We start from the raw sequence: 57,671 nt of genomic DNA, 5'->3' as shown, positions 1-57,671 counted from the left end.
GTAAGACAATTCCTATTTTGTAGAAGGGTTAGGCTTATTTTGTAGATCCTTTCGTGCCCGTTTCGCAGAAAACAAAAAAGCCCCGACGCTTTACAGCGCCGGGGCTTTTTTATGACGCTACACAGCCTTAGCCGTTGAAGACGTCATCCACGCTTTTGAGCGGGTAGTTTTTCGGGTATGGCAGGGTTGCAACACCGGTCTCGATGGCAGCCTTGGCCACTGCATCGGAGATCAGAGTGATCAGGCGTGCATCCATTGGTTTCGGGATGATGTATTCACGACCGAATTCCAGCTTGATACCGCCGTAAGCGTCACACACTTCTTGTGGCACTGGCAGTTTGGCCAGTTCACGCAATGCGTTGGCTGCAGCGATTTTCATTTCTTCGTTGATGCGCTTGGCGCGAACGTCCAGGGCACCACGGAAGATGAAAGGGAAGCCCAGCACGTTGTTGACCTGGTTCGGGTAGTCCGAACGGCCAGTGGCCATGATCACGTCGTTACGGGTGGCGTGAGCCAGCTCCGGGGAGATTTCCGGATCCGGGTTCGAGCACGCGAACACGATCGGGTTAGGCGCCATGCGCAGCAAGTCTTCAGCGCTCAGCAGGTTCGGACCCGACAGGCCAACGAACACGTCTGCGCCGTCCATGGCATCAGCCAGGGTGCGCTTCTCGGTAGCATGGGCGAATGCCGACTTGTACTGGTTCAGGTCGTCACGGCCGGAGTGGATCACACCGGTACGGTCGATCATGTAGATGTTTTCGATGGTTGCGCCCATGCTCACCAGCAATTTCATGCAGGAGATGGCAGCAGCACCGGCGCCCAGGCAAACGATCTTGGCTTGCGCCAGGGTTTTGCCAGCGATTTCCAGGGCGTTGATCATGCCGGCCGCGGTCACGATAGCGGTGCCGTGCTGGTCATCATGGAATACAGGGATATCGCACTGCTCGATCAGAGCACGTTCGATCTCAAAGCACTCAGGTGCCTTGATGTCTTCGAGGTTGATGCCGCCGAAGGTAATGGAGATGCGTTTTACGGTGTCGATGAAAGCCTGTGGGCTCTCGGAATCAACTTCGATGTCGAAAACATCGATACCGGCAAAGCGCTTGAACAACACGCCTTTGCCTTCCATAACAGGTTTGGAGGCCAATGGGCCGAGATTACCCAGGCCCAGGATAGCGGTGCCATCAGAGATCACGGCTACCAGGTTGCCCTTGCCGGTGTACTTGTAGGCCAGTTCAGGGTCGCGGGCGATTTCGCGCACTGGTTCGGCTACACCCGGGCTGTATGCCAGCGCTAGATCGCGAGCAGTAGCGGTAGGTTTGGTAAGCTCGACACTCAGTTTGCCTGGACGTGGCTGGGCATGGTATTCGAGAGCGGCAGTTTTCAAATCAGACATGTGGGCATTCCGCTTTTTTTGCTGTTGGACAGACGAATCGCCGAGCATACGCGTGTCGCAAAGTCCCGACAAGACTGACCAGTCAGCAGTGTCAAGGCCTTTACCTTACGACTTTGGCCCAAGAGCCGCGCCCCATAAGGGCTGGAGTGTCCACAATCTGTATTTAAAATTGTCTACAACTTTTAGCGGGCAATGACTTTAAGCATTCCCGGATGAGTTAAAGGCAACATCCAGCGTGCCTGCCCGGCCTTCACGCCTGCACGCTGCGAACGATCCAGAACCCAACCTCTGGCCTCGACTTGCGCACCTTGCAACCTGGCCAGTTGCTTTTGATCGAAAGTGGGCAATTGCCTGAGCGCAATGTTCAACACCAGGCCGCCTTGCAGGTCGATCCAGAGCCCGCCCTGATTGCGCCGGACCTGACTGACCGTGCCACTCACCAGGGCGAAACCCGAGCGACGGATTTGTTGCGGCGCCAGCACCGGCGACTGCCGCCAAAGGCCCAGACGAGCCTTGCGCGCACTGCGCTCGGCGGCTTGCTGACAGTCAAGCAGCGCCACATTCGGCGCGATAGCCACCTGAAATCCCAGGCCGTCAGCCAGCAATCGGGCTTCAAGGTTGCTGCCATCGCCACCAAATACATGGGCCAGGGTGCGACCATAACGATCCCGGGCCTGTTTACCTGGCAGCAACCCGACACGGCCATCGCTCTGCGCCACCAGCGTTTGCAGGCGCTTGCGCGCCGCCTCGGCAAAGGGCTCGGCGGGTCGGCCTTTTTTGCCCGTCTCCGGGGCATTGAGGCCGATCATGCGCACGCTGCGGCCATCCTTGAGACGCAGGGTGTCGCCATCGGTCACCCGCTCCACCGTGGCGTAGGCCACAGCCCCTGGCGCCGGGCACAACGGCGCGGCCGAAACACTGGCCAGCCAAATCGCAGGCACAAAAAAGGCGCCCGCAAGGGACGCCTTTTTCAATAACCTGGCCAGACCCAAAAGCCTGCCCATGGTCATGCGCCTTACTCGGCGGCTTTTTTCGTAGCGCCGAAAGCACCGAAACGAGTTTTGAAGCGATCAACACGACCGCCAACGTCCAGAGTTTTCTGCTTACCGGTGTAGAACGGGTGGCACTCGTTGCATACGTCGGTGCCCAGTGGCTTGCACAGGTTCGAACGAGTTTCGAACTTGTTGCCGCAGCTGCAAGTTACCAGGATTGTTTCGTACGCTGGATGGATATCGGCTTTCATGGGGTATTCCTCTAGCGTGCCGCCACTCAACACCATTGTTGAATACCGCACGTAAAATTAGGGCGCCGATAATACCAGACCTTTGCATTGACGCAAGCGGCAAAGCATGATCCGCCTGCAAGTTTCACAGTTCATTGACCTGCCTTTTAGTCCCGCGCGGCGTTGTCTGCTAGGCTCCGGGCCATCTTTGCCGTTCATCACTTGAGAGCTCCGCGTGCCCGACGCCATTTTGCGCCTTGCCCTGCCTTCCCCCTTGCGCCGCCTGTTTGATTACCGGGCGCCTGCTGGCGTGCTGCGCAGTCAATTACAGCCCGGCATGCGCCTGCGGGTACCGTTCGGACGACGGGAGATGATTGGCATACTGGTCGAGGTGGTCGACCACAGCGAAGTACCAGCCGAAAAGCTCAAGGCCGCCATCGCACTGCTCGACGCCACGCCGCCGCTGCCCGCCTCTTTATTCAAGCTGTGCCTGTGGACGTCGCAGTACTACCAGCACAGCCTGGGCGACACCCTGAGCTGGGCGTTGCCAGTATTGCTGCGCCAGGGTGAGCTGGCCGAAACGCGCCAGGAACGATTCTGGCAGATTGCCCCGGGCGCCCGGCTTGACGACCCCCGTGTTGCCCGCGCTCCACGCCAGCGTGAAGCACTGGCCACCCTCGCCCAGCACCCCCACGGCGTGGCGCATCAACTGTTAAGCAAGTTGATGCTGAGCAAGGACAGCCTCGACCTGCTGCTGGCCAAGGAGCTGGTCACTGTCGAGATCCGCCGCCATGCACCCAGTGAGCGCCATGAACATTGGCTGGCTCAGCCCGAGTTGCCGCTCAACGACGAGCAACGCGCTGCCTACGAAGCGATTCGCGCAGGTTTCGACCACTTCCATGCCTTCCTGCTGGCCGGGGTCACTGGCAGCGGCAAGACCGAAGTGTATTTGCAATTGATCCGTGAAACCCTCCAGGCCGGCAAGCAGGCGCTGGTGCTGATCCCGGAAATCAACCTGGGGCCGCAAACCCTGGCCCGCTTCGAACAACGCTTCAATGCCCGTATTGCGCTGGTGCATTCTGCGGTCAATGACCGCGAGCGCCTGGAAAGCTGGCTGGCAGCCCGTGATGGCGAAGCCGACATTATTATTGGCACGCGTTCAGCGCTGTTCACCCCGATGAAAAACCCGGGGCTGATCATTATCGACGAAGAGCACGACGGCTCTTATAAACAGCAGGAAGGTTTGCGCTACCACGCCCGCGACCTGGCACTGGTGCGTGCCCGGCAGGAAAACATCCCCATCGTACTCGGCTCCGCAACGCCATCACTGGAAAGCCTGCACAACGCCTACACCGGCCGTTACGGCTTGCTGCGCCTGAACGAGCGTGCTGGCGGGGCCAAACAGCCTCGTTTCCTGCGCCTGGATGTGAAAAGCCGTCCCCTGGACAGCGGCATTTCCGGGCCGATGCAACAGGCCATCGGCCAGACCCTCGCTGCGGGCCAGCAAGTACTGGTGTTTTTGAACCGTCGAGGCTTCGCGCCGACATTGCTGTGCCATGACTGTGGCTGGATGTCTGAATGCCAGCGCTGCGATGCGCGCATGACCGTTCATCAGCGCTCTGGCGAGCTACGCTGCCATCACTGCGGCTACGTCGAGCGCGTTCCGCGCAACTGCCCGCAATGCGGCAAAGTCGACCTGCGGCCTGTAGGTGCCGGGACTGAGCGCGCCGAAGAGCGGCTGGGGATTTTGTTCCCCGACTACCCGGTACTGCGGGTAGATCGAGACAGTACCTCGCGCAAGGACGCGATGAACCAACTGTTTGCCACGATCCAGAAGGGCCAGCCGTGCATACTGATCGGCACACAAATGCTCGCCAAAGGCCATCACTTCCCCCGGGTGACGCTGGTATCGATCCTGGATGCCGATGGCGGCCTGTTCTCCGGCGACTTCCGCGCCAGCGAGCGCATGGCCCAGCTGATCGTTCAGGTCGCGGGCCGGGCCGGCCGGGCTGAAGAGCCGGGCAAGGTGATTATCCAGACCCATCTGGCCGACCACCCGCTGCTGATCCAACTGACCGAGCAGGGTTACTTCGCCTTCGCCGAACAGGCCCTGAGCGAACGCCGGGCGGCAGGGCTGCCGCCTTTCGCCCATCTGGCGCTGCTGCGCGCAGAAGCCCACAAACCGGGACAAGCCGAAGGTTTTCTGGATGAAGCCTGCAGCGAGGCTGAACGCCTGCTGGGTGAGCTGAACCTGGGGGGTATCGAGTTGCTCGGCCCCGTGCCTGCGCCAATGGAGCGCAGGGCCGGACGCTATCGTGCTCAACTACTATTACAGGCCAATGCCCGTGCACCGCTGCATCGTTTACTGAGCCAATGGCTGCTGGTCCTTGAGCAAATGCCCAGCGGTCGACAGGTGCGCTGGTCGCTGGACGTGGACCCGGTAGACCTTTATTGAGTCACCTCATGACCCCCGTGGGAGCGGGCTTGCTCGCGATGCAGACGACGCGGTACAACTTGAAAACCGCAGCGATGCCATCGCGAGCAAGCTCGCGCCCACCGTTTTGAAGTAATAACCGAACACCGCAGATCCATAACCCGCCTGCTAAGGTTGGCAAGGCCGACCTTGCAACGGATAATACCCAGTTTTTCCACCTGCGCACTGAAGCGCTACCGCGCTTGCGGTCGAAAGAGAAGACCATGAAAGACACCATTCGCCAGCTTATTCAACAAGCCCTAGCTCAACTCGTCACAGAAGGTGTGTTGCCTGAAGGCCTGACGCCAGCGATTCAGGTGGAAAACGCCCGTGACAAAACCCACGGCGACTTCGCCAGCAACATCGCCATGATGCTGGCCAAGCCTGCGGGTATGAAACCCCGTGATCTGGCTGAAAAAATCATCGCGGCACTGCCCGCCGATGAGCAGATCAGCAAAACCGAAATCGCCGGCCCTGGCTTCCTGAATTTCTTCCAGAACACCCAGGCCCTGGCTTCGCGCCTCGACGCGGCCCTGGCTGACGAGAAAATCGGTGTACGCAAGGCCACCCCGGCCATGCGTACCGTGATCGACATGTCCGCGCCCAACCTGGCCAAAGAGATGCATGTGGGCCACTTGCGCTCCACCATCATTGGCGATGGCGTGGCCCGTGTACTGGAATTCCTCGGCGACGAGGTGATTCGCCAAAACCACGTAGGCGACTGGGGCACCCAGTTCGGCATGCTGATGGCCTATCTGGAAGAAAACCCGATCACCAGCGACGAGCTGTCCGATCTGGAAAACTTCTACCGCGCCGCGAAAAAACGCTTTGACGAGTCCCCGGAGTTCGCCGACCGTGCCCGTAGCCTGGTGGTCAAGCTGCAAGCCGGTGACCCGGACTGCCTGGCGCTGTGGACCAAGTTCAAAGACATCTCACTGTCGCACTGCCAGAAAATCTACGAGCAGTTGAACGTTAAACTGACCATGGCTGACGTAATGGGCGAAAGCGCCTACAACGACGACCTGATCAACGTGGTCAACGACCTCAAGGCCAAGGGCATGCTGGTCGAGAGCAACGGCGCCCAGTGCGTGTTCCTCGACGAGTTCAAGAATGCCGAAGGCGAGCCGCTGCCCGTCATCATCGTCAAGGCCGACGGCGGCTATCTATACGCCACCACTGACTTGGCAGCCATTCGCTATCGCAGCGGCGTATTGAAAGCCGATCGCGCCCTGTACTTCGTCGATCAGCGCCAGGCCCTGCACTTCCAGCAGGTGTTTGCGGTTGCGCGCAAGGCCGGTTTCATCACCCATCCGATGGAAATGGAACACATGGGCTTCGGCACCATGAACGGCGCCGATGGCCGTCCATTCAAGACCCGTGATGGCGGTACGGTTAAACTCATTGACCTGCTCAACGAAGCCAAAGAACGTGCCTACACGTTGGTTAAAGAGAAAAACCCGGAGTTGCCTGAAGACGAACTGCGTGCCATCGCCAAAGTTGTCGGCATTGGCGCGGTGAAATACGCCGACCTGTCCAAGCACCGCACCAGCGACTACAGCTTCAACTTCGACTTGATGCTGAACTTTGAAGGCAATACCGCACCTTACCTGCTGTACGCCTACACCCGCGTTGCGGGCGTGTTCCGTAAACTGGGCAAGGGCTTTGAAGAAGTGCAGGGCCAGATCGTGCTTGAAGCCCCGCAAGAACAGGAACTGGCTGCCAAGCTGGCGCAGTTCGGCGAGGTGCTGAACAACGTGGCCGAAAAAGGCACGCCTCATACCCTCTGTACTTACCTGTACGAAGTGGCCGGCCTGTTCTCCAGCTTTTACGAGAACTGCCCGATCCTGAGCGCCGAAGACGAAGCACAGAAACAGAGCCGCTTGCGTCTGGCGGCACTGGCAGGCCGTACCCTCAAGCAAGGCCTGGAACTGCTGGGTCTGGAAACCCTGGAGCGCATGTAAGTTGGCCGCCAAGAAGAAACCAGTACCCAAGCGTGGTGCCAGCCGGTATCAGGCGCCCGCCAAAAAGCCGATCCCGGGCTGGCTATGGATGGCCATCGGCCTGACCGTGGGCGCCTTTATCGTGTTTCTGATGAAGCTCGAACCCGGCCAGGGTGATGACGTCAAACGGGTCAAGCAGGAGCAGCAGAAAGCCACGAAAGTGGCCGAAGCCAACAAGACCGCGCCGAGCCCGACTCAGCCGGCCAAGCCCAAGTACGACTTCTATACCTTGCTGCCCGAGTCTGAAGTGCTCGTGCCGCCAGAAGCCGTGCCCGAGAAGACCCTGCCTACACCACAAACCGCGCCGCTGGCACCGGTAACACCGGCTGAAGCAGCCAAAATCGACACCGCCCGCGCCCAGGCAGCCTTGAGCGGAATCACTCCGCCTCCAGCGCCACCTGTCGTCAAGGCGGCACCGGTTACCAAGTTCTTCCTGCAAGCGGGCTCGTTCCGCAAACAGGCCGATGCCGAAAAAGTACGCGCGCAAATCATCCTGCTGGGCCAGACCGCTACGGTTGAAGCCGGCACGGTGAAAGACGAAACCTGGTACCGGGTGCTGGTTGGCCCGTTCAGCAATCGCGACCAGTTGACGGTGGCCCAAAAGCAATTGGCGGGCGGCGGTTTCAACAACCTGTTGTTGCAACAGCGCCGCTGACAGCAGCCGCTCCCACGGGATTACGCTACACCCTGTGGGAGCGGGCTTGCTCGCGATGGCATCACCGCGATCAGCCTGACACTGCGGGTCGTCTGCATTTCGAGCAAGCCCGCTCCCACAACATCTTCGCCAAATCCTGCCTCCCCGTTCATCCCCATTCCCTCCCCGCTGTTGAAAAATCCGCGACAACCCCCATATGTATTTCCATCAGGCATTTTCGCCCCGCTGCGTGGAGACTCTCCCTTGACCACCATCGTTTCAGTACGCCGCCACGGCAAAGTCGTCATGGCTGGCGACGGCCAGGTTTCTCTTGGCAATACCGTGATGAAAGGCAACGCGAAAAAAGTCCGTCGCCTCTATCACGGCCAGGTCATCGCCGGTTTCGCCGGTGCCACCGCTGATGCATTCACCCTGTTCGAACGCTTTGAAGGCCAGCTTGAAAAGCACCAGGGCCATCTGGTTCGCGCCGCTGTCGAGTTGGCCAAAGAATGGCGTACCGACCGCTCGCTGAGCCGCCTGGAAGCCATGCTGGCCGTAGCCAACAAGGACGCATCCTTGATCATCACCGGCAACGGTGACGTGGTTGAGCCTGAAGACGGCTTGATCGCAATGGGTTCGGGCGGTGCATTCGCCCAGGCAGCGGCCCGTGCCCTGCTGATGAAGACCGAACTGTCGGCCCGCGAAATCGCTGAAACAGCACTCGGTATTGCTGGCGATATCTGCGTATTCACCAACCACAACATCACTATTGAGGAGCAGGACCTCGCTGAATAAGTCACCTGCCGGGCCGCTTCAACGGCCCGTTTGTGAACCTTGATTCTGCTAGAGGAACGCCAATTATTATGTCCATGACTCCCCGCGAAATTGTCCACGAACTCAATCGCCACATCATCGGCCAGGACGATGCCAAGCGCGCCGTTGCCATCGCGCTGCGTAACCGCTGGCGCCGGATGCAACTGCCGGAAGAACTGCGCGTTGAAGTCACACCAAAAAACATCTTGATGATCGGCCCTACCGGCGTCGGTAAAACCGAGATCGCCCGTCGTCTGGCCAAATTGGCCAACGCACCGTTCATCAAGGTTGAAGCGACCAAGTTCACCGAAGTTGGCTATGTAGGCCGCGACGTCGAGTCGATCATCCGTGATCTGGCTGATGCTGCAATCAAGCTGCTGCGCGAACAGGAAATCGTAAAGGTTCGCCACCGTGCCGAAGACGCCGCCGAAGAGCGCATCCTCGACGCCCTGCTGCCTCCTGCCCGCACATTCGGCGAAGAAGCCGCCGTACCGCAGGATTCCAACACTCGCCAGCTGTTCCGCAAGCGTCTGCGTGAAGGCCAGCTGGACGACAAGGAAATCGAAATCGAAGTCGCCGATGCTGTTGGTGTGGACATCTCCGCGCCGCCTGGCATGGAAGAAATGACCAACCAGTTGCAAAGCCTGTTTGCCAACATGGGCAAAGGCAAGCGCAAGAGCCGCAAGCTGAAAGTCAAAGAAGCCCTGAAAATGGTGCGTGACGAAGAAGCCGGTCGCCTGGTTAATGACGAAGAACTCAAGGCCAAGGCCCTGGAAGCGGTCGAACAGCACGGTATCGTGTTTATCGATGAAATCGACAAAGTGGCCAAGCGCGGTAATGTCGGTGGCGCCGATGTGTCCCGCGAAGGTGTGCAGCGCGACCTGCTGCCGCTGATCGAAGGTTGCACCGTCAATACCAAACTGGGCATGGTCAAGACCGACCACATCCTGTTTATCGCCTCCGGCGCGTTCCACCTGAGCAAGCCAAGCGACCTGGTGCCCGAGCTGCAAGGCCGTCTGCCGATCCGCGTTGAACTCAAGGCGCTGTCGCCACAGGATTTCGAACGCATCCTCAGCGAGCCGCACGCTTCGTTGACCGAGCAATACCGCGAGCTGCTGAAAACCGAAGGCCTGAACATCGAGTTCATGCCTGAAGGCATCAAGCGCCTGGCCGAAATTGCCTGGCAGGTGAACGAGAAAACCGAGAATATCGGTGCCCGCCGTCTGCACACGCTGCTTGAACGTTTGCTCGAAGAGGTGTCCTTCAGCGCCGGTGATATCGCCAGTGCGCAGAATGAGGAGCCTATCCGCATCGACGCCGAATACGTCAACAGCCACCTGGGCGAACTGGCCGAGAACGAAGACCTCTCGCGCTACATCTTGTAAGCCCTTTGCACCTGTAGCCGCTCTCAGCGGCTACAGCGCTTGTGCAATGACCTAAGGTTATGACCATGATCCCCAGTGCCATCAACCTGCACAAAGCTTCTAAGACCCTCACCCTCAAATACCCGTCCGGCGAAGAGCACCACCTGCCGGCCGAGTTTCTGCGCGTGCACTCGCCGTCTGCCGAGGTCCAGGGCCACGGCAATCCGATTCTGCAATTTGGCAAGATCAATGTCGGCTTGAGCAAGATCGAACCCGCAGGCCAGTACGCGTTGAAACTGACCTTCGATGACGGTCACGACAGCGGGCTGTTTACCTGGGACTACCTCTACCAGCTTGGCGTGCGCCAGCAAGAGCTGTGGGCGGATTACTTGCAGGAACTGAAAAAAGCCGGCAAGTCCCGCGACCCTTCGGTGTCGGTGGTCAAATTGATGCTCTGAGCCGGCTGCAGCTTTTTTGTAGCCGCTGAGGCGCGCGCAGCGAGGCTGCGCCCGGCGGCGAAGCCGTCGTAGAACCATCCACTCCGGTTATTCAGATGCACTGCGTTTACCGGATTTACGACGGCTTCGCCGCCGGGCGCAGCCTCGCGCGGCTCGTCAGCGGCTACAAAGTGGAAGTCGTTCCCTTGGCATCAACCGCTGGCGCTTTAGGCGCTACTGGTTTCTTGGCCGCAGGTTTTTTGGCGGCCGGTTTGGCGGCTGCTGGCTTGCTCGCGGCCGCAGGAGCTTTAACAGCAGCGGGCTTGGCTGCAGGTTTGGCCGCAGGCTTGGCAGCCGCTTTGGCAACCGCAGGTTTTGCCGCAGCCTTGGCCGGTGCCGCCTTGCTCGCAACCGGCGCCTTGCTGGCCGCAACTTTGGCAGCCGCCGCAGTCAGCTTCTCGATATGCTTGGTCAGGGTCTCGACCTTGGCATGCAGCGCCTTGACCTCATCACGGCTGGGGACACCCAAGCGGGTAATGGCGCTATTAAGGCGCTTGTCGAAAGCCTCTTCGAACTCGCCCCACTTTTCCAGGGCCAGATCCTTGACATCTTCAACCCGCGAGCGCGCGGACGATGTCGACGATTTAACGCCCTCGGCCACTTTGTGCCCGGCATCCTTGGCCAGTTTTTCGGCCTTTTCGCCATCCTTGACCAGGGTGTCGAAGAGCTTGCTGCCATCGGTATCAATTTTCGAGTACACACCCAAACCTGCGAGCCAGATTTTTCGTGAGTACTCTTCCACCTTGCCTACCCAGGTGTTGCTGTCTTTAGCAGTCGGTTTTTTCGCAGCCATCGTGTTCCCCTTAATGTCATGTCGCGACGCCGGTGAGCAGGATCGTCGAATCATCAAGATGAACAAAGGTGCTCACCTGCATCAGGTTTAGACGTTAAACCGCCTTGTATCAAGGGCGCGGCCGCTATTAGACCGGCAACACGACTACGCCAGCGCCTTATCCAGCGAGCGTTCGATTTCCGACTGGATCATGCCGCTCATCGCCGACATCAACAGGCCCAGTTCCACATCGACCTTGACGTTGTTGTCGCTGATTAGCAGGGTGCCATTCACTCCCGAGCGCTTCAGTTTTACCGTGTCGCCCGCCCAGGTAGGGGTCAGGCCATACTGGCTGGCCAGTTTCTCGACCAAAGGACGGGCTTTCTCACGTGCGGCCTCAAGGCCCAGACTGTGGGTACGTTCAACGCTGATACGCGCCATGGCGTGGCTCCTGATAAATAAAGCCGCCACTATACATTCACCCTCGCCAAGACAAAGCCGGCCACCGGGATTAGAATGGCCAGCATTCTCTTTTGGTGACAGCGATATGACTGATCAGCGCAAAGGCAGCGATGCCGAACCCACCACTCACTTCGGCTTCAAAAACGTACCGGAAAGCCAGAAGGCCGAGAAAGTCGCCGAGGTTTTCCACTCTGTAGCCGGCAAATATGACCTGATGAACGACGTTCTGTCAGGCGGCATGCACCGTCTGTGGAAGCGTTTTACCATCGAGCTGTCCGGTGTACGCCCGGGCAACAAGGTGCTGGACATCGCTGGCGGTACCGGCGACCTGGCCCGCAAGTTCTCCCATCTGGTTGGCCCTACCGGCCAGGTCGTGCTGGCTGATATCAACGCGTCCATGCTCAAAGTCGGCCGTGACCGCCTGCTGGACAAGGGCGTAGCCGGCAATATCGAGTTCGTTCAGGCCGACGCTGAAAAGCTGCCGTTCCCGGACAACTATTTCGATTGCGTGACCATCGCTTTCGGCCTGCGCAACGTGACCCACAAGGAAGACGCCCTGCGCTCCATGCTGCGCGTGCTGAAGCCGGGCGGCCGCCTGTTGGTACTGGAGTTCTCCAAGCCGACCAACGCGCTGATGTCCAAGGTCTACGACACCTACTCGTTCGCTTTCATGCCGATGGTGGGCAAGCTGATCCTCAACGACCCGGAAAGCTATCGCTACCTGGCAGAATCGATCCGCATGCACCCGGACCAGGAAACCCTGAAGTCGATGATGGTCGAGGCCGGTTTTGACCGCGTGACCTATCACAACATGACCTCAGGTATCGTCGCCCTGCATCGCGGCATCAAGCCCTGATGTTGCTGCGCGGCCTTCTCGCCAGCGTCGAACACGGCGTCAACCGCGTATTGCGGCTGGACAGCACGGCCCTGGCGCGTTTGCGCCCCTTGACCGGCAAGTTGATTGCCGTCGATTGCGCCAGCCCCTCGCTGCACCTGTTTATTCTGCCCAGCGAAGAAGGCCTGATGCTGGCGAGCCAATGGGCAGCCGAGCCTGACTGCACCCTGCGCGCGCCTGCCTCCAGCCTGTTGCGCCTTGCTCTGAGCAAGGACAAGAGCGCCATCCTGCACAGCCCTGAAGTCGAACTCGAAGGCGACAGCGCTGTGTTGATGGAATTGGCGGCGGTGCTGCAAGACCTGGAACTGGATTGGGAGTATGAACTTTCGAACTGGATCGGGCCTGTGGCAACGGCATTGATCGGTGGCCATGTACGCAGCCGCGCCAACTGGTATCAACAAGGTTTCGCCAGCATCAACCAGAACCTGGCCGAATACCTGAGCGAAGAAGCCCGCACTTTGGTCGGAGAACGTGAGGCGCAAGCGCGCTTTGACGAGCTGGACCAACTCAAACTCGACCTGGATCGCCTTGAGGCGCGCTTCGAGCGCCTTTGCCGATCCCTCAATTCCAGCGATAACGCATGAAGCTGCTTGCCATACGCCGTTTGTTCCGCATCCAGCGCGTCGTCATTCGCTACCGGCTCGATGACCTGCTGTTCGCCCTGCCCTTGCCGTGGTGGATGTTGTCCCTGCGCTATGCACTGCCGTGGCGCTGGTTCCCGCGCAAAAAACTGGAGCTGAGCCGCGGTGCCGCCCTGCGCCTGGCGTTACAGGATCTGGGGCCGATTTTCATCAAGTTCGGCCAGATCCTTTCGACCCGCCGCGACCTGCTGCCCGCCGATATCGCCGATGAGCTGATGCTGCTGCAAGACCGCGTACCGCCGTTTGACCCGCAGTTGGCAGTCAAGCTGATCGAAGAACAGCTCGGTGCCCGGATCAGTGAAGTGTTCAGCCGTTTTGATATCGAACCACTGGCCTCGGCCTCGGTGGCCCAGGTTCACTCGGCCAAACTCAAGACCGGCGAAGAAGTGGTGGTCAAGGTTGTACGCCCGGGCCTCAAGCCGATCATCGGCTCCGACCTGGCCTGGCTGTTTATCCTCGCCCGCACTGCCGAGCGTTTGAGCGCAGACGCCCGCCTGCTGCATCCGGTGGATGTGGTCAGTGACTACGAAAAAACCATTTACGACGAACTCGATCTGTTGCGTGAAGCAGCCAATGCCAGCCAGCTCAAGCGCAACTTCGAAGGCTCGCCGCTGATGTATGTGCCGCAAGTCTACTGGGACTGGTGCCGCCCGAAAGTGTTGGTGATGGAGCGCATCTACGGGATCCAGGTCACCGACCTTGCGGCCCTGGCCGATCAGCGCACCGACATGAAAATGCTGGCCGAGCGTGGCGTGGAGATTTTCTTCACCCAGGTGTTCCGCGACAGCTTCTTTCACGCCGACATGCACCCCGGCAACATTTTTGTCAGCACCGTGAACCCGTGGGCCCCGCAATACATCGCCATCGACTGCGGCATTGTCGGCAGCCTGACCCCCGAGGACCAGGACTATCTGGCGCGCAACCTGTTCGCCTTTTTCAAGCGCGATTACCGGCGCGTGGCGCAGTTGCACATCGATTCAGGCTGGGTACCGGCGCACACCAAGCTCAACGAGTTTGAAGCGGCGATCCGCACCGTCTGTGAGCCGATCTTCGAAAAGCCGCTGAAGGAGATTTCCTTTGGCCAGGTGCTTATGCGCCTGTTCCAAACTGCGCGACGCTTCAATATGGAAGTCCAGCCACAGTTGGTGCTGCTGCAAAAAACCCTGCTCAATATCGAAGGCCTGGGCCGCCAGCTGTACCCCGACCTGGATTTGTGGAGTACCGCCCAGCCGTTCCTTGAGCGCTGGATGCGTGAGCGCGTCAGCCCCAAGACCCTGCTGCGCAACCTGCACAGCCAGGTCGAGCAGATCCCGCATCTGGCCGGCATGACCCGCGACTTGCTCGAACGCATGTCGCAGCCCCATGCCCATAACAAACAATTGGTCGTGCGCGAACCCCGTGACAGCTGGTTCCTGCGCCTGATCGGTGCCGGGCATCTGGCCGCTGGCGCATTACTGGCCAGTATTGGCCCGCTACACACTGCAGGCTATTGGCCTGCCGGCATAATGCTGGCCGTGGGCTTGTATCTGATCGTGCGCCGATAGCCAGCCCCGGTCGAGGCTGGCAAACTGTTAATTCACCAGGCCTCAGCCACAGGGCTGAGGCAGGTTGTCGGAGTCGAACATGAAAGACTGGCTGGACGAGATCAAATGGGACAACGACGGCCTGGTGCCGGCGATTGCCCAGGACCACAAAACCGGGCGCGTACTGATGATGGCCTGGATGAACCGCGAGGCACTGAGCCTGACGGCAACCGAGAACCGTGCCATCTACTGGTCACGTTCCCGTGGCAAGCTGTGGCGCAAGGGCGAAGAGTCCGGCCATGTGCAAAAGCTGCATGAAATGCGCCTGGACTGCGACGCCGACGTGATCATCCTGATGGTCGAACAAATCGGTGATATCGCCTGCCATACCGGCCGTCAGAGCTGCTTCTACCGCGTGTACGAAAACGCCGAGTGGAAGATCGTCGACCCGGTACTTAAAGATCCGAACGCCATTTACCAAGCAGGGCACTCCCATGACTGACACTCTGAGCCGCGTAGCCCAAGTGCTCGAAGCCCGCAAAGGCGCAACCCCGGACAGCTCCTATGTGGCCAGTCTGTACCACAAGGGCCTGAACAAGATTCTGGAAAAGGTCGGCGAAGAGTCGATCGAGACCATCATCGCCGCCAAGGACGCTGCCATCAGCGGTGATTGCAGCGATGTCATCTACGAAACAGCCGATCTGTGGTTCCATAGCATGATCATGCTGGCCCAGCTGGGGCAGCATCCTCAGGCCGTACTGGATGAACTGGAACGTCGTATCGGCACCTCCGGCCATGTGGAAAAAGCCTCGCGGCCGTCCACCTAACCCTTATTTGCAAAGGAACAGATCATGGGCATTTTTGACTGGAAACACTGGATCGTCATTCTGGTAGTCGTAGTCCTTGTCTTCGGCACCAAAAAACTGAAAAACCTGGGTACGGATGTCGGCGAATCGATCAAGGGCTTTCGCAAGGCCATGAACGACGACGAAAAGCCTGCCGAGCCCGTGGTTCCACCTGCGCAGCCAACCGCCGCGCCGCAGCCGCACACCACTTCGACCCTGAACGAGCCGCACACCATCGACGTGCAGGCGCAAAAAGTCGAAGAGCCGACCCGCAAAGACGTGTGAGCCAAAACTAATGTTCGGTATCAGCTTCAGTGAACTGCTGCTCGTCGGCCTGGTGGCCCTGCTGGTGCTCGGCCCCGAGCGCTTGCCGGGTGCTGCACGCACGGCGGGCCTGTGGATCGGGCGCCTGAAACGCAGCTTTAATGCGATCAAACAGGAAGTTGAACGGGAAATCGGCGCGGACGAAATACGTCGGCAGCTGCACAACGAACATATCCTGTCGATGGAAGAGGAAGCCAAGAAAATTCTGGCTCCGCTGCAGGACGCTGTGAAGCCGTTAACGCCCACCGAGCCACCTGTCAGTACCGCTCCCGTCGCACACCCAGAGTCTGCGAGCGCTGCGCCCGTGACCCTGAGCAAAACCGCGTCCGCCCCTGCGCCGCAACCGGCAGCGCCACACGACCCCACCCTGCCACCGCGAGCCCCTTAAGCGCATGAGCGATAAGCCTGAACACGACCAGCCAATGCCGCTGGTTTCGCACCTGACCGAGTTGCGTACCCGCCTGTTGCGCTGCATCGCGGCGATTTTCATCATTTTTGCCGGGCTGTTTGCCTTTACCCAGCAGATCTACACCCTGGTCTCCACGCCGCTGCGTGAATACCTGCCGGTGGGTGCAACGATGATCGCCACCGACGTGGCCTCGCCGTTCCTGACCCCGCTCAAGCTGACCATGATGGTCTCGCTGTTTATCGCCATTCCGGTGATCCTGCATCAGATCTGGGGGTTTATTGCACCGGGCCTGTACAAGCATGAAAAACGCATCGCCGTGCCCCTGCTGGTGTCGAGCATTTTCCTGTTTTACGCCGGCATGGCCTTTGCCTACTTCCTGGTATTCCCGCTGGTGTTCAAGTTCTTCGCCGCTGCCACCCCGGAAGGGGTTGCGATGATGACCGATATCAGCAGCTACCTTGATTTCGTCATGACCCTGTTCTTTGCTTTTGGCGTGGCCTTTGAAATCCCCGTAGCCGTAGTGCTGCTGGTGTGGATAGGCATCGTCGATGTGCAATACCTGCGCAAGATCCGCCCCTACGTGATTATCGGCTGCTTCGTGGTCGGCATGATCCTGACCCCGCCCGACATTTTCTCGCAAACCTTGCTGGCGATCCCGATGTGGATGCTGTTTGAAATCGGCATCCTGTTTGGCAGCCTGGTCAGCAAAAACAAGCGTGGCGATGACGCAGACGAGCAACCGGCCGATAACGACGCCCAACCGCCAGCACCACAAGCGTGAACCTGCTGCTCCTCGAAGAGGCTGATTTCATTGCCGCCGATCGCGTGATCCTGCGTGACCGGCGCCTGACGCATATGCAGGAAGTTCACCGTGCTGCAGTGGGCGACAGCCTGCGCGTGGGGCGCATTGGCGGGCTGATGGGCAGCGCCGAACTGGTGCGTCTGGAGGCCAAAGAGGCTGAGCTGGTTATCCACAGCCTGGACCTGCCGCCACCCGCCAAACTGCCACTGACCCTGCTGCTGGCGCTGCCGCGACCGAAAATGCTGCGCCGGGTGCTGCAAACCGTAGCCTCGATGGGTGTGCCCAAGATCATTCTGGTCAACAGCTACCGGGTTGAAAAAAGCTTCTGGCAGACACCGTTTCTGGAGCCCGAAGCCATCCGCGAACAGTTGATCCTGGGGCTGGAGCAGTCCCGTGACAGCGTGTTGCCCGAGGTCATCATCGAAAAACGCTTCAAGCCGTTTGTCGAAGACCGCCTGCCGGCGCTGGTGGAAGGCACACTGGGCCTGGTGGGCCACCCGGGGGATTACCCGGCCTGCCCGCGCGGGCTGGATGAGGCCGTAACCCTGGCCATCGGCCCTGAGGGTGGCTGGATCCCCTACGAGATCGACTTGCTGGCCAAGGCGGGCTTGCAGCCAGTGCAACTGGGCGCACGCATCCTGCGGGTCGAAACCGCCGTCACGGCGCTGCTCGCCCGCCTGTTCTAGACCGCTCTGCAGGGCGCTGCGGGCGCATTCCAGGCCCGCAGCAGCCCCTGACATTTGTGTAGCCTCTTTTCCTCCTTAAGATTTGCTCGCTCGAGCCGATGCAGTAGCACTTCAATATCACTCAAGAAGCCATGGACGGCTGTTATCGATGCCAATCGATCAAAAAAAGGAACTCGTCCATGAACCATTGGTTGACTGCCACACTAGGCAATATCAGTGTCAATCGTAAGCTTGGCCTGGGCTTCGGCCTTGTATTGCTGCTGACCCTGCTCATCACCATCACCGGCTGGAAGGGGCTGACCAGCGTGATTGAGCGGGGCGACAAGCTGGCCAATATTTCCCAGGTCATCGCCCTGATCAAGGATTTGCGCATTGCCCGCGTCACCTACGACAAGAACAACGGTGAAAACGGCCCGGGCGAGGTCAATGACCTGCTCAACAAGATCGGTAACCAGCTGGTCGCCGCCAACAAGCTGATGGTCCAGGCCAATGACCTGAGCATGAGCAAGGACGAAATCAGGGCCGTCGAGCAGTACAAGAGCATCTTCGCCACTATCGATGAGGCGACCCGGGCACGCGAAGTCAGCAGGGCCAAGCTCGGTGCAACATCCGTCGCCGCCCTCAGCCAGATTGCCGGGATCGAAAAGGACGTGCTCCAGAGTGAAAACCTGGCCGAGTTCAACAGCGTCAACCAGGTCAACCGGTCGCTGTTGCAGGCCCGCTTCGAGGTGCGCGGCTACACCCACACCGGCGACATCGATGCCGCGGTGCCTGCCGTGGAAGCCATCGATCAAGCGCTGGCAGAACTGGCCAGCCTCAGTAAGCGACTGCCCGCTACCTATGCCCCTCAATTCGAGCAGGCCATCGCTTCGCTGAAGAACTACCGCGCTGCCTTTATCGACTTTCGCGACTCCCAAGTGAATAGCGACAAGCAATTATCACAACTGCAAGTACTGGGCGATGCACTGGTCGACCTGAGCAACAAACTGTCCCTGTCACAACTTGACCAACGGGATATCGATACCCGACACGCCAAAACCGCGCTGCTGGTCTGCGCATCATTGGCACTGGTGCTGGGCATTATCGCGGCCTGGATCATCACCTGGCAGATCGTTACGCCCTTGCGCGACACGCTCAATATTGTCCGGGCCGTGGCAGCCGGTGACCTCAGCCAGAGCCGCCCGACAACCCGCCGTGACGAACCCGGCCAGCTGCAACAGGCCATTGAAGTCATGCGCGGGGGCTTGCACGAACTGATCTGCGGGATCGGCGAAGGCGTTAGCCAAATTGCCAGCGCAGCGGAGCAGCTGTCTGCCGTTACCGGGCAAACCAGCGCAGGGGTCAACAGCCAGCGCATCGAAACCGATCAGGTCGCCACTGCCATGAATGAAATGGCCGCCACCGTGCATGAAGTCGCGCGCAATGCCCAGGAAGCGTCCAAAGCCGCGATCACCGCCGACCTGCAAGCTCAGGAGGGTGACACCGTGGTGGCCCAGGCCATTGAGCAGATTGGCCGCCTGGTGGCGGAAGTGCAGCTATCCACTGATGCAATGGCACATCTGAAGCACGAAAGTGACAAGATCGGTAGCGTACTGGATGTCATCAAGGCTGTTTCGCAACAAACCAACTTGCTGGCCCTCAACGCCGCAATTGAAGCCGCCCGTGCCGGAGAGGCAGGCCGTGGTTTTGCCGTGGTGGCCGACGAGGTACGCAGCCTGGCGCAGCGCACGCAGAAGTCCACGGAAGAGATTGAAGTGCTGATCACGGGCCTGCAAACCGGTACGCAACAAGTATCCAGCAGCATGGACAGCAGCCGGTTGCTGACGGACAGCAGTGTCGAGTTGACCCGGCGGGCGGGTGACTCTTTGAGCACCATTACCCGTACGGTATCGACCATTCAAGGTATGAATCAGCAGATTGCGGCCGCGGCCGAGCAACAAAGCGCGGTGGCCGAAGAGATCAACCGCAGTGTGGTGAATGTGCGCGACGTGTCAGAGCAAACTGCCACCGCCAGCAAGCAGACCGCCGCCTCCAGCATTGAACTCGCACGGCTAGGCACACAGCTGCAAACCCTGGTGGCCCGTTTCAAGGTCTGACCAGGAGCGGTGCGACTTTCGTCACACTAACGGCAACTGTCCTTCAGTTCCGGGCCACGACGCCGATGACCTGATACCCCTCCAAGGAGTATCACCATGTACCGTCAGCTGGCCCAACTGCTGGGCAATATCAGCGTCAACCGCAAACTCTGCCTGGGCTTCGGCCTGGTGCTGGTGCTGACCCTGCTGATTGCCGGCACGGGCTGGAACGGCCTGGTCTCGGTGATCGACCGGGGCGACAAGCTGGCCAACATTTCGAAAATCATCAGCCTGACCAAAGACCTGCGTATTGCCCGCCTCGAATATGAACGCCAGCCCGGGGAAAGCGCACTTGCCGGCGTTACCAACCAACTGAGCGAACTGGACAACGCACTGGCGTTGTCGCGCAAACAGCTGACCTCTCCCGACGACCTGGCCCTGGTTGAGCAGCAGCTCAACGCCGTGGCGGAGTACAAACGTGCCTTCGCCGACCTGATCCAGGGTACGCAGGCCAGTGATCAAGCCGTTGAACGCATGCACCAGCAGGGCAATGTCCTGATCGAGCAAAGCCAGAAGCTCTCGACCCTGCAGGCCACCAAACGCAACAACGAAAGCCGCCAGGCTACCAACCTGCTGATCGGCTGCACACTGCTGGCACTGGTACTGGGCATCATTGCTGCCTGGGTTATTACCCGCCAGATAGTCATACCGCTGCAACGCACCCTCAAAACCGTTGAGCGCATTGCAGCAGGCGACCTGACCCACGACCACCCGACCGACCGCCGCGACGAGCTGGGCCAGCTACAGCAAGCCATACAGCGCATGACTGCCGGCCTGCGGGAGTTGATTGGCGGTATCAGCGACGGCATAACGCAAATCGCCAGTGCCGCCGAAGAACTCTCGGCGGTCACCGAGCAAACCAGCGCCGGGGTCAACAACCAGAAGGTCGAGACCGATCAGGTCGCTACCGCCATGCACGAAATGGCGGCAACCGTGCAGGAAGTGGCGCGTAATGCCGAAGAAGCTTCCGAGGCTGCGCTCGCGGCCGACCAGCAGGCGCGTGAGGGCGACACAGTGGTCGCGCAGGCCCTGGCCCAGATCGAGAAGCTGGCCATCGAAGTCGGCCACTCCACCGACGCCATGGGCCATCTCAAGCGCGAAAGCGACAAGATCGGCAGTGTGCTTGACGTGATCAAGTCCGTGGCCCAGCAAACCAACCTGCTGGCGCTCAACGCGGCGATTGAAGCGGCACGGGCGGGTGAAGCCGGTCGCGGCTTTGCCGTGGTGGCCGATGAGGTACGCAGCCTGGCGCAGCGCACGCAAAAATCCACGGAGGAGATCGAAGAGCTGATTGCCGGGCTGCAAAGCGGCACCCAGCAGGTTTCCAGCAGCATGGACAGCAGCCGCGCCCTGACTGACAACAGCGTTGAGCTGACCCGTCGAGCAGGCGAATCACTGGGCAATATTACCCGCACGGTGTCTACGATTCAGGGCATGAACCAGCAGATTGCCGCAGCCGCCGAGCAGCAGAGCGCGGTGGCGGAGGAAATCAACCGCAGTGTATTGAATGTGCGTGATGTGTCTGAGCAAACCGCCGCCGCCAGCGAAGAGACAGCAGCATCCAGCGTTGAACTGGCGCGCCTGGGTACGCATTTACAGACATTGGTGGGGCGGTTCAAGGTTTAGAAACCTCTGCCCCTGTGGGAGCGGGCAAGCCCGCTCCCACAAAAGCAGGCAGGCCGTGCTCTTAAAGCACCTGACGCAAAAACGCCTGGGCGCGCAGGTCTTTGGGCGAGGTGAAGAAATCTTCCGGGGCGGAATCTTCCAGTAACTTGCCGTGGTCGAAGAACAACACGCGGTTCGCCACTTCACGGGCAAAGCCCATTTCGTGGGTCACGCAGACCATGGTCATGCCTTCGCGGGCCAGGGTCTTCATCACGTCCAGCACTTCGCCGACCATCTCCGGGTCGAGCGCCGAAGTCGGCTCGTCAAACAACATCACCTTGGGTTCCATCGCCAGCGCACGGGCAATTGCCACACGCTGTTGCTGGCCACCCGAGAGACGTGACGGGTACTCATTGGCTTTTTGCCCGATCCCGACCTTGTCCAGCAATGCCCGGGCCTTGGCTTCGCGCTCGGTCTTGCCGCGCTTGCGCACAACCTTCTGCGCCAGGCACAGGTTTTCCAGCACGGTCATATGCGGAAACAGGTTGAAATGCTGGAACACCATGCCGACTTCACGCCGGTAGGCGTTCACGTCGGTCTTGGGGTTGGCCAGATCCAGGCCGTCGATGCTGACGGAGCCCGAGTCGAAGTCTTCCAGGCCGTTGAGGCAGCGCAGGAAAGTCGACTTGCCGGAACCCGACGGGCCAATCACCACCAGCACTTCGCCCTGGGCGACGGTGGTGCTGACGTTGTCCACGGCGCGCACGATATGGCCGCGGGTGTCGAAGACTTTTACCAGTTCGCGAACTTCAATCACTTTGCGCGAGCCTCCGCTCAAGCCGGCTGGCGAAATGCGACAGCGGCAGGTTGATCAACAGGTACAGGCCCGCTACGCAGAACAGGATTTCGAACGGCGAAAACGAGGTAGTGATGACTTCCCGACCGCTTTTGAGCAGTTCGGTAATGGCAATCACCGACACCAGCGAAGTGTCCTTGACCAGGCTGATAAATTGCCCGGCCAATGGCGGCAGCACCCGCTTGAACGCCTGCGGCAACACCACATAGCGCATCGACTGGCTGCCGTTGAGGCCCAGCGAGCGGGCCGCTTCGTTTTGCCCGCGAGCAATGGACTGCACGCCCGAGCGGATGATTTCAGCCACATACGCACCGGTGAACAGCGACAGCGCGGCAATACCGGCAAATTCGCGGGACAGGTTGAGTACGGTGCCGATAAAGAAGTAGAAGATAAAAATCTGCACCAGCAACGGCGTGCCACGGACCAGTTCGACGTACAGCGTCGAGAGGTCGCGCAGGGTCGGGTTGTTCGACAGCCGGCACAGGCCCGTAACCAGCCCGATAATCAAGCCCAGTACGCCAGACACCAGCGACAGCCAGACGGTCGTCCACAGGCCCCACAGCAGCGGCCCCGCAGCCCAGTGGCGGTTGACGCCGATCACATCGCCTTCGTCGACTTCGTCACCTTCGGCCAGTTGCAGGCTATTGCCGGCAACGCTCACCCGTTGTTCATTGCCATCATCACCGCGCAGCAGCACTTCGGCAGTGTCGCCCTTGCGTACCAGTTCGATGATGGTCGAGTGCTCAGCAGCCCGCTGGGCTTCTTCGGCCTGATAAGCGAAATACTGGGGGACGCGGTTCCAGCGCCATTCGTAAGACATCAGCGAGGTGGCGTAATACAAAGCCCCCGCCAGGCCGATGAGCACCAGCACGGTCAATACGTGCCAGGGCCACTGGGCTTTTTTTTGTTTGATCACTTTCAGGTTCCACGTCTTGTATCGCTAGGGAGGCCGTCATCGCGGGCAAGCCCGCGATGATTCAATCAGCCTTATTCCATGTCCTTGAGCCAGGCGGTGTCTTTGAACCACTTGTCATGGATGCGATCGTAAGTGCCGTCTTCGTGGATCTGGTGCAGGAAGTTGTTGATGAAGTTGATGCTGTCGTAGTCACCCTTCTTCAGACCGAAGGCCAGTGGCTCGTAGGTGAATGGCTGGTCAAGGAACACCAGTTTGCCGTTACCGAACTTGTTGACGGCTACAACGTTGTAAGGCGCGTCGTATACAAAGGCATCAGCCTTACCGTTAACCACGTCCAGCACACCTTCAGGCTCGTTGTCGTAGCCGTGGTACTGGGCTTTGGACATCAGCTTGCGGGCGATCATTTCGCCGGTGGTGCCGATTTTCGAGGTCAGGCGGTATTGCGGGTCGTTGAGGTCTTTGTAGGACTTGATCTTGTCAGCCAGTTCCTTGCGTACCAGCAGGGTTTGGCCCACAACAATGAAGGGTTCGCTGAAGTTCAGGCGCAAGTTGCGTTCCTGGGTCAGGGTCATGCCGCTGCCGATCATGTCGAACTTGTTGGTCATCAGGGCCGGGATGATGCCGTCGTAACCGGTAGACACCAGCTCCAGCTTGACACCCATGGACTTGGCCATCGCTTTGAGCAGGTCAACTTCGAAGCCAATGATCTGGCCACGCTTGTTGGTCATTTCAAAGGGCATGTAGGTAGGGTCCATGCCCACCTTTAAGGTGCCACGCTTGACCGCATCATCAATTGCGCCTGCATGGGCTGCGCTGATCGCCAGCAGTGCAGTGACACCGCACAGCAGTTTCGAGACAAACTTCTTCATCATCAACTCCCCCTCACCTACTCAATTAAGGTGTTGGCCAGCGGCTGGCTTGAAGCAAAAAGCCAATAAAGCCGGGCACTCACCCATTCGAAAACGGATGCTAACTCACTGAGGGTTGTGAGACGAGTTTTGAAACAGAAAAGGCCAATGGCCGGGGGATACAGTCACTGTGGGAGCGGGCTTGCTCGCGATACAAGCGACGCGGTGCAACAGGTATTACGAGGTGATGCAATCGCGAGCAAGCCCGCTCCCACTTAAAGCGGAAACGGGTTGCTCACGAAGGATCAAGCAGCAGGCTGCAACGGCAACAGCGGTGCGTGAGGGTCGGCAGCAACCGACTCACGCCAGGCGTTCAGCCAGCCTTCGTGCCCCTCGCTCCACACCAGCGCATGCAGGCGTGCAAGGGCAACCGGGTCGCTCAACAACTGCATGCGCTCGTTGTTGGTAACCCCCTCTGGACCGACTTTGAGTGCATGACGCACACGCTCGGTACGCAACCACTCAATCGGCTCGGCTTCCCGGTGACGCGAGGTCGCCAAAGCACAGGCCAATGCGTTCTGCTGCGGATCAACCACGGCCCGGACAAAACCGTCATGCAGCGCATGGTAGCGATTTTCATGGGTGTATTCGGCGGTAGCCGACAACTCACGGGGCGGCGCATATTCCTCAGGAATCAGGAACAGGCTTTCGTCACGGGTCTTGAGGCCCAGTTTCACCCGGCTGGAGATCACGGAAACCGGGATCGACAACATCAGTGAACCGACAATCGGTACCAGCCACCACAAAAAGCTCGGGTTCAACCACAGCACCAATGCAGCCCATGCCGCACCCAGCAGGGTTTGCGGGCCATGACGGCGTACGGCTTCGCTCCACGGCGTGGAGTCGTCGTCACGCTGTGGCGAGTTCCAGGTCGCCGCCCAGCCCAGAAACGCGGCCAGGACAAAGCGGGTGTGGAAGATCATGCGCACCGGTGCCAGCAGCACCGAGAAGAGCATCTCAAGCAGCATCGACAGCGTTACTTTGAACTTGCCACCGAACTCTTTGGCACCCTTGGCCCAGATCAGAATGATGCTCAGCAGCTTGGGCAGGAACAACAAGACGATGGTGGTGGAAAACAGCGCCACGGCTTTTTCCGGGTGCCACTGTGGCCACAACGGGTACAACTGCCGTGGTTCCAGGAAGTACTGTGGCTCCATCAGCGTGTTGACCGCCAGCAGGGCCGTCGACAACAGCAGGAAGAAGAACCACAACGGTGCCGACAGGTACGACATCACCCCGGTCAGAAACACCGCACGGTGCACCGGGTGCATACCCTTGACCAGAAACAGGCGGAAGTTCATCAGGTTACCGTGGCACCAGCGACGGTCACGCTTGAGTTCATCCAGCAGGTTAGGCGGCAATTCTTCATAGCTGCCCGGCAAGTCGTAGGCAATCCACACACCCCAACCGGCACGGCGCATCAACGCGGCTTCCACGAAGTCGTGGGACAGGATCGCGCCCGCAAAAGCGCCTTTGCCCGGCAGCGGCGCCAGGGCGCAGTGCTCGATAAACGGCTTCATGCGGATAATTGCGTTGTGACCCCAGTAGTGGGATTCACCCAACTGCCAGAAGTGCAAGCCGGCGGTAAACAGCGGGCCGTACACACGGGTGGCGAACTGCTGCATGCGCGCATACAGCGTGTCCATGCCCGAGGCTCGTGGCGCGGTCTGGATGATACCGGCGTCCGGCGTAGCTTCCATCAGGCGTACCAGGCTGGTCAGGCACTCACCGCTCATCACGCTGTCTGCGTCGAGCACCACCATGTACTTGTAATCACCGCCCCAGCGACGGCAGAAGTCGTCGAGGTTGCCGCTTTTACGTTTTACACGGCGACGGCGACGGCGGTAGAAGATCCGCCCGAAGCCTTCGGTTTCGCGGCATACATCCAGCCAGGCCTGTTGCTCGGCAACGCAGATATCGGGGTCGTTGCTGTCACTGAGGACGAAGAAGTCGAAGCGGTCCAGGTCGCCGGTGGCGGCCACCGACTCGTAAGTCGCGCGCAAACCCGCGAATACACGGGTGACGTCTTCGTTGCAGATCGGCATCACCAGCGCGGTACGCGCTTGTTCCGGGATCGGTTCATTACCGGCGCTGGCGCCGGAAATACGGTATTTGTCGTGCCCGGTCAGCAGTTCCAGAAAGCCCATCAGGGCGGTCCAGAAACCCGCCGACACCCAACAGAACAGAATCCCGAACAGGATCAGGATGCTGGTTTGCAGGGCATAGGGCAGCACTTGCTGGGCCGTTTGCATCAACGGCTGGTGCAATACTTCTTCAAGGTCAACGAACGACCAGCCCTGGTACGGCATGATGCCTTTCATGTACCAGCCCGCAACGATGGTCTGGCCGAGCATCAACACCAGCAGGATGTAGCGGCGGATCGAACCCACCGTACGCCAGCGGGCCTTGGGCAGGACGCGTTCGTCGATTTCCGGCTTGGGCGGGTTGCTGCGCCCGGTCAGGCGCCGCCAGCCACGCACCAGGATATTGGTGCGCCATGGCTCTGGCACTACCTTGGTACGGCGAATCGGCGGCGTAGCCTTGAGCATGACCCGGCCGCTGGCGTCGAGGGCGAGCATTTCTGCTTCCTCAAGTTCAGCCGCCGAAGTCAGGTTCAGACGCGTGCCCACCGAAGCCTGAGCGGCCTCGGCAGCATCCACGTCGCTCTGCGCCGACAAGCGCGCATGCAACTCGGCGAACGAGGAGCAGTTCGCCAGTTCCGCGCGCTGCTCATCGCTCAGTGGTAAATGCGCCAGGTACTCGCTGAGCGAGGCCGGGTGGGGCTGAGCATTACTCATCGGCTGGCAACTGGTAGCTCCAGGTCTCGGTCAGCACTTTTTCAGTCTTGACCGGCTCCGGAGTGGCTGGGGTCGCTTCAGGCGCCTTGGCGTCCTTGGCTGCGTGGTCTTTCTTTTCCTGTGCCTTGGCCGCAGCTTTCTCGGCTTTGGTCTCAGGTGCCTTATCCGCTTTGGCGGCCGCAGCCGGCTCAACGTTCTGGACCAGCGCTGCACGCATTTCCGTGGCCTTGCTCGGGTCTTTGATTTTCAACCGCAGGGTCAAGCGCCAGCCCTTGGTTTCAGGGTTGTAACGCACGTTGTTTTCAACCAGTTCGGCGTTGTCACCCACACTGACCTGGCTGCGCACAGCAGCATTTTCCGGCAGAGCCTTGAGGGACGGGCCTTCGAAGTCCACCAGATACGCCACACTGCCGTCTGGTTGGCGGATCAGGTTGGATTGCTTGACGTCACCGGTCGAACGCAGGGTCTGTTGTGCCCAGGCGCTGTCGGCCGGGTGCAGAGCTGCTTCATCCATGGTCCAGTGCAGGCGATAAGCGAAATCAAACGGCTTGAGCGGCTCCGGCAGGGTGTCCGGACTCCAGAAAGCAACAATGTTGTCGTTGGTTTCGTCAGCGGTTGGAATTTCTACCAGGTCAACCGAGCCTTTGCCCCAGTCGCCCTGTGGTTCGATCCAGGCGCTTGGACGCTTATGGTAGTTGTCATCCAGGTCTTCGTAGTGGCTGAAATCACGGCCACGTTGCAGCAAGCCGAAACCACGCGGGTTTTCAACGGCGAAGTTGCTTACCGACAAGTGTTTCGGGTTGTTCAGCGGACGCCAGATCCACTCGCCGTTACCGGCGTGAATGGCCAGGCCCGACGAATCGTGCAGTTCGCGACGGTAGTTGAGGACCTTGGACGGCTGGTTGGCGCCAAACAGGTACATGCTGGTCAGCGGAGCGATGCCCAGCTTGCCGACCTTGTCACGCAGGAACATTTGCGCCTTGACGTCCACTACCGTGTCCACGCCCGGGCGCAGGGTAAAGCGGTAAGCACCGGTAGCCCGTGGCGAGTCCAGCAGGGCGAAGATCACCAGATGCTTGTCGTTAGGCTTGGGTTTTTCGATCCAGAATTCGGTGAAGCGCGGGAACTCTTCGCCCGACGGCAATGCCGTGTCGATCGCCATACCACGGGCCGACAGACCATAGATCTGGCCCTTGCCCACAACGCGGAAGTAACTCGCGCCGAGCATGGTCATGATCTCGTCCTGTTTGTCCGCCTTGTTGATCGGATACAGCACGCGGAAACCCGCCCAACCGAGGTTTTCGGTGGCTTTAGGATCGAACTTGACGTCACCGAAGTCGAAACGGCTCGGGTCGTACTTGATCTCTTCAACCGTGGTGGCGGTCACTTCGTTGATTTTCACCGGCGTGTCGAAATGCATGCCCTGGTGATAGAAGGACAGTTTGAACGGGGTTTTGTCACCCGCCCACTGGGCCTTGTCACGGTTGAACTGGATTTTCTGGTAGTCCGCGAACTTCATGTCGCGGAATTCCTTTGGCAAATTGCTGCGCGGCGCTTGGTACTTCTGCTCGGCGAGGGTTTTAGCCTCAGCCGCCACGTCATCCAGACTGAATGCCCACAGTTGACCCGCACCGAACAAGCAAAAGAGCGCAGAGCCCGTCACCAGTGCGTTACGCAACCGCTTGGCAGACATTTTTGGTGCATTTAATGGACTAACAATCACGAGCAAACCTCGCCGAAAACAGATGATGAAACCAACGGCCAGCGATCTAAATGCCAGGTTGGCGAGCACTGTTCCGACCGTCAAAGGAATAAATGATTCCCCGGACGTGTCGGATTAGTCTCTGTGTAGCGCAGGATTATCTAGTAGCCCGCGTTACAACGCATCTACTGTCAGCAAGTATTTCTCGCTAAAACCCCCTGTTTTCAGACGAAAACACGGTTTTTCAGGGTTTTAGGTTTGTAACAAAAATGTCACAGGGCCATCATTGATCAAATGCACCTGCATATCAGCGCCAAAACGCCCCGATTCGACGCTGGGGTGAAGTCGTTTTGCCGCTTCAAGCAGCTGATTGAACAACGCCTCGGCCAATGCCGGTGGTGCTGCCGTGGAAAAGCTCGGACGCAGGCCGCTCTTGGTGTCTGCCGCCAGGGTAAATTGCGAAACCAGCAGCAAGCCGCCGCCGATATCGGCCAGTGACAGGTTCATTTTGCCTTCGGCATCGCTGAATACCCGATAGTTGAGCAGCTTATGCAGCAACTTGGCGGCGCTGGCTTCGGTATCCCCGGGCTCGACGGCAACCAGCACCAGCAAGCCCTGATCGATTGAACCGACAATCTCCCCCGCTACCTCTACCCGCGCGCCACTGACGCGCTGCAACAGCCCCTTCATGCTTCGTCAGGCTGCAAGTTGAGCAGACGACGGGCCATTTGCTCGGTGGCGCGCACCAGGGCGTCGGTAATGCCGGGCTCGGAAGCGACGTGCCCGGCTTCACGGATGATTTGCAGCTCACTGCCCGGCCAGGCCTGGTGCAGCTCCCAGGCGTTATCCAGCGGGCAGATCATGTCGTAGCGGCCATGCACGATCACGGCCGGCAGGTGGGCAATCTTGTGCATGTCCCGCAGCAGTTGATTGGGCTCAAGGAACGCGTTGTTCATAAAGTAATGGCATTCGATACGGGCAATGGACAATGCCCGGTGCGGGTCGCAGAAGCGCTCGACCACCTGCGGGTTGGGCCGCAGGGTGGCGGCGCGGCCTTCCCAGGTCGACCATGCCTTGGCCACATGCATCTGGGCAATCTGGTCGTTGCCCGTGAGGCGCTTGTGAAAGGCACTCATCAGGTCGTCACGCTCTTCCTCAGGGATCGGCGCGATATAGTCCTGCCAGTAGTCGGGGAAAATCCGGCTGGCCCCTGCCTGATAGAACCATTCGATTTCCTGCGGTCGCGCCAGAAAGATCCCACGCAAAATCAGGCCATGTACTTGCGCTGGATGGCTTTGCGCGTACGCCAGTGACAGGGTCGAGCCCCACGAACCGCCGAACAACACCCACTTGTCGATGCCCAGGTACAGGCGAATCCGCTCCATATCGGCGACAAGATCCCACGTGGTGTTGCTGTCCAGGCTGGCGTGCGGTGTCGAGCGACCACAGCCGCGCTGATCAAAGGTGATGATGCGATACAGGCCCGGATCGAAATAGCAGCGGCTGTTGGCATCGCAACCCGACCCCGGCCCGCCGTGGACAAACACCACCGGCAGGCCGTCTGGCGAACCGCTCTCGTCAACGTAGAGCACATGCGGGCCATCGACCGCCAGTTCATGCCGGGCGTAGGGTTTGATCTGCGGGAACAAGGTCTGCATTACGCACTCCAGGGAGGGGTCGAAAGAGATTGCCGTCAGGCATCATAAACCCGATTGGAGGTATTGAGCATGCCCTTACTAAAAGGATGGGGTTTGGATCGGTGGCGCGCCTCCAACCCTCTCCTGTAGGGCGAGGGGGGCTGATTGTCGGTGTTCTTGAGGCCGCGCGCACTCTGTCCCCTCTCCCTCCGGGAGAGGGCTAGGGTGAGGGGCTTTTGACTTAACGTTCCCGGCCCCACTCAATAATCCGCGCCAACAATTGCTTGAGTACCACCCGGGTCGGTGCCGCAAGGTCTTCGCGATAGTTGAACGGCTCGAACTCTTCCATATAGGTGCACTGCGCCAGTTCCAGTTGCACAGCATGGATGTTGTCCACCGGACTGCCGTAATGACGGGTGATATGGCCACCCTTGAAGCGTCCGTTCAGTACATGACTGTAGGCTGGATGCTCGGCACAAATGGCTTCAAGATCGCGGGCCAGCGTCGGATCGCAACTGGCACCATTGAAGGTGCCCAGATTGAAGTCCGGCAGACGGCCGTCAAACAGATGAGGGATTTGCGAACGAATGGAATGCGCATCAAACAGCAGCGCATAGCCAAACTCGTCTTTCATGCGTTTGAGTTCCTGTTGCAGGGTCTGGTGATAGGGTTTCCAGATCTGCTCCAGGTACGTCGCACGCTCCTCTTTCGTAGGCACCAGCCCTTCACGAAACAATGGCACGCCATCAAACAGCGTGGCCGGGAACAAACCTGTGGTAGCGCCCACATACATCGGCGCATCGTCCTGCGGGCGATTGAGGTCAATCACAAACCGCGAATACTCGGCTGCCAGGGTGCTGGCACCCAGCTCGCTGGCAAAGTCGTAAAGCTGCGGGATATGCCAGTCGGTGTCCGGCAGGCTTTGCGCCTCAGGGATCAGCCCGGCCTTGACTGCCGGAGTCAGTTTCAGACCAGCATGGGGCATGCTGATCAGCAACGGCACGCGGCCTTGTTTGAATGTCAGAACCTTGTCCACAAGCTTTCTCCTAAAGCGTTACGTCAACGCCGCTACGCACGACGCGTTTGTCCAGATCACCGCCCAGCCAATAAGCCAGGTCTGCCGGACGATCAATGTTCCAGGCGACAAAGTCGGCCACCTTGCCGGGCTCAAGCGAGCCGTGGGTCTCGCCCATGCCCAATGCCGTTGCCGCGTGCAGGGTGACACCGGCCAGGGCTTCTTCGGGGGTCATACGGAACAGGGTGCAGGCCATGTTCAACATCAGGCGCAACGACAGTCCCGGCGAGGTTCCCGGGTTGAGGTCACTGGCAATGGCGATTTTTACCCCGTGCTTGCGCAGGGCCTCCATCGGCGGCAACTGGGTTTCACGCAAGAAGTAAAACGCACCAGGCAAGAGCACGGCCACGGTACCGGAGGCGGCCATGGCAATGGCGTCTTCTTCGGTCATGAATTCCAGATGATCGGCCGACAGCGCCTGATAGCGCGCCGCCAAGCTGGAACCATGCAATGAAGACAGCTGCTCGGCGTGCAATTTGACCGGCAGGCCCAATTGCTGCGCTACCTTGAACACCCGCTCGACCTGGGCCGGTGAGAACGCCAGGTATTCGCAGAACGCATCCACAGCGTCCACCAGCCCTTCGGCCGCCAGCGCGGGTAGCATCTCGTTGCAGATATGCTCGATATAGTCATCGGCGCGATCCTTGAACTCCGGCGGCAAGGCATGGGCGGCCAGGCAGGTGCTGCGCACCGTGACCGGCAACGCTTCGCCAAGACGGCGGATCACCCGCAAAATTTTGCGTTCACTCTCCAGGCTCAGGCCATAACCGGACTTGATCTCGACACTGGTCACGCCATCGCGCAGCAAACACTGCAAACGCTGACGGGCACTGTCGAACAACTCGTCCTCGCTGGCCGCGCGGGTCGCACGCACAGTGCTGGCAATACCGCCGCCGGCCGCGGCGATTTCGGCATAGCTCACGCCTTGCAGGCGCTGCTCGAACTCACCGCTGCGGTTGCCGCCAAACACCGTGTGCGTATGGCAATCGATAAGCCCCGGCGTTACCCACGCGCCTTCAAGGCCGTGGATTTGCCCATATTCGCCCGTCGGCAACTGCTGACGCGGGCCAAGCCACTCAATGTAGCCGTCACGGGTGACGAGGGCGGCATCCTCGATGATCGAGTACGTGCCGTTGGCCATTGTTGCGACATTGCAGTGCTGCCAAAGGGTTTTCATCGCGTCACTCCGTCAATGATCAAAAACTCAGGAAAGCTCGGGAGCCACTTCAATTGCCCGACCCGCGGCAGGTTTTACCCACAGCAGATAAGCCACAACCAGCATGAGAATCCAGACCACACCTACCATTAGCGCGGCTTGTGTCTCAGGGAAGTAACCCAGTACGCCGAAGATAAACACCATGAACACAATGGCGGCAATCGGCGCATACGGCCAGAACGGCACCGGGAACTTGAGTTCGGCCACTTGTTCACGGGTCATGGAACGACGCATGGCCACCTGGGTGACCAGAATCATCAGCCATACCCATACCGTGGCAAAGGTCGCAATCGAGGCGATTACCAAAAAGATGTTTTCCGGGATCAGGTAGTTAAGCACCACACCCACCAGCAAGGTGGCGCCCATTACCAGCACGGTCATCCACGGCACGCCGTGTCTGGAGATTTTGGCAAAGCCCTTGGGCGCCTGCCCTTGCTGGGCCAGCCCGTACATCATGCGGCCTGCACCGAAGATGTCGCTGTTGATCGCCGACACTGCCGCCGAGATCACCACAATATTGAGGATGGTGGCCGCCGAGCTGATACCCAGACTGTCAAAGATCTGCACAAACGGGCTGCCCTGGCTGCCAATCTGAGTCCACGGGTAAATGGCCATCAGTACAAACAGAGTCAGCACATAGAACAGCAGAATTCGTAGCGGCACCGCGTTGATCGCTTTAGGGATCACACGCTGCGGGTCTTTGGCTTCGCCAGCGGTGATACCAATGATTTCAATGCCGCCAAAGGCAAACATCACCACGGCAAACGAGGCGATCAAACCGCCCACGCCATTGGGCATGAAACCGCCGAAGGACCACAGGTTGCTGATGCCGGTCGCCACCGCATCGGAGCTGCCCGAGGTGCCAATACCAAACAGCATGATGCCGAAGCCGGCCAGGATCATCGCCACGATGGCAGCAACCTTGAGCAGCGACAGCCAGAACTCCATTTCACCGAAGACTTTAACGCTGCACAGGTTCAGGCCGCCAATCAGCAGCACGATGCCCAGCACCCAGATCCAGCGCGCCACTTCCGGGAACCAGAAGCCCATGTAAATACCGAACGCGGTGACATCGGCCAGACACACGATGATCATCTCGAAGGCATAGGTCCAGCCGAGAATAAAGCCCGACATGGGCCCCAGATAGGTGCTGGCGTAGTGACCGAAGGAACCGGACACCGGATTGTGCACGGCCATTTCGCCCAGTGCGCGCATGACCATGAAGACCGCCGCGCCACCAATCAGGTAAGCCAGCAGCACAGCAGGTCCAGCCATTTGGATGGCAGCGGCTGAACCATAGAAAAGACCCGTCCCGATCGCTGAACCCAGCGCCATGAAACGGATGTGGCGAGCGGAAAGCCCGCGTTTCAAACCTTGAGTCTGGTTTTGCATTTCGCGTCCTTGATTATTTTTGTCGGCGAAAACAGAGACGCAGAGAGCCCGTAGGCCCTCTGCGTTTTTTTGGATTACAGGCTTGGCAGAACGTGTGCAGGTAGCAGTGCGTTCAGACAACGGGACGCCAGCAGTTGCATGGCGATTTCGATGTCCGGTGCGAAGAAACGGTCTTTTTCATAATGCGCGACTTTGCTGCGCAGGGTGGTGCGGGCGATTTCCAGCTTGGCGGACGTTTTCAGGCCATCACGCAGATCCAGGCCCTGGCACGCGGCCAGCCATTCGATGGCCAGAACACCGCGAACGTTTTCCGCCATTTCCCACAGACGCTTGCCCGCAGAAGGCGCCATCGATACGTGGTCTTCCTGGTTGGCCGAGGTAGGAATGCTGTCCACGCTATGCGGGTGGGACAACGCCTTGTTCTCGCTGGCCAGGGCCGCAGCCGTTACCTGGGCGATCATGAAACCGGAGTTGACGCCGCCATTAGCCACCAGGAACGGCGGCAGTTGCGACATATGCTTGTCCATCATCAACGAGATGCGACGCTCACTCAGCGAACCGATTTCGGCAATGGCCAACGCCATATTGTCTGCAGCCATGGCAACCGGCTCGGCGTGGAAGTTACCGCCGGAGATCACGTCGCCCTGTTCGGCAAATACCAGCGGGTTATCCGACACCGCGTTGGCTTCAATGCCCAGCACTTCGGCGGCCTGACGGAACTGGGTCAGGCAGGCGCCCATGACTTGTGGCTGGCAGCGCAAGGAGTACGGGTCTTGTACCTTGTCGCAGTTTTTGTGCGACTCGGACACTGCGCTGCTGGTGCCCAGCAGATCGCGATAAATCGCCGCCGCGTCGATTTGACCGCGTTGGCCGCGGGCAGCATGAATGCGTGGGTCGAACGGCGAGCGCGAACCCAGAACGGCTTCAACGGTCAGGCCGCCACAGGCCATCGCAGCGGCAAACAGGTCTTCGCCTTCAAACAGACCGCGCAGAGCGTAGGCCGTCGATACTTGAGTACCGTTAAGCAGGGCCAGGCCTTCCTTGGCAGCCAGGGTCAGCGGCTCAAGACCGGCTTGTTTCAAGGCAGTGACGGCATCCAGCCACTCGCCTTTGTAACGAGCCTTGCCTTCACCCAGCAGCACCAGGGACATATGCGCCAGGGGTGCCAGGTCGCCCGATGCGCCCACCGAACCTTTGAGCGGAATATGCGGGTAAACCTCGGCATTGATCAGGGCGATCAATGCATCGATGACCACGCGACGAATCCCGGAGAAACCACGGCTCAGGCTGTTGACCTTGAGCACCATGATCAGGCGCACCAGATCATCGCTGATTGGCTCGCCGATACCGGCGGCGTGGGAAAGCACCAGGGAACGCTGGAGGTTTTCCAGGTCTTCGCTGGCGATTTTGGTCGAAGCCAACAAGCCAAAACCTGTATTGATACCGTAGGTGGTGCGGTTTTCGGCAAGGATCTGCTCAACGCACGCCACGCTGGCATCGATCTGCGCCGAGGCGCTCGCGTCCAGGCTGAGGGTAACCGGCTGCTGATAAATGTCACGCAGTTGGGCAAGGCTCAGTTGGCCGGGGATCAGGTTTAACTCAAGCACGTTAATACTCCTTCACGCGTGTTACCGAAATTATAGAAATTGTTCGTAACCTTGTGGGAGCCGGGCTTGCCCGCGATGGCATCACCTCGTACGGCCTGAAGCACCGAGGCGACTGCATCGCGAGCAAGCCCGCTCCCACAAGATTCGTGCCCGTGGGTCAGCCGTTGATCATCGGCAGGTTCAGGCCCTGCTCGTTGGCGCAATCGATGGCGATGTCGTAACCGGCATCGGCGTGACGCATTACACCGGTGGCCGGGTCGTTGTGCAGTACACGGGCGATGCGCTCAGCCGCTTCGTCGGTACCGTCACACACGATCACCATGCCCGAATGCTGGGAGAAGCCCATGCCGACGCCGCCGCCGTGGTGCAGCGACACCCAGGTCGCGCCGCTGGCAGTGTTGAGCAAGGCATTGAGCAGTGGCCAGTCGGACACGGCATCCGAACCGTCCTGCATGGCTTCGGTTTCGCGGTTCGGGCTGGATACCGAGCCGGAGTCCAGGTGGTCGCGGCCAATCACGATCGGGGCCTTCAGCTCGCCGCTGCGCACCATTTCGTTGAACGCCAGGCCCAGCTTGGCACGCTGGCCCAGGCCGACCCAGCAGATACGTGCCGGCAGCCCCTGGAAGCTGATGCGCTCGCGCGCCATGTCCAGCCAGTTGTGCAGGTGAGCGTCGTCGGCGATCAGCTCCTTGACCTTGGCATCGGTCTTGTAGATATCTTCGGCATCCCCCGACAGCGCGACCCAGCGGAACGGCCCTACACCACGGCAGAACAGTGGGCGGATATAAGCAGGGACAAAACCCGGGAAGTCGAAGGCGTTTTCTACGCCAACTTCTTTAGCCATCTGACGGATGTTGTTGCCGTAGTCGAAGGTCGGCACGCCAGCTTTCTGGAATGCCAGCATCGCTTCAACGTGCTCACCCATTGACGCTTTGGCAGCTTTGACCACAGCAGCCGGATCGGTCACGGCGCGGTCGCGGTACTGCTCCCAGGTCCAGCCTTTTGGCAGGTAGCCATTCAGCGGGTCGTGGGCGCTGGTCTGGTCGGTGACCATGTCCGGGCGCACACCACGGCGAACCATTTCTGGCAGCAGTTCAGCAGCGTTGCCGCACAGGGCAATGGAAATCGCTTTGCCTTCAGCGGTGTATTTGGCAATACGCGCCAGTGCGTCATCCAGGTCCGCGGCTTGCTCGTCGACATAACGGGTGGCCAGACGGAAATCGATACGGCTTTGCTGGCATTCGATGTTCAGCGAGCAGGCACCGGCCAGAGTTGCAGCCAGCGGTTGGGCGCCGCCCATGCCGCCCAGGCCTGCGGTCAGTACCCACTTGCCGACCAGGCTGCCGTTGTAGTGCTGGCGACCGGCCTCGACGAAGGTTTCATAGGTGCCCTGGACGATGCCCTGGCTGCCGATGTAGATCCAGCTGCCGGCGGTCATCTGGCCGTACATGGCCAGGCCCTTGGCGTCGAGTTCGTTGAAGTGCTCCCAGGTGGCCCAGTGCGGTACCAGGTTGGAGTTGGCGATCAGTACCCGTGGCGCGTTGCTGTGGGTTTTGAACACGCCGACCGGCTTGCCCGATTGCACCAGCAGGGTTTCGTCATCGTTGAGGTTGGTCAGGCTTTCGACGATTTTGTCGTAGCACTCCCAGTTGCGCGCTGCCCGGCCAATACCGCCATACACCACCAGTTCAGTCGGATTCTCGGCCACTTGCGGGTCGAGGTTGTTCATCAGCATCCGCAGGGGTGCTTCGGTCATCCAGCTTTTGGCAGTGAGCTGGGTGCCGCGGGCGGCGCGGATCTCACCATCACGGTGACGGGTGAACTCGGCAGGCGATTTTGGGGTAGTTGAAGTCACGGGTAACTCCTCAGCGTTGGGCAGATGCGTCGGGTGTGAGAAGAGGATCGACGCACACTTATGTACTTGTACATACAAGCATATGCAAGTTAGCGGCCAATCTGAAAATTTTCCTGATGAAAAAGCTGCAAGCCACGGAAATAAAGGTGCGCAACCGCAAGAGAAGTTTTTTGGTGGAGAGGGAGAAATTAGCGAGGGGTGTTACTGAAGTAGATGTGTGCGCTGATTTGGGGCGTTTGGTAACGCATGTGTTCTGTGGGAGCGGGCTTGCTCGCGATCGCATCACTGCGACCCGCCAATAAACCGAGTCACCTGCATCGCGAGCAAGCCCGCTCCCACCTGATCAGGACGGTGTCAGACCGCGCTCAACTCAATCACGCAACACAGCCCGGTTAGCGTGATTTCCAGCAACTCGCGATTGCCGCTTAGTTGCAGGCAGTCGTAGCGGCCCAGGTGTTCATGGCAGGTGTTACCCAGGCCAACATGCACCTGCTCGCCCGCACTGAACACCAATACGGTCTGCGCCGAACTGAACAGGCGTTGCGGGACGGTTGCATCCAGCCATTGCAGACGTGCTGCGTAGCGCTGCGGGGCGTAGATCAGGTTGAAGTCACGGATCGGCCCATCAATCAGGGTGCAGGAGACGGTGCTTTCACCCTTGAACGCAAATGCATCAAAGGGTAACAGTGCCCGCGTGCTCGCCCCGTCAACTTGCAAGTTCATGCCCGCGCCTTGCAGCACGCTGATAATCCGCTGATAACCCTCAAAACGCGAAAAGCCGCCTGATTCGCCAATATCGGCAATCGACAGGCGCCAGCCAAAACCGACGAGGCCTTCACCTGCGTCACGGGTGATTTCTTCAGTGCTGCCGCCGCCGTTTTTCCACGGCATGCGTGGATAATCGACGGCACGTAAAACAACGGGCTGGCTCATTTATTGAAGCGTCCTTCAAGACGATGACGGGAACCGGGGTGGATCAGCCGGGCGGCGGTCACAGGCTGACGGCCAGACCAGGTGCGGCGGCGAATCAGCAGGCACGGCTCGCCTGGCTCGATTTGCAGCAACTTGCACTCTTTGGGGTCAGCCAGAATCGCTTCGACCACATGCTCGCCTTCGGTCAGCGGAGCGACCTGAGACAAATAGGCATACGGTGTTTGCAGGGTGAAATCCTGCTTGAGGTAGTCCGGCGCCACCTGTGCATTCACGAAACGGTCCTCGATTTGCACGGCAATCCCGTTTTCGTAATGCACGATCAGGGAATGAAAGACCTTTTGCCCTTCACGCATATCGAGCACGGCGGCGCGTTCCGAGCCGGCCATTTCTTCACCCAGGCTGATGACCTTGCAGGTGTGAGTGTGCCCGCGGGCAGCAATTTCATCAGCGATGTTGTTGACTTCAAACAGCGCGGACTGTGTCTTGGGCTCGGCCACAAAGGTACCGACACCCTGCATGCGCACCAGCAAGCCGTCGGCGGTCATTTCACGCAGCGCACGGTTGATGGTCATGCGGCTGAAACCCAACTGGGTCACCAGTTCGCTTTCAGATGGCACACGGTAATGCGGCGGCCAGTTTCCACTCTGGATCTGTTGAGTGATCATTTGCTTTACGCGGGCGTAAAGCGGGGCCGGGCTGTCGCCCATGTGGGCGGCCAGCGGGGACACGACAGGCGGAGTCGACACAGGCAATCCTTGTTCATGAGTAAAGGGCGTAGCTTGCCGGAGTTTACCGGGCAGGCAAACGTCTGTATATGTATATACAAATAACAAGCTTTGGGGTACCGAACCGATGTCTGTCTTCTTTGCCGAGCGCGCCCTGCTACCGACTGGCTGGTCTGCCAATGTCCGAATCGAGGTGGGTGCCGATGGTCGCCTGACACAAATTACAGCCAATGCCGACGCGCACGGGGCAGAACGTTTGAGCGGCCCGCTGTTGCCGGGCATGCCGAATCTGCACTCTCACGCGTTCCAGCGGGCCATGGCCGGTTTGGCCGAAGTGGCGGGCAACCCCAATGACAGCTTCTGGACGTGGCGCGACTTGATGTATCGACTCGTCGGAAAAATCAGCCCTGAACAACTCGGCGTCATTGCCCGTCAGTTGTACATCGAGATGCTCAAGGCCGGTTACACCTCGGTGGCGGAATTCCATTATGTCCATCACGATCTGTCAGGGCAGCCCTATACCAACCCGGCTGAGCTGGCACTGCGAATTAGCGAAGCTGCACGCTCCACCGGCATTGGCCTGACGTTGCTGCCGGTACTTTATAGCCACTCGGGTTTTGGCGGTCAGACACCCAACGACGGTCAGCGGCGCTTTATCAACAGCACCGAGCAATACCTCAAATTGCAGCAACAGCTCAAGCCGCTACTGGCGCAACAGCCAGCGCAGACCCTGGGGCTGTGTTTTCACTCGTTACGCGCCGTTACTCCCGGGCAAATAAACGCAGTGCTGGGCGCCAGCGACACAACCTGCCCGGTGCATATCCATATTGCCGAGCAACAAAAGGAAGTCGACGACTGCCTGAGCTGGAGCGGCAAGCGTCCGATCCAGTGGCTATATGACAATGTCGAAGTCGATTCGCGCTGGTGCCTGGTGCATGCCACCCACGCCAACGCAGACGAAGTTCAACTGATGGCGCAGAGCAAGGCCGTCGCCGGATTGTGCCTGACCACTGAAGCCAACCTGGGTGACGGTATTTTCCCGGCGGTGGATTACCTCGCTCAAGGCGGGCGCATGGGCATCGGTTCGGACAGCCATGTGTCACTGAGCGTGGTCGAGGAACTGCGCTGGCTGGAGTACGGCCAACGTTTGCGCGACCAACGCCGCAACCGGATGTATCGCAGTGATCAGCCGATGGTCGGGCGTACGCTGTACGACGCCGCCCTGGCGGGTGGTGCACAAGCGATGGGGCAACCAGTCGCTGGCTTGGCCGTTGGTCAACGCGCCGACTGGCTGGTGCTTGACGGCAACGACCCGTACCTGGCCACCGCACAGGACGACGCCATTCTAAACCGCTGGTTGTTTGCCGGCGGCGACCGCCAGATACGCAACGTGATGGTTAACGGCCAATGGGTAGTTCGCGACGGGCATCATGCCGATGAAGAGGCCAGCTGCCGCGACTTCACCCGTGTGCTACGCGAGTTGTTGGGGTAGGTGCATAACACCTTGTGGGAGCGGGCTTGCTCGCGATGGCTACGACGCGGTCTATCTGTCAAACCACGGCGATCCAATCGCGAGCAAGCCCGCTCCCACAACACCCACAGGTAGTTGGATTACAGACCGTTCAGATGCTTCGCAGCCCAATCGCGAACCTCGGCATAGGGATAATTTTCCAACGCTGCAAACCCCGGAATGGCCCGCGCTTTCATCTTGGTGAACATCGGCACACTGATCCCGCATAAAAACCGGGTCAGGCGTTCTGCCGGGGGATAACTTCCTGCGTATTCCTGATGCCTGTGGATAAAAGCGCCACACAGTGCTTCAACGTTTTTATCCTCAAGCGGCGCCAGCGCGGGCGGCTCCGGTAAACGCGCCACCTGCCCTGCGCATACCGAGCAATGCCCGCACTGCCGTGGTGCCTGGTCATCGCCAAAATACCGGGCCAGTCGGTAGCTCAGACAGGTATCACTGGCAAACAGCGCCAGCATTGCGTGAATCCGCTTGATCTCGCCGCTCTCGTGGGCACAGAAGTAAGCATGCAGCTCCTGGCTTAATGCCTCGGCATCAAAATCGCTCACCAGCAGGCTGTAGACCTCGGTCATCTGCTTGCTTTCAAGCTCGATCCAACCCTTCTCCTGAAAATAATCCAGCGCCTTGACCACCCGATTGCGATCGGCCTGATGCTGCCCGTACAGGGTGTCGAAATTTACCGTGGCCCAGGTTCTGGCGCGGGTGGAGGTCTGAATGATGGCCGAGACAAATTGCTGACGTTCACCTTCGAATTTGGCCAGTAATACCTCGGGCTCGATCAGGAATTTGAAACGGTACTCGGCAAAGTAGGCATAGCGCGGTGCTATCAAGCCGCGCAACTCCAGCTGCACCAGCAAGGTTTTAAGCGGTAGCTGACGAATATTGCTCTGATCGGACAACGGCAGCAGCATAAATTCCCACTGCCCTTCAGGTATTGCCCCACGCAACTCCTCAAGTACACAGCGAATACCCGCAAGCTCGGGCGTGTCGCCATACACAAAGTTTTCCAGCACGTTAAGGCTGTCGCGGTTGGCCAGCACCAGACAGTCGGAGGGCTGGCCATCACGCCCGGCGCGACCGATTTCCTGGCTATAGTTTTCAATCGATTTGGGCAGGTCGAAATGCACCACATTACGGATATCGCTTTTATCGATACCCATCCCGAAGGCGATGGTGGCGACGATGCAGTTCAGCTGCCCGCCCATGAACTGGCGCTGAATACCCTCGCGCTGCTCATGGGGCAAACCGGCGTGATAAGCATTGGCACTGATACCGTGCTGGCTGAGGTGCTCGGCAATCTGCTCGGCGGTCCGTTGCAATGTGACATAGACGATGCTCGGCTGGCCGATGCGCCCGTTCATCCACTGCACCAGGCGCTGGCGCTTTGCCGCGCCGCTGACCGGCTCAACCCACAGGTTGAGGTTGGCGCGATAGAAGCCGGTGGTGATCACATCCGTCTCGGCAATCGCGAACTTGGCCTGCATGTCCGCGATCACATTGGGCGTGGCGGTCGCTGTAAGCAGCAAGGCTTGGGGGATATTGAACTGGCGCTGGTAGTCTGGAAGTTTCAGATAATCAGGGCGAAAGTTATGCCCCCATTCAGAAATACAGTGGGCTTCATCCACCACCAGCAGTGAAATCGGTACTTGCTGCAAAAAGTTACGGAAGCGCTCGTTTTTCAGGCGCTCGACCGAAATCATCAGGATCTTCAATTCGCCCGCCTTGGCCCGGGCCATCACGGCGCTGGCGTCCTCACGACTTTGCGCGGAATCAATACTGGCGGCGGCAATGCCGTGGCGCTGCAAAAAAGCCAGCTGGTCCTGCATAAGAGCCAACAGCGGCGAAACCACCAGCGTCAGGTGGGGCAACAGCAGCGCCGGCAGTTGATAACACAACGACTTGCCCGAGCCCGTGGGGAAAATCGCTGCCGCCGAACGCCCGGCCAAAACAGCACTGACCACCGCCTCTTGCCCGGCACGAAATTGTGGATAACCGAAAACCTGTTCCAGGGTGTTGTACATCACTGTCACTCCATTGACCGCCACACGCGCAAAACTTTAACGCCAAGTTTGCAGACGATCGAGAAAAGGTCGGGGGCAAATTGAGAGAGGATGATACAGGTGTGTTTTGAAATTACCCGATATCACTAGTGCAAACGCTTCTTCGCGGCGATATAGACAGCATGGTCATCACGACGACCGACACCAAGCACCAGAACTATCAGACGGTTATCAATCACTTCATACACCAGCCTCACCCCGCTGGCACGCAGCTTGATTTTGTAACAGTTCGGCATATTCCTAAGCCCGGCGGCCGGAACCTTTGGGGACAACAAACGGCACTTGAGCTTCTTTAGTAGCTGGATCTGGAGCACCTTATCCAGCTTTTCCAGCTCCTTTTTTGCTTCAATTTCGAACTCAAGGGTATAAGTCTTGATTGCATCTGCCTGCGACTCAGTTTTTCTCGGCAGTTGCGATGAGCTCATCAATTTCGACCTTGATTGTAGGATTGCCACGCCGCTCTTTGACCAACCTGGCCAATTCAGCGTCGTCGATCATCTCCAGCAACAGCTCGTAGCGCTCAGGGGAAAGAATATAAAACGCAGGTTCGTTACGATTGAGAATGACCATTGGGTCACCACCGCTTTCACGATAAGTACCCATGGGGTCTTTTTTCAGATCTGTTACTGACGCAGCGACTTTAGCGAGCATGGCGAATGTCATGATATGGCCTCATGCCTATGTATACGGAAAGACTCATCTGCTAAATCTGTAAGCTGCTGAGCCAACACAATCAAGCACTAAAAATAGCACTTTTAACAGCGCCATAAAAGACACTCCAACAAACGCTCACACTGAAAATCGGGACAATGAATAATGAACCTCGCCCCAGACCTCCCGGATACCCCAACCCTGCGTGAGCTGATGCAGTTGCTACATGAAGAAATCGGCTTGCCGGAACACAAGACCATCAGCCTCAAGACCGCGATCAATGCTGATTTGGGCTGCAATGGCGCGGATGCCCAGCATTTGATAGAAGCCCTGGAAGAACGTTTTGGCCTGGAACTGGCGGACTACGATGCCTATCGCTATTTCCAGCCCGCCGGCAATGACCCGCACCTCAAGCGCAAGGCCAAGGGTCGGGAAAGCAAAGTACCGCTGACCATCGGTATGCTCTACGCGGCGATCTGCAGCGGACAGTGGGATACCCAAGGCCTGGAGGCCTAGGCATGTGGGAGCAGGCTTGCTCGCGATGCAGACGCTGCGGTTTTGTCTGATTCACCGCCGCGATGCCATCGCGAGCAAGCCCGCTCCCACAGGATGTATACCCACAGAAAACTTCAGGCACAAAAAAGCCGCCTTTTCAGGCGGCTTTTTCGTGGATCAACACACTGACCGAATACTTACGCCTTCGGGCCGGCTGCCTTGATCGCGTCGCTGACGTCGAACTTCTTGAAGTTCTCTACGAACAGGCCAGCCAATGCTTTGGCAGCTTCGTCGTAGGCAGCTTTGTCAGCCCAGGTGTTGCGTGGGTTGAGCAGAACAGTCTCAACGCCCGGTACGGCTTTAGGCACGTCCAGGTTGATGATGTCCAGGTGCTCGGTTTCAGCGCCGATCAGAGCACCGCTCTGGATCGCAGCAATCACCGCACGGGTGGTCGGGATGTTGAAGCGCTTGCCAACGCCGTAGCCACCACCGGTCCAGCCGGTGTTAACCAGGTACACCTTGGAGCCGAAGCCACGGATGCGCTTGATCAGCAGCTCTGCGTATTCACCGGCCGGACGCGGGAAGAACGGTGCGCCAAAGCAGGTGGAAAAAGTCGACTTGATGCCGCTGCCCGAACCCATTTCAGTCGAGCCCACCAGTGCGGTGTAGCCAGACAGGAAGTGGTAGGCCGCTTGCTCTTCGCTGAGGATCGACACAGGTGGCAGTACGCCAGTCAGGTCGCAGGTCAGGAAGATCACAGCGTTTGGTTCGCCGCCCAGGTTCTTCTCGGAACACTTGGCAACGTGCTCCAGCGGGTAAGCGGCGCGGCTGTTCTGGGTCAGGCTGACATCGGCATAGTCAGGGTGACCGGCAGCGTCGAGCACAACGTTTTCCAGCACGGCGCCGTGCTTGATGGCTTTCCAGATAACCGGCTCGTTCTTCTCCGACAGGTCGATGCACTTGGCATAGCAACCGCCTTCGATGTTGAACACCACGCCTTCGCCCCAACCGTGTTCGTCGTCACCGATCAGGTAACGGCTTTCATCGGCGGACAGGGTGGTTTTACCGGTGCCGGACAGACCGAAGAACAGGGTCACGTCGCCTTCTTCGCCAATGTTGGCAGCGCAGTGCATCGGCAGTACGTCAGCAGCAGGCAGCAGGAAGTTCTGTACCGAGAACATGGCTTTTTTCATTTCACCGGCGTAACGCATGCCAGCGATCAGCACTTTTTTCTGGGCGAAGTTGATGATCACGCAACCGTCAGAGTTGGTGCCATCACGCTCAGGCACGCACTCGAAGTTGGCCACGTTAAGCACTTGCCACTCATCACGACCGGCAGGGTTGTACTTGGCCGGGTTGATGAACAGGCAACGACCGAACAGGTTCTGCCAGGCAGTCTGGGTGGTCATTTTCACGGCCAGGTAGTGGTCTTCGGAAGCACCTACATGCACGTGGGAAACGAAATGCTCTTGCGCGTTGTTGAACGCCTCGACGCGGTCCCACAGGGCATCGAACTTGTCGGCCGGGAACTTGCGGTTGATCGGGCCCCAGGCAATGGCAGCCTGAGTGGACGGTTCTTCAACAATGAAGCGGTCAGCCGGCGAACGGCCTGTACGGTGGCCAGTTTCGACAACCAGTGCGCCATTGTCGGCAAGCACGCCTTCACCACGGTTCAGGGCTTCTTTGACCAGATCGTCGATGCTCAGATCGGTGTACACGGCGTTATTAGCTTGCGTCATGAGGTTCCCCGTCGGCCATTGGCCGAGTGCGCCAAACGTTTTGTAGTAGAAAAGTTTGCACTACTACCGCGAAAAAAGTGGGCCGGATTATGCCAGAAAACCCCAAAAAGAGTAGGCCCCACCTGTCAGAACCGCGCAAGAACGGGCTTTGACAGGTGTTTTACCTGAGCTGAAACGTTTTAGTGATGAGTGCCTGAAGGGGATTCAACACCTGCGCCAGCGAACAATTGATCGACATCTGCTGCATCAAACAGGTAACGCTCGTTGCAGAACTGGCAATCGATTTCGATATGACCGCCATGCTCGGTCACCAGATTGAGCGCATCGGCATGACCCAGGCTGGTCAGGGCATTGCCCGAACGCTCACGGGAGCAACTGCACTTGAATTCAATGGCCTGATTATCAAACAGGCGCACGGTTTCTTCGTGATACAAACGGTGCAGGATGGTCTCGTTATCCAGCCCCAGCAGCTCTTCTGATTTGAGCGTATCGCCCAGCATCAGCAGGCGGTCCCAGCTGTCGACGCGCTCGTCTTCATCCTTGACCACATCGGCAGGCAACTGCTGCAGGAACATGCCCCGCGCACGCTGGCCATCAGCAACCAGCCAGAAGCGGGTCGGCACTTGCTCGGACATCACGAAGTAATTGGTGAAGCAGTCAGCCAGGGTTTCGCCGTTCAGGTCCACGATGCCCTGGTAGCGCTTGCCGACCACCGGATCGATGGTAATGGCCAGTACGCCGTTGGGCAGCAGGTCAGCCAGCGTGGCATCGGCAGCAATCTGGTCGGCGTCAAAACGGGCCAGGCCGCGTATTTCCCGGTCGCTGGTGCATTCGATCATCAGCAGCGGCACCGGGCCTTCGGAACGGGCCTGCAGGCTCAGCAAGCCATCGATTTTCTGGTTGCCCACCAGCAACGCAGCCGCAGCCATCAGCTCGCCCAGCAATTGCTGGACCGGCTGTGGATAAGCGTGCTTGGCCAACACGTCAGCGTAGCTGTGCTCCAACGAGGCCAGTTCGCCGCGGGCGTCGCTGGTATCGAACATAAAGCGTTGTGTGGCATCGGTTTTGTGTAAGTCGGACATAAGAATAGAGTTCTGAATTGGTGACAAAATGTGTAAGCGCCATTAAATATCGTGCAGGTCTGATGACCCTATATGGCGCCATACCTGAATGATTACAAGCTATGCAGCCACGGACTCGACGTACGGCTTGCGGGCCCTGGCCAGCTCACTCGCCCGCACTGGCGTCATGAAACTGATGCAGTTGGCGCCGCTGCTTCTTGGTCGGTTTGCCATCAGTCGTGATGCCCATGGCCCCGGATTTGCGCATGGCAGCCGCGTTTTCGCGCTTGGCGATGCTTTGTTCGGTTTCGGCGTACAGCAATTGGGCTTCAGGGGCGCCACGGCGGACCACAGACAGCGCTTTGACTTCGACAGTGCGCTCTTCAAGGCCAACACGAATTTGCAGTTCATCGCCCAGGCGAGGTTCTTTGCTCGGCTTGCAGCGCTCACCCCGGCAATGCACCTTGCCGCTTTCAATCGCGGCCTTGGCCAGTGCCCGGGTCTTGTAAAAACGCGCCGCCCAGAGCCACTTATCCAGGCGAACCTTGTCGTCCTCTTCCTGCTTTTGCGCCACTGGAATTCCTCTTCACTTGAATAGTCAGAACTGTACTACTACTTGCAATGAACAACTGAAGCATTCGTCCCGATAGAATGCCTGCCTGCCGAGTAGCGGACACGCAGATAACTGTCGCCATTTGCTGGATATTCTGCGTGAATGCTCTTTGTACATTGCCAAATCGGCATCGCCGATTGCTTTACCTGCAGGGTTTCTCCTGCGGCCTGAATACGTTAATCGCTGGTTACTTATATTGAAGACTTTTGATCACTTGACCGTTGTCGGTCTGCGCGAGTGGGTGGCGCTTCCCGATTTGGGAGTCGCCGGCCTGCGCGCGAAAATCGACACCGGTGCCAGTACTTCCAGCCTGCACGCTACCGAAATCGAGCCTTTTGTGCGCGACGGTGTCGAGTGGGTACGTTTCAATGCCCACCTGGGCACCCTGGTACAACTGCGTCACCGTCACTGTGAAGCGCCTTTGGTGGCAATTAAAACCATTAAAAGCTCCAATGGCCACACCCAGGTTCGCTATGTGATCCGCACCGGCCTGGCGCTGGGTGATAGGGTCTGGCCGGTCGAGTTCACCCTCGCCTGCCGCAAATCGATGCGTTATCGCTTGTTGCTGGGCTCAAAAGCGTTGATCGACGGCCAATTGGTCGTCAACCCTGCACTAAAATATGTACAAGACAAGCCGGAATTCCCGGTCACTACTACCTCTGCCACAGGTGTTGCATGAAGATCGCTGTGCTGTCGCGTAACCCGCGTCTGTATTCCACTCGTCGTCTGGTTGAAGCCGGTACCGAACGAGGCCATGAGATGGTAGTGATCGATACCCTGCGCGCCTATATGAACATAGCCAGTCATAAGCCGCAGATTCACTATCGCGGCAAGCCGCTGGAAGGCTTTGATGCGGTGATCCCGCGCATTGGCGCGTCAGTCACGTTCTATGGCTGCGCGGTGCTGCGCCAGTTTGAAATGATGGGCGTGTTTCCGCTCAACGAATCGGTGGCAATTGCTCGCTCGCGGGACAAATTACGTTCGTTGCAGCTGTTGTCCCGGCGTGGCCTGGGTTTGCCGGTAACCGGTTTTGCCCACTCGCCGGATGACATTCCCGACCTCATCGAAATGGTCAACGGCGCCCCGCTGGTCATCAAGGTGCTGGAAGGCACCCAGGGCATCGGCGTGGTGCTGTGTGAAACCGCTACCGCCGCCGAGTCGGTGATTGAGGCCTTTATGGGCCTCAAGCAAAACATCATGGTGCAGGAATACATCAAGGAGGCCGGGGGTGCCGATATTCGCTGCTTCGTGGTCGGTGACAAGGTGATCGCGGCCATGAAACGCCAGGCCAAACCTGGAGAGTTCCGCTCCAACCTTCACCGGGGCGGCAGCGCCAGCCTGATCAAGATCACCCCCGAAGAGCGCATGACCGCCATTCGTGCGGCCAAGGTCATGGGGCTGAGTGTGGCGGGTGTCGATATCCTGCGCTCCAACCACGGCCCGCTGGTGCTGGAGGTCAACTCATCGCCAGGCCTGGAAGGCATTGAAACCACCACCGGCAAGGATGTGGCCGGGATTATCATCCAGCACCTGGAAAAAAACAGCAGCCCGCATATGACCCGGACCAAGGGCAAAGGCTGACAGCGCATCAACCTTTGGGTGAGCAGACTTGTTGTGGGAGCGGGCAAGCCCGCTCCCACAGGGTCAAAGCTATACCGCCCCTCTTGGCAACATAAGCCCCAGCGGCAAACGTACACGGGCTTCAAGCCCTCCGCCGCTGCGGTTACGCAGCTCGACATTGCCACCATGCATGGAGGCAATCCGCTTGACGATCGCCAGCCCCAGCCCCGTACCTTTACCGCCACGGGCACGGTCACCGCGGATAAACGGGTTGAAGATATCTTCCAGCTCCGCAGGATCAATCCCTGCCCCCCGGTCCATCACACTCAGCACCACATACGGCGCGCTGACATCACCCGATACGTAAGCCGCAACCTCCACGTCTTCGCCAGCATGGTGCAAGGCATTGCCGATCAGGTTGTTGAGCAAACGCTTCATCGATACCCGACGTAGCGCAAACGGCTGAATCGGCTGCAGACGCAGGCGCACCTGCTCTCCGTTCTGGTTATAGGGTGCCACCACTTCACGGATCAATTCACACAGATCAACCTCTTCAACCGGCTCGTCACGGCCGTCACGGATAAAGGCCAGGAACTGGTCGAGAATCGCGTCCATGTCCTCAATATCACGCACCATGTCGTCGGTCAGGTCGTTGTGGTTGCCCATCAGCTCCAGAGACAGACGCAAGCGGGTCAGCGGGGTGCGCAGGTCATGGGACACGCCTGCAAGCATCAGTTCTCGCTCGCGGCCCGCCTGTTCGACGTCTTCAGCCATCTGATTGAAGGCGCTGTACACCTCCGTCATTTCGCTGGGCGTGTCGCCGACAGGCAAGCGCACGCTGCGCCCCTGCCCCAACTGGCGAGCTGCATACACCAGACGCTTGAGGGGCTGATTGAGCTGGCTGACGAAAATCCACGCCGAAGCAGTGGACAACAAGCCGATGGCTAAAAACCAACCCAGTACATTCCAGATTTTTTGCCCACGCAGAGGATGCGGATATAAAGGCACTTTCAACCAGCCATCCCCCAGGCTCGGGGCACGCACCCACAGCGCAGGGGATGTGTGCATACGCAAGCGCACCTCTGTATCGGGGCCAAGCTCGGCCTGCATCTGACGCTGATAAATCTCGCTGTAAGGCCAGTGCTGTTCACCCTCGGGTACACCTCCGCCCACGACGCGAACCAAATCAACGGCATCGATGATCTTGTTGCGGTTTTCCTCATCGGCGGCCCAATAGGCACGCAGGGTCAGCGCCACGCCGTGGCTGTACTGGCGGTCAACCAGCACGTCCTCGTTCATAAGCAGATAAACCAGCGTCAGGGCCTTGGAAAACAGCACAACAATCAGGACAAGCCAGAGTGTGCGCGAGAAGAAACTTTGGGGGAACCAGACAGGGGTTTTCATAGACAGCCGCTTTTATACTTTGCAGGAGCGAGCCCCGAGGCCCGAAAAAAAGATAAATCGCGAGCCACACGGTACCAGACAGCACCAGTGCGACTCGCTCCTACAAATGATCTGTCATTTGGTTGCGTTGCCATCCGGCACGAACACATAACCCACGCCCCAGACGGTCTGGATATAGCGGGGCTTGGACGGGTCCGGCTCGATCATGCGGCGCAAACGGGAAATCTGGACATCGATTGAACGCTCCAGCGCATCCCACTCACGACCACGGGCCAGGTTCATCAGCTTGTCGCGGGTCAACGGCTCGCGGGCATGCATGACCAGGGCTTTAAGTACCGCAAACTCACCCGTGGTGAGCATGTGAACTTCGTCGCCACGTTTGAGTTCGCGGGTTGCCAGGGACAACTCGTAATCACCGAATGTCACGCTTTCGTCTTCGCTGCCCGGCGCACCCGGCACCGGCGGCGCCTGACGACGCAATACCGCACGCACACGGGCCATCAGCTCATCGGGGTTGAAAGGCTTGGCCAGATAATCGTCGGCACCCAGTTCCAGGCCCTTGATACGGCTAAGTTCATCACCTTTGGCTGTCAGCATGATGATCGGCACGCGATTGCCCGCTGCACGCAAACGGCGACAGGCTGACAGGCCGTCTTCGCCGGGCAGCATCAGATCCAGCACCACAAGGTGGTACATTTCGCGGGCCAGCCGACGATCCATGTCCGCTGCATTGGTCACGGAAGTGGCGCGATAACCCTTGCTGGAAAAGAAACGTACCAGCAAGTTGCTCAGCCCAGGATCATCATCAACGATAAGGATTTTTTCGCCTTCAGACGTTTGTGCAGTGCTGCTCATTAGGATGCTCCTGTGATCTCGGCGCGCATTATGGCTCAGCCGCTGCGATACGCATTGTGTGCATTGTTAGCAGATTTTTCTTCCTTAAACATTAGACCAGGTAATGAGACCACCGCGCGCAATCCCCTGAATCCGGGAACGCTGGTTATAATGCGCGGCCTTTTGTGTCGGGCAATCTCGAACTTTCAATGGTTGTGCCAGTATTTATTTTTTCAACATCTGGCGTAATCAGCTGACTTCACGGGTCAACAGGCTGCCCTTTTGGCCCAGGCAGCGGCCCCTTCCGGGCTGCTCAACCAGCCTCGCAAGCCTTCAAGCCCGGGCCTGCGAGCCTGCATCACATTTTGTCAGGTGGTTTTATGGACAGCATCAACAGCCGCATCGCCGAAGAACTCGGCGTGCGCCCGCAGCAGGTCGAAGCGGCCGTCGCTCTTCTGGATGAGGGCTCCACCGTACCCTTCATCTCTCGGTATCGTAAGGAAGTGACCGGCAGCCTGGATGACACCCAGTTGCGTCACCTCGAAGAGCGCCTGCGCTACCTGCGCGAACTCGACGAGCGGCGCGTCAGCATCCTCGCCAGCATCGAAGAGCAAGGCAAGTTGACCCCCGAACTGGCCCGCGACATCAAACTCGCCGACACCAAGACCCGCCTTGAAGACTTGTACCTGCCGTACAAGCAAAAGCGCCGCACCAAGGGCCAGATCGCCCTGGAAGCCGGCCTCGGCGAGCTGGCAGACGGCCTGTTCAACGACCCGACACTCACGCCAGATGCCGAAGCTGCCCGTTTTGTCGACACCGAAAAAGGTGTGGCTGACGTCAAGGCAGCCCTTGATGGCGCCAAGTACATCCTCATGGAGCGCTTCGCCGAAGACGCCAGCCTGCTGGACAAGCTGCGCAGCTTCCTCAAACAGGAAGCCATCCTCAGCGCCCGCGTAATTGCCGGCAAGGAAGAGGAAGGCGCCAAGTTCCGCGATTACTTCGAGCACGATGAACCGCTCAAAAGCATGCCATCGCACCGCGCACTGGCGATTTTCCGCGGTCGCAACGAAGGCATTCTGAGCTCGTCGCTCAAAGTCGGTGAAGAATTGCCCGGCACGATGCACCCCGGCGAAATGATGATTGCCCAGCGCTTCGGTCTGGAAAATCAAAACCGCCCGGCTGATAAATGGTTGAGCGAAGTGGTGCGCTGGACCTGGAAGGTCAAGCTCTACACCCACCTCGAAACCGACCTGCTGGGTGAATTGCGCGACGCCGCTGAAACCGAAGCCATCAATGTATTCGCCCACAACCTGCACGACCTGCTGCTGGCCGCGCCGGCTGGCCCGCGCGCCACCCTGGGCCTGGACCCGGGCCTGCGCACCGGTTGCAAGATTGCCGTGGTCGATGCCACCGGCAAGCTGCTGGAGTACGCCACCGTGTACCCGCACGTGCCGCACAACAAGTGGGACCAGACCATTTCGGTCATGGCCGCCCTGTGTGCCAAGCATTCGGTCGATCTGATTGCCATTGGCAACGGCACTGCCAGCCGCGAAAGCGACAAGCTGGTGATCGATCTGATGAAAAAATACCCGGCCCTGAAAGTCACCAAAGTGATGGTGTCCGAGGCCGGTGCTTCGGTGTACTCGGCATCGGAACTGGCAGCCAAGGAATTCCCGGATCTGGACGTTTCGATCCGTGGCGCCGTATCGATCGCCCGCCGCCTGCAAGACCCGCTGGCCGAACTGGTGAAAATCGACCCTAAATCCATCGGTGTCGGCCAGTACCAGCACGACGTGTCCCAGCTCAAGCTGGCACGCGGCCTGGACGCTGTGGTTGAAGACTGCGTGAACGCCGTGGGCGTGGACGTGAACACGGCTTCGGTAGCACTGCTCGCGCGAATTTCGGGCCTCAATGCCACACTGGCGCAAAATATCGTGGCTCACCGCGACGAAAACGGTGCATTCAAAACCCGTGCAGCGCTGAAAAAAGTCAGCCGTCTGGGCGAAAAAACCTTCGAGCAGGCGGCAGGTTTCTTGCGCGTGATGAATGGCGACAATCCGCTGGACAGCTCGGCGGTTCACCCCGAAGCCTACCCGCTGGTCAAACGCATCGCTACGGACACCGAGCGGGACATCCGCTCGCTGATCGGCGACGCCGGGTTCCTCAAGCGTCTTGATCCGAAGAAATTCACCGACGAGACCTTCGGCCTGCCGACGGTGACCGATATTCTCCAGGAGCTGGAGAAACCAGGCCGCGACCCGCGCCCGGAGTTCAAGACCGCCGAGTTTCAGGAAGGTGTCGAAGACCTCAAGGACCTGCAACTGGGAATGATCCTGGAAGGCGTGGTGACCAACGTGACCAACTTCGGGGCTTTCGTCGATATCGGCGTGCACCAGGACGGTCTGGTGCATATCTCGGCCTTGTCCGAGAAATTCATCAAAGACCCGCGCGAAGCCGTGAAAGCCGGTGATGTGGTGAAGGTCAAGGTCATGGAAGTCGACATCCCGCGCAAACGCGTAGGCCTGTCGATGCGCATGAGCGACACCCCGGGCGAGAAAATCGACGGTGCTCGCGGCGCACGTCCGGGCTCGGCACCGCGCCAGCAAAGCTCGGCACCGCGCAAGGAGAGCGTTGCCGCCGCACCGACCAATAACGCCATGGCCTCGTTGTTCGCCAACGCCAAACAGTTGAAGAAACGCTGATGGCCCTCCCGGACGGCCTGACCCAGAGCGCCTTCAGCCAGTTGCTCGGCTGCCGCGTGCAATCGCTGGAAGACGGTGTGGCGCATGTTGCGCTGAGCCTGGAGCCGCAATTGCGCAACCGGGCAGGCAAGTTGCACGGTGGTGTGTTGTTCAGCCTGGTGGACATCAGCATGGGCCTGGCCTGTTCCAGCACCCATGGCTTCGATCAGCAGAGCGCGACCATTGAGTGCAAAATCAACTACATCCGCGCGGTGGCTGAAGGCGAAGTGCTATGTATCGCCAAGGTCATCCACCCCGGGCGACGCACGCTGGTCGTCGAAGCGGATGTGCTGCAGGGCGACAAGCTGGTCGCAAAAGCACAAGGCACGTTCGCTGTCCTGTAGCGGCCAACGGCTGATTTGAGTTAATTTCGGCACTGCCAATGCAGTGCCGAAATGCGCTTGGAGCGCCGCGGCGCCGAATCAGGGACGGAACTGAGCGATGCCAACAAAACCAGGCGACCACGCCAGTTTCAACTTCACCCTTGTAGACCGTCCTGACCACCCCCATATTGGGGCGACTGACGCGTGAAGGAATCCAACTTGAGCCAACTTCTCAACCGCCGCCTGGCTCTGCTCAGCGAGCGCGCCAACCTCTCTCTTCTGGAGCAGTGCCTGCACGGCATCGAGCGCGAATGCCTGCGCGTCACGGCCGATGCTCGCCTGGCGCAAACCCCGCACCCGGAAGAACTGGGCTCGGCCCTGACCAACGATCAAATCACCACCGACTATTCCGAGTCGCTGCTGGAGTTCATCACCCCGGCCCTGCCTGATCCGGCGCAGACGCTGGCCAGCCTCGACAAGATCCACCGCTTTGCCTACAGCAAGCTCGGTAACGAGTTCCTGTGGAGCCCTTCGATGCCGTGCCCGTTGCCGGCCGAAGAAGATATTCCGATTGCCTACTACGGCACGTCCAATATCGGACAGCTCAAGTACGTTTACCGCAAGGGCCTGGCCCTGCGCTACGGCAAGACCATGCAGTGCATTGCCGGCATCCACTACAACTTCTCCCTGCCAGAGGCCCTGTGGCCAGTGCTGATGCAGGCAGAGGGTTTTGTCGGCACCGAGCGCGATTATCAGTCCGACGCCTATATCGCCCTGATTCGTAACTTCCGTCGCTACAGCTGGCTGCTGATGTACCTCTTCGGTGCTTCGCCTGCGCTGGATGCGGGCTTTTTGCGCGGTCGTTCGCACCAGTTGGAGCAACTGGACGCCGACACGCTCTACCTGCCCTATGCCACCAGCCTGCGCATGAGCGACCTGGGCTATCAGAGCAACGCCCAGGCAGGCCTGACGCCGTGCTACAACAACCTCGACAGCTACACCGACAGCCTGCGCAAGGCAGTGGCCACACCTTATCCGCCGTATGTAGAAATCGGTACGCACAAGGATGGCGAGTGGGTGCAGTTGAACACCAACATCCTGCAGATCGAAAACGAGTACTACTCCAACATTCGCCCCAAGCGCGTGACCTACACCGGCGAGCGGCCGATCCAGGCCCTGGTGTCCCGTGGCGTGCAGTACGTTGAAGTGCGCCTGCTGGATATCAACCCGTTTCTGCCGGTGGGCATCGATTTGCCTGAAGCGCGTTTTCTGGACGCCTTCCTGCTGTATTGCGCGCTGCAAGACAGCCCGCAGTTCGACAGCGCAGGCTGTGGCAGCTGCTCTTCCAACTTCCTTAGCGTAGTCAAGGAAGGTCGCCGTCCGGGCCTGCAATTGCAGCGTGATGGCGCAGCCGTTGACATGAAGGAATGGGCTACCGAGCTGCTGGAAAAAATCGCGCCGCTGGCCGCCTTGCTCGACCAGAGCCAGGGTGGCGATAACCACAGCAAGGCAGTCGACGAACAGCTGGCGAAGATCAAGGACGTGTCGCTGACGCCGTCTGCCAAAGTGCTGGCCAGCATGGCCGAGCACAAGGAGAGCTTCGCTCAGTTCTCGATGCGCCAGAGCCTGGCCCATGCCGAGTTCTTCCGCAGTGAACCGTTGAGTGCTGAAGATCAGGCTGCGTTTGAAGAGAAAGCGCGCAAGTCACTGCTCGAGCAGGCCGAGACCGAACAAACGGAAGAAGGCGACTTCGACCTGTTTGTGGCTTCGTACCAGGCGAGTATTTTGGCGATCAGTAACTGACAGACTCGGGCGCTGGTTAACCAGCGCCCGTGAAGCGCTCATCACCTTGGCTTTTCCAAGTAAAGGCAAAATGGAAGATAGAGCACGCTCACCTGAAAACATTGCGAGCCTGTAATCAAATCAAGAGCTACAGGTAGACACTCTCTCAGCCGTCATAATGAAGCGAATGCATGCAAGACGATAATACGCAGCGGGTTCGTTTCCATGCTCAGAAGCTTGATAGCCAAGGCGCAGCACACCACGATCAACATAGGTTTTATTAGCCTCGGGCCGACCTTGACTGCCGCCCGGGCACCTAGTTGTGCGCCAATAAACGCGGCTAATGCCATGGCTATTGCAAGGGGCCATACAACCACTCCTTTGGTCATGAATATTGCGAGAGCCCCTAAATTGCATGAGGCATTAGCGAGCTTAGTGAAACTCATGGCTCGCATCATGCCCAAGCCGCACAAAAGAATAAAACCAACAATAAAAAACGAACCAACACCCGGACCAAAAACACCGTCATAAAAACCCAAAACAGGGGCAACGGTAAAAGAAAAAACTAGAAGACTGATCCTTTTACGGCTGTCGCCGACTGCAAGCTTTGGCGAAAAAGCAAAATAGACAGCAACTAAAATCAACATCACAGGAACACAAACTTCCAGATACCGTTTATCGACAGAGCTTACCAGTAGCGCTCCGCTGGCTCCGCCCACAAAACAGCAGGCAGCCAACCAACGACTTTGTCTCCACTCAATCATGCCCTTGCGGGCAAAGGTAATAGTTGCAGACACCGTCGCGGAAGCCGCCTGAAACTTATTTGTAGCTATCGCGCTGATAGGCTCAAGACCCGCCAAAAACAAAGCGGGCAAAGTTATCAACCCACCACCACCCGCAATAGCGTCAAAAAAACCTGCACAAAAAGCCACGACAGCCAACATGCCAATGATATCGAAAGACATTGCATCCCCTCGTAGAAAGCGTTAACTAGACAGCAGGATAATAGGCAACACAACACCCGGAAGCATCTGGCAAACCGCGGTACGTGCTGGCCGCAGCTCCATCAGCCAGTTCAACAGTCAGCCCCTAAGGAAACTCTGAAAAAGACTTCCATCTCTGGTGAAATACACGCCTCACACGAACTGAACGGCTGAGCCCCGATGAAACAGATGTCCTTCGCCGATGCCGAGTACGCCGGCAAACGTAAGCAGACCCGCCGCGAGCGTTTCCTGATCGAGATGGATCAGGTCGTGCCCTGGAAGGGTTTGATTGCCTTGATCGAGCCGCATTATCCGAAGGGCGACGGTGGTCGTCCGGCGTATCCGTTGATGGCCATGCTGCGGGTTCATCTGATGCAGAACTGGTTCGGCTACAGCGATCCGGCGATGGAAGAAGCACTTTACGAGACGACGATTTTGCGCCAGTTTTCGGGGCTGCATCTGGATCGGATTCCTGACGAAACCACGATCCTTAACTTCCGACGTCTGTTGGAAAAACATGAGTTGGCCGGCGGGATTTTGCAGGTCATCAACGGCTATCTGGGCGACCGTGGTTTGATGCTGCGCCAAGGTACGGTGGTCGATGCGACGATCATTCATGCGCCAAGTTCGACCAAGAACAAGGACGGTAAGCGCGATCCCGAAATGCACCAGACGAAGAAAGGAAATCAGTATTTCTTCGGGAGTGCGACCTGAAAGTCGCATGGGTTTCTGTTCCGCAGGTTAACGCCCGACGGAACCGATTGTTCCACCACTCGTTC

52 protein-coding genes and 2 pseudogenes are annotated in these 57,671 nt (G+C 58.9%); 26 read left to right on the top strand and 28 right to left on the bottom strand.

Annotated features, from left to right (window positions below):
- Positions 1-127: 127 nt before the first annotated feature.
- From GHN92_RS17055 to rpmE, 3 genes are all read right to left on the bottom strand, one after another.
- The gene (locus tag GHN92_RS17055; RefSeq protein ID WP_095000845.1) at positions 128-1,396 is read right to left on the bottom strand and encodes a malic enzyme-like NAD(P)-binding protein; all 1,269 of its coding nucleotides are present in this window, start codon (positions 1,394-1,396) and stop codon (positions 128-130) included.
- Between the two features lie 182 nt (positions 1,397-1,578).
- Positions 1,579-2,406, bottom strand: a complete 828-nt coding sequence (locus GHN92_RS17050) for a thermonuclease family protein (RefSeq protein ID WP_133143886.1) — start codon at positions 2,404-2,406, stop codon at positions 1,579-1,581.
- A 5-nt stretch (positions 2,407-2,411) separates the two neighbouring features.
- Entirely contained in the window at positions 2,412-2,639 is a 228-nt protein-coding gene (gene rpmE / locus GHN92_RS17045) for a 50S ribosomal protein L31 (RefSeq protein ID WP_016783180.1), read from the bottom strand.
- Between the two features lie 214 nt (positions 2,640-2,853).
- Between rpmE and GHN92_RS17040 the strand changes: the two genes are divergently transcribed.
- The 6 genes from GHN92_RS17040 (at position 2,854) to GHN92_RS17015 (ending at position 10,360) form a co-directional block, all read left to right on the top strand.
- Positions 2,854-5,073: a primosomal protein N' gene (locus GHN92_RS17040; protein ID WP_178102639.1), complete on the top strand. Its 2,220-nt coding sequence runs from the start codon at positions 2,854-2,856 to the stop codon at positions 5,071-5,073.
- Between the two features lie 242 nt (positions 5,074-5,315).
- On the top strand, positions 5,316-7,052 hold the full coding sequence (gene argS / locus GHN92_RS17035) for an arginine--tRNA ligase (RefSeq protein WP_095017730.1): 1,737 nt from the start codon (positions 5,316-5,318) through the stop codon (positions 7,050-7,052).
- 1 nt (position 7,053) lies between these two features.
- Positions 7,054-7,746, top strand: coding sequence for an SPOR domain-containing protein (locus tag GHN92_RS17030; protein WP_095000840.1), 693 nt, complete (start codon positions 7,054-7,056; stop codon positions 7,744-7,746).
- A 243-nt stretch (positions 7,747-7,989) separates the two neighbouring features.
- Positions 7,990-8,520 carry an ATP-dependent protease subunit HslV gene (hslV, locus tag GHN92_RS17025; protein WP_016783176.1) on the top strand — a complete coding sequence of 177 codons (531 nt, stop codon included), beginning with the start codon at positions 7,990-7,992 and terminating at the stop codon, positions 8,518-8,520.
- 68 nt (positions 8,521-8,588) lie between these two features.
- Complete coding sequence (gene hslU / locus GHN92_RS17020) at positions 8,589-9,923, top strand: ATP-dependent protease ATPase subunit HslU (protein ID WP_083369675.1); 1,335 nt, start codon at positions 8,589-8,591, stop codon at positions 9,921-9,923.
- Positions 9,924-9,988: 65 nt separating this feature from the next.
- Positions 9,989-10,360, top strand: a complete 372-nt coding sequence (locus GHN92_RS17015; protein ID WP_169916155.1) for a gamma-butyrobetaine hydroxylase-like domain-containing protein — start codon at positions 9,989-9,991, stop codon at positions 10,358-10,360.
- Between the two features lie 163 nt (positions 10,361-10,523).
- On the opposite strand, the gene GHN92_RS17010 is transcribed toward GHN92_RS17015, so the two are convergent.
- Both GHN92_RS17010 and GHN92_RS17005 read right to left on the bottom strand, forming a co-directional pair.
- A complete protein-coding gene (locus GHN92_RS17010) occupies positions 10,524-11,192 on the bottom strand; it encodes a phasin family protein (RefSeq protein ID WP_095000838.1) in 669 nt (222 codons plus the stop codon).
- Between the two features lie 144 nt (positions 11,193-11,336).
- Entirely contained in the window at positions 11,337-11,612 is a 276-nt protein-coding gene (locus GHN92_RS17005; protein WP_095000837.1) for a polyhydroxyalkanoic acid system family protein, read from the bottom strand.
- 106 nt (positions 11,613-11,718) lie between these two features.
- On the opposite strand from GHN92_RS17005, the gene ubiE reads away from it, so the two are divergent.
- From ubiE to GHN92_RS16950, 12 genes and pseudogenes are all read left to right on the top strand, one after another.
- Positions 11,719-12,489, top strand: a complete 771-nt coding sequence (gene ubiE, locus GHN92_RS17000) for a bifunctional demethylmenaquinone methyltransferase/2-methoxy-6-polyprenyl-1,4-benzoquinol methylase UbiE (protein WP_095000836.1) — start codon at positions 11,719-11,721, stop codon at positions 12,487-12,489.
- The gene (locus GHN92_RS16995; protein ID WP_095000835.1) at positions 12,489-13,112 is read left to right on the top strand and encodes an SCP2 domain-containing protein; all 624 of its coding nucleotides are present in this window, start codon (positions 12,489-12,491) and stop codon (positions 13,110-13,112) included. Before ubiE ends, GHN92_RS16995 begins: the two co-directional genes overlap by 1 nt.
- A complete protein-coding gene (gene ubiB, locus GHN92_RS16990; protein WP_095000834.1) occupies positions 13,109-14,713 on the top strand; it encodes a ubiquinone biosynthesis regulatory protein kinase UbiB in 1,605 nt (534 codons plus the stop codon). Before GHN92_RS16995 ends, ubiB begins: the two co-directional genes overlap by 4 nt.
- Before the next feature lie 79 nt (positions 14,714-14,792).
- Entirely contained in the window at positions 14,793-15,194 is a 402-nt protein-coding gene (gene hisI, locus GHN92_RS16985) for a phosphoribosyl-AMP cyclohydrolase (protein ID WP_095023783.1), read from the top strand.
- Positions 15,187-15,519: a phosphoribosyl-ATP diphosphatase gene (locus GHN92_RS16980; protein ID WP_095000832.1), complete on the top strand. Its 333-nt coding sequence runs from the start codon at positions 15,187-15,189 to the stop codon at positions 15,517-15,519. The genes hisI and GHN92_RS16980 overlap by 8 nt, the downstream gene beginning before the upstream one ends.
- A gap of 24 nt (positions 15,520-15,543) precedes the next feature.
- Positions 15,544-15,822: a twin-arginine translocase TatA/TatE family subunit gene (locus GHN92_RS16975; RefSeq protein ID WP_019825245.1), complete on the top strand. Its 279-nt coding sequence runs from the start codon at positions 15,544-15,546 to the stop codon at positions 15,820-15,822.
- Positions 15,823-15,832: 10 nt separating this feature from the next.
- Complete coding sequence (tatB, locus tag GHN92_RS16970) at positions 15,833-16,249, top strand: Sec-independent protein translocase protein TatB (RefSeq protein WP_095000831.1); 417 nt, start codon at positions 15,833-15,835, stop codon at positions 16,247-16,249.
- A 4-nt stretch (positions 16,250-16,253) separates the two neighbouring features.
- On the top strand, positions 16,254-17,051 hold the full coding sequence (gene tatC / locus GHN92_RS16965) for a twin-arginine translocase subunit TatC (RefSeq protein ID WP_095000830.1): 798 nt from the start codon (positions 16,254-16,256) through the stop codon (positions 17,049-17,051).
- Positions 17,048-17,758: a 16S rRNA (uracil(1498)-N(3))-methyltransferase gene (locus GHN92_RS16960; protein ID WP_095000829.1), complete on the top strand. Its 711-nt coding sequence runs from the start codon at positions 17,048-17,050 to the stop codon at positions 17,756-17,758. The genes tatC and GHN92_RS16960 overlap by 4 nt, the downstream gene beginning before the upstream one ends.
- A 131-nt stretch (positions 17,759-17,889) precedes the next feature.
- Positions 17,890-18,999: pseudogene (locus tag GHN92_RS24465) on the top strand (methyl-accepting chemotaxis protein); the annotation flags it as partial.
- Positions 18,991-19,854 (top strand): methyl-accepting chemotaxis protein, encoded by an 864-nt coding sequence (locus GHN92_RS24460; RefSeq protein ID WP_372239752.1) that lies wholly within the window; start codon positions 18,991-18,993, stop codon positions 19,852-19,854. The pseudogene GHN92_RS24465 and the gene GHN92_RS24460, both read left to right, overlap by 9 nt.
- A 96-nt stretch (positions 19,855-19,950) precedes the next feature.
- Entirely contained in the window at positions 19,951-21,519 is a 1,569-nt protein-coding gene (locus tag GHN92_RS16950) for a methyl-accepting chemotaxis protein (protein WP_095000827.1), read from the top strand.
- 61 nt (positions 21,520-21,580) lie between these two features.
- Here the strand turns inward: GHN92_RS16950 and GHN92_RS16945 are convergent, their stop codons facing one another.
- From GHN92_RS16945 to hutC, 14 genes are all read right to left on the bottom strand, one after another.
- Complete coding sequence (locus GHN92_RS16945) at positions 21,581-22,315, bottom strand: amino acid ABC transporter ATP-binding protein (RefSeq protein ID WP_095000826.1); 735 nt, start codon at positions 22,313-22,315, stop codon at positions 21,581-21,583.
- Positions 22,308-23,267 carry an amino acid ABC transporter permease gene (locus GHN92_RS16940; protein ID WP_370688616.1) on the bottom strand — a complete coding sequence of 320 codons (960 nt, stop codon included), beginning with the start codon at positions 23,265-23,267 and terminating at the stop codon, positions 22,308-22,310. Before GHN92_RS16940 ends, GHN92_RS16945 begins: the two co-directional genes overlap by 8 nt.
- 74 nt (positions 23,268-23,341) lie before the next feature.
- On the bottom strand, positions 23,342-24,139 hold the full coding sequence (locus tag GHN92_RS16935) for a transporter substrate-binding domain-containing protein (RefSeq protein WP_016783160.1): 798 nt from the start codon (positions 24,137-24,139) through the stop codon (positions 23,342-23,344).
- A 284-nt stretch (positions 24,140-24,423) separates the two neighbouring features.
- On the bottom strand, positions 24,424-26,976 hold the full coding sequence (mdoH, locus tag GHN92_RS16930) for a glucans biosynthesis glucosyltransferase MdoH (RefSeq protein ID WP_153380633.1): 2,553 nt from the start codon (positions 26,974-26,976) through the stop codon (positions 24,424-24,426).
- On the bottom strand, positions 26,969-28,699 hold the full coding sequence (locus GHN92_RS16925) for a glucan biosynthesis protein G (RefSeq protein WP_178102638.1): 1,731 nt from the start codon (positions 28,697-28,699) through the stop codon (positions 26,969-26,971). Before GHN92_RS16925 ends, mdoH begins: the two co-directional genes overlap by 8 nt.
- A 231-nt stretch (positions 28,700-28,930) precedes the next feature.
- Positions 28,931-29,368: a D-aminoacyl-tRNA deacylase gene (gene dtd, locus GHN92_RS16920; RefSeq protein WP_095000823.1), complete on the bottom strand. Its 438-nt coding sequence runs from the start codon at positions 29,366-29,368 to the stop codon at positions 28,931-28,933.
- Positions 29,365-30,336, bottom strand: coding sequence for a prolyl aminopeptidase (pip, locus tag GHN92_RS16915; RefSeq protein WP_095000822.1), 972 nt, complete (start codon positions 30,334-30,336; stop codon positions 29,365-29,367). Before pip ends, dtd begins: the two co-directional genes overlap by 4 nt.
- Positions 30,337-30,556: 220 nt before the next feature.
- A complete protein-coding gene (hutG, locus tag GHN92_RS16910) occupies positions 30,557-31,351 on the bottom strand; it encodes an N-formylglutamate deformylase (protein WP_095017736.1) in 795 nt (264 codons plus the stop codon).
- A gap of 10 nt (positions 31,352-31,361) precedes the next feature.
- Positions 31,362-32,567, bottom strand: coding sequence for an imidazolonepropionase (gene hutI, locus GHN92_RS16905; protein WP_153380629.1), 1,206 nt, complete (start codon positions 32,565-32,567; stop codon positions 31,362-31,364).
- Positions 32,568-32,594: 27 nt separating this feature from the next.
- A complete protein-coding gene (locus GHN92_RS16900; RefSeq protein ID WP_095017738.1) occupies positions 32,595-33,998 on the bottom strand; it encodes an amino acid permease in 1,404 nt (467 codons plus the stop codon).
- A 74-nt stretch (positions 33,999-34,072) separates the two neighbouring features.
- Positions 34,073-35,605: a histidine ammonia-lyase gene (gene hutH, locus GHN92_RS16895; protein ID WP_095000818.1), complete on the bottom strand. Its 1,533-nt coding sequence runs from the start codon at positions 35,603-35,605 to the stop codon at positions 34,073-34,075.
- 157 nt (positions 35,606-35,762) lie between these two features.
- Complete coding sequence (gene hutU, locus GHN92_RS16890) at positions 35,763-37,460, bottom strand: urocanate hydratase (RefSeq protein ID WP_095000817.1); 1,698 nt, start codon at positions 37,458-37,460, stop codon at positions 35,763-35,765.
- A gap of 354 nt (positions 37,461-37,814) precedes the next feature.
- Complete coding sequence (locus GHN92_RS16885; protein WP_095000816.1) at positions 37,815-38,393, bottom strand: HutD family protein; 579 nt, start codon at positions 38,391-38,393, stop codon at positions 37,815-37,817.
- On the bottom strand, positions 38,390-39,100 hold the full coding sequence (gene hutC / locus GHN92_RS16880) for a histidine utilization repressor (RefSeq protein WP_153326946.1): 711 nt from the start codon (positions 39,098-39,100) through the stop codon (positions 38,390-38,392). Before hutC ends, GHN92_RS16885 begins: the two co-directional genes overlap by 4 nt.
- A 145-nt stretch (positions 39,101-39,245) precedes the next feature.
- Between hutC and GHN92_RS16875 the strand changes: the two genes are divergently transcribed.
- On the top strand, positions 39,246-40,610 hold the full coding sequence (locus tag GHN92_RS16875) for a formimidoylglutamate deiminase (protein ID WP_095026353.1): 1,365 nt from the start codon (positions 39,246-39,248) through the stop codon (positions 40,608-40,610).
- A gap of 119 nt (positions 40,611-40,729) precedes the next feature.
- On the opposite strand, the gene GHN92_RS16870 is transcribed toward GHN92_RS16875, so the two are convergent.
- From GHN92_RS16870 to GHN92_RS16860, 3 genes are all read right to left on the bottom strand, one after another.
- Positions 40,730-42,667 (bottom strand): ATP-dependent DNA helicase RecQ, encoded by a 1,938-nt coding sequence (locus tag GHN92_RS16870; protein ID WP_153380627.1) that lies wholly within the window; start codon positions 42,665-42,667, stop codon positions 40,730-40,732.
- Between the two features lie 125 nt (positions 42,668-42,792).
- Entirely contained in the window at positions 42,793-43,131 is a 339-nt protein-coding gene (locus GHN92_RS16865) for a type II toxin-antitoxin system RelE/ParE family toxin (protein WP_095017743.1), read from the bottom strand.
- The gene (locus tag GHN92_RS16860; protein ID WP_169916159.1) at positions 43,100-43,369 is read right to left on the bottom strand and encodes a type II toxin-antitoxin system Phd/YefM family antitoxin; all 270 of its coding nucleotides are present in this window, start codon (positions 43,367-43,369) and stop codon (positions 43,100-43,102) included. Before GHN92_RS16860 ends, GHN92_RS16865 begins: the two co-directional genes overlap by 32 nt.
- A 153-nt stretch (positions 43,370-43,522) precedes the next feature.
- Here GHN92_RS16860 and GHN92_RS16855 point away from each other — a divergent pair, with 153 nt between their 5' ends.
- Complete coding sequence (locus GHN92_RS16855) at positions 43,523-43,873, top strand: DUF1493 family protein (RefSeq protein WP_095000811.1); 351 nt, start codon at positions 43,523-43,525, stop codon at positions 43,871-43,873.
- A 176-nt stretch (positions 43,874-44,049) separates the two neighbouring features.
- On the opposite strand, the gene GHN92_RS16850 is transcribed toward GHN92_RS16855, so the two are convergent.
- The 3 genes from GHN92_RS16850 to GHN92_RS16840 all read right to left on the bottom strand — a co-directional run bounded on the left by GHN92_RS16850 (position 44,050) and on the right by GHN92_RS16840 (position 47,226).
- A complete protein-coding gene (locus tag GHN92_RS16850) occupies positions 44,050-45,591 on the bottom strand; it encodes a phosphoenolpyruvate carboxykinase (RefSeq protein WP_153380625.1) in 1,542 nt (513 codons plus the stop codon).
- A gap of 179 nt (positions 45,592-45,770) precedes the next feature.
- Entirely contained in the window at positions 45,771-46,673 is a 903-nt protein-coding gene (hslO, locus tag GHN92_RS16845; RefSeq protein ID WP_095000809.1) for an Hsp33 family molecular chaperone HslO, read from the bottom strand.
- 145 nt (positions 46,674-46,818) lie between these two features.
- Entirely contained in the window at positions 46,819-47,226 is a 408-nt protein-coding gene (locus tag GHN92_RS16840; protein WP_178102637.1) for a S4 domain-containing protein, read from the bottom strand.
- Between the two features lie 268 nt (positions 47,227-47,494).
- On the opposite strand from GHN92_RS16840, the gene GHN92_RS16835 reads away from it, so the two are divergent.
- Together GHN92_RS16835 and rimK are read left to right on the top strand one after the other, a co-directional pair.
- A complete protein-coding gene (locus GHN92_RS16835; protein WP_169916200.1) occupies positions 47,495-47,944 on the top strand; it encodes an ATP-dependent zinc protease in 450 nt (149 codons plus the stop codon).
- On the top strand, positions 47,941-48,846 hold the full coding sequence (gene rimK, locus GHN92_RS16830) for a 30S ribosomal protein S6--L-glutamate ligase (protein WP_016783140.1): 906 nt from the start codon (positions 47,941-47,943) through the stop codon (positions 48,844-48,846). The genes GHN92_RS16835 and rimK overlap by 4 nt, the downstream gene beginning before the upstream one ends.
- A gap of 69 nt (positions 48,847-48,915) precedes the next feature.
- Here rimK and GHN92_RS16825 read toward each other — a convergent pair whose 3' ends face one another.
- Both GHN92_RS16825 and ompR read right to left on the bottom strand, forming a co-directional pair.
- Positions 48,916-50,229: an ATP-binding protein gene (locus GHN92_RS16825; protein ID WP_016783139.1), complete on the bottom strand. Its 1,314-nt coding sequence runs from the start codon at positions 50,227-50,229 to the stop codon at positions 48,916-48,918.
- 114 nt (positions 50,230-50,343) lie between these two features.
- Entirely contained in the window at positions 50,344-51,084 is a 741-nt protein-coding gene (gene ompR, locus GHN92_RS16820; RefSeq protein ID WP_095000806.1) for a two-component system response regulator OmpR, read from the bottom strand.
- 359 nt (positions 51,085-51,443) lie between these two features.
- Between ompR and GHN92_RS16815 the strand changes: the two genes are divergently transcribed.
- The 3 genes from GHN92_RS16815 to gshA all read left to right on the top strand — a co-directional run bounded on the left by GHN92_RS16815 (position 51,444) and on the right by gshA (position 55,930).
- A complete protein-coding gene (locus tag GHN92_RS16815; RefSeq protein WP_095026355.1) occupies positions 51,444-53,765 on the top strand; it encodes a Tex family protein in 2,322 nt (773 codons plus the stop codon).
- A complete protein-coding gene (locus tag GHN92_RS16810) occupies positions 53,765-54,148 on the top strand; it encodes a PaaI family thioesterase (protein WP_095000804.1) in 384 nt (127 codons plus the stop codon). The genes GHN92_RS16815 and GHN92_RS16810 overlap by 1 nt, the downstream gene beginning before the upstream one ends.
- Positions 54,149-54,346: 198 nt before the next feature.
- Positions 54,347-55,930 (top strand): glutamate--cysteine ligase, encoded by a 1,584-nt coding sequence (gene gshA / locus GHN92_RS16805; RefSeq protein WP_095000803.1) that lies wholly within the window; start codon positions 54,347-54,349, stop codon positions 55,928-55,930.
- Between the two features lie 152 nt (positions 55,931-56,082).
- On the opposite strand, the gene GHN92_RS16800 is transcribed toward gshA, so the two are convergent.
- Complete coding sequence (locus tag GHN92_RS16800) at positions 56,083-56,874, bottom strand: TSUP family transporter (protein WP_153380623.1); 792 nt, start codon at positions 56,872-56,874, stop codon at positions 56,083-56,085.
- A 198-nt stretch (positions 56,875-57,072) separates the two neighbouring features.
- On the opposite strand from GHN92_RS16800, the pseudogene GHN92_RS16795 reads away from it, so the two are divergent.
- A pseudogene (locus tag GHN92_RS16795) lies at positions 57,073-57,594 on the top strand (IS5 family transposase); the annotation flags it as partial.
- Positions 57,595-57,671 lie beyond the last annotated feature (77 nt).

The organism is Pseudomonas sp. FSL R10-2964 (assembly GCF_009600035.1).
In the GTDB taxonomy this organism is placed as follows: Bacteria; Pseudomonadota; Gammaproteobacteria; order Pseudomonadales; family Pseudomonadaceae; genus Aquipseudomonas; species Aquipseudomonas bubulae.
The sequence above is the reverse complement of the archived record's forward strand: the minus strand, read 5'-3'. Positions and strand labels throughout refer to the sequence as shown.

What these genes read in the sequence shown, in the direction of transcription:
- GHN92_RS17055 (WP_095000845.1), bottom strand. Translation starts at nt 1,396, where the DNA reads ATGTCTGATTTGAAAACTGCCGCTCTCGAATACCATGCCCAGCCACGT.
- GHN92_RS17050 (WP_133143886.1), bottom strand. Translation starts at nt 2,406, where the DNA reads ATGACCATGGGCAGGCTTTTGGGTCTGGCCAGGTTATTGAAAAAGGCG.
- rpmE (WP_016783180.1), bottom strand. Translation starts at nt 2,639, where the DNA reads ATGAAAGCCGATATCCATCCAGCGTACGAAACAATCCTGGTAACTTGC.
- argS (WP_095017730.1), top strand. Translation starts at nt 5,316, where the DNA reads ATGAAAGACACCATTCGCCAGCTTATTCAACAAGCCCTAGCTCAACTC.
- hslU (WP_083369675.1), top strand. Translation starts at nt 8,589, where the DNA reads ATGTCCATGACTCCCCGCGAAATTGTCCACGAACTCAATCGCCACATC.
- GHN92_RS17015 (WP_169916155.1), top strand. Translation starts at nt 9,989, where the DNA reads ATGATCCCCAGTGCCATCAACCTGCACAAAGCTTCTAAGACCCTCACC.
- GHN92_RS17010 (WP_095000838.1), bottom strand. Translation starts at nt 11,192, where the DNA reads ATGGCTGCGAAAAAACCGACTGCTAAAGACAGCAACACCTGGGTAGGC.
- GHN92_RS17005 (WP_095000837.1), bottom strand. Translation starts at nt 11,612, where the DNA reads ATGGCGCGTATCAGCGTTGAACGTACCCACAGTCTGGGCCTTGAGGCC.
- ubiE (WP_095000836.1), top strand. Translation starts at nt 11,719, where the DNA reads ATGACTGATCAGCGCAAAGGCAGCGATGCCGAACCCACCACTCACTTC.
- GHN92_RS16995 (WP_095000835.1), top strand. Translation starts at nt 12,489, where the DNA reads ATGTTGCTGCGCGGCCTTCTCGCCAGCGTCGAACACGGCGTCAACCGC.
- ubiB (WP_095000834.1), top strand. Translation starts at nt 13,109, where the DNA reads ATGAAGCTGCTTGCCATACGCCGTTTGTTCCGCATCCAGCGCGTCGTC.
- hisI (WP_095023783.1), top strand. Translation starts at nt 14,793, where the DNA reads ATGAAAGACTGGCTGGACGAGATCAAATGGGACAACGACGGCCTGGTG.
- GHN92_RS16980 (WP_095000832.1), top strand. Translation starts at nt 15,187, where the DNA reads ATGACTGACACTCTGAGCCGCGTAGCCCAAGTGCTCGAAGCCCGCAAA.
- GHN92_RS16975 (WP_019825245.1), top strand. Translation starts at nt 15,544, where the DNA reads ATGGGCATTTTTGACTGGAAACACTGGATCGTCATTCTGGTAGTCGTA.
- tatB (WP_095000831.1), top strand. Translation starts at nt 15,833, where the DNA reads ATGTTCGGTATCAGCTTCAGTGAACTGCTGCTCGTCGGCCTGGTGGCC.
- tatC (WP_095000830.1), top strand. Translation starts at nt 16,254, where the DNA reads ATGAGCGATAAGCCTGAACACGACCAGCCAATGCCGCTGGTTTCGCAC.
- GHN92_RS24460 (WP_372239752.1), top strand. Translation starts at nt 18,991, where the DNA reads ATGCGCGGGGGCTTGCACGAACTGATCTGCGGGATCGGCGAAGGCGTT.
- GHN92_RS16950 (WP_095000827.1), top strand. Translation starts at nt 19,951, where the DNA reads ATGTACCGTCAGCTGGCCCAACTGCTGGGCAATATCAGCGTCAACCGC.
- GHN92_RS16935 (WP_016783160.1), bottom strand. Translation starts at nt 24,139, where the DNA reads ATGAAGAAGTTTGTCTCGAAACTGCTGTGCGGTGTCACTGCACTGCTG.
- mdoH (WP_153380633.1), bottom strand. Translation starts at nt 26,976, where the DNA reads ATGAGTAATGCTCAGCCCCACCCGGCCTCGCTCAGCGAGTACCTGGCG.
- dtd (WP_095000823.1), bottom strand. Translation starts at nt 29,368, where the DNA reads ATGAAGGGGCTGTTGCAGCGCGTCAGTGGCGCGCGGGTAGAGGTAGCG.
- pip (WP_095000822.1), bottom strand. Translation starts at nt 30,336, where the DNA reads ATGCAGACCTTGTTCCCGCAGATCAAACCCTACGCCCGGCATGAACTG.
- hutI (WP_153380629.1), bottom strand. Translation starts at nt 32,567, where the DNA reads ATGAAAACCCTTTGGCAGCACTGCAATGTCGCAACAATGGCCAACGGC.
- GHN92_RS16900 (WP_095017738.1), bottom strand. Translation starts at nt 33,998, where the DNA reads ATGCAAAACCAGACTCAAGGTTTGAAACGCGGGCTTTCCGCTCGCCAC.
- GHN92_RS16885 (WP_095000816.1), bottom strand. Translation starts at nt 38,393, where the DNA reads ATGAGCCAGCCCGTTGTTTTACGTGCCGTCGATTATCCACGCATGCCG.
- hutC (WP_153326946.1), bottom strand. Translation starts at nt 39,100, where the DNA reads ATGGGCGACAGCCCGGCCCCGCTTTACGCCCGCGTAAAGCAAATGATC.
- GHN92_RS16875 (WP_095026353.1), top strand. Translation starts at nt 39,246, where the DNA reads ATGTCTGTCTTCTTTGCCGAGCGCGCCCTGCTACCGACTGGCTGGTCT.
- GHN92_RS16870 (WP_153380627.1), bottom strand. Translation starts at nt 42,667, where the DNA reads ATGTACAACACCCTGGAACAGGTTTTCGGTTATCCACAATTTCGTGCC.
- GHN92_RS16865 (WP_095017743.1), bottom strand. Translation starts at nt 43,131, where the DNA reads ATGAGCTCATCGCAACTGCCGAGAAAAACTGAGTCGCAGGCAGATGCA.
- GHN92_RS16860 (WP_169916159.1), bottom strand. Translation starts at nt 43,369, where the DNA reads ATGACATTCGCCATGCTCGCTAAAGTCGCTGCGTCAGTAACAGATCTG.
- GHN92_RS16855 (WP_095000811.1), top strand. Translation starts at nt 43,523, where the DNA reads ATGAACCTCGCCCCAGACCTCCCGGATACCCCAACCCTGCGTGAGCTG.
- GHN92_RS16850 (WP_153380625.1), bottom strand. Translation starts at nt 45,591, where the DNA reads ATGACGCAAGCTAATAACGCCGTGTACACCGATCTGAGCATCGACGAT.
- hslO (WP_095000809.1), bottom strand. Translation starts at nt 46,673, where the DNA reads ATGTCCGACTTACACAAAACCGATGCCACACAACGCTTTATGTTCGAT.
- rimK (WP_016783140.1), top strand. Translation starts at nt 47,941, where the DNA reads ATGAAGATCGCTGTGCTGTCGCGTAACCCGCGTCTGTATTCCACTCGT.
- GHN92_RS16825 (WP_016783139.1), bottom strand. Translation starts at nt 50,229, where the DNA reads ATGAAAACCCCTGTCTGGTTCCCCCAAAGTTTCTTCTCGCGCACACTC.
- ompR (WP_095000806.1), bottom strand. Translation starts at nt 51,084, where the DNA reads ATGAGCAGCACTGCACAAACGTCTGAAGGCGAAAAAATCCTTATCGTT.
- GHN92_RS16815 (WP_095026355.1), top strand. Translation starts at nt 51,444, where the DNA reads ATGGACAGCATCAACAGCCGCATCGCCGAAGAACTCGGCGTGCGCCCG.
- GHN92_RS16810 (WP_095000804.1), top strand. Translation starts at nt 53,765, where the DNA reads ATGGCCCTCCCGGACGGCCTGACCCAGAGCGCCTTCAGCCAGTTGCTC.
- GHN92_RS16800 (WP_153380623.1), bottom strand. Translation starts at nt 56,874, where the DNA reads ATGTCTTTCGATATCATTGGCATGTTGGCTGTCGTGGCTTTTTGTGCA.